This window comes from Pseudomonas sp. PDM22 (assembly GCF_014851965.1).
Taxonomy (GTDB): Bacteria; Pseudomonadota; Gammaproteobacteria; order Pseudomonadales; family Pseudomonadaceae; genus Pseudomonas.
This window is the reverse complement of record NZ_JACVAR010000001.1, coordinates 1-55,609: the sequence shown is the minus strand read 5'-3', so window position 1 is coordinate 55,609 and position 55,609 is coordinate 1. Positions and strand designations below refer to the sequence as shown.

General features: G+C 64.6%; 55 protein-coding genes and 2 pseudogenes (1 of these 57 cut by a window edge). 45 read left to right on the top strand and 12 right to left on the bottom strand.

Features of this window, described 5'->3' with window-relative positions; all coding sequences use genetic code 11:
- The 3 genes from topA to IB255_RS00275 all read left to right on the top strand — a co-directional run.
- Positions 1–1,488, top strand: partial view of a type I DNA topoisomerase gene (gene topA / locus IB255_RS00285; protein WP_081519445.1) — the 3' portion only. 1,119 nt of this gene lie to the left of the window's left edge; the window shows 1,488 of its 2,607 coding nt (coding positions 1,120–2,607); its start codon lies off the left edge, out of view; its stop codon occupies positions 1,486–1,488.
- A gap of 67 nt (positions 1,489–1,555) precedes the next feature.
- The gene (locus IB255_RS00280; RefSeq protein ID WP_081519446.1) at positions 1,556–2,077 is read left to right on the top strand and encodes a DUF6586 family protein; all 522 of its coding nucleotides are present in this window, start codon (positions 1,556–1,558) and stop codon (positions 2,075–2,077) included.
- Between the two features lie 107 nt (positions 2,078–2,184).
- Positions 2,185–2,424 carry a hypothetical protein gene (locus tag IB255_RS00275; RefSeq protein ID WP_045211682.1) on the top strand — a complete coding sequence of 80 codons (240 nt, stop codon included), beginning with the start codon at positions 2,185–2,187 and terminating at the stop codon, positions 2,422–2,424.
- A 44-nt stretch (positions 2,425–2,468) separates the two neighbouring features.
- On the opposite strand, the gene sulA is transcribed toward IB255_RS00275, so the two are convergent.
- Entirely contained in the window at positions 2,469–2,942 is a 474-nt protein-coding gene (gene sulA / locus IB255_RS00270) for an SOS-induced cell division inhibitor SulA (protein WP_081519447.1), read from the bottom strand.
- A gap of 13 nt (positions 2,943–2,955) precedes the next feature.
- The gene (gene lexA, locus IB255_RS00265; protein ID WP_026079098.1) at positions 2,956–3,570 is read right to left on the bottom strand and encodes a transcriptional repressor LexA; all 615 of its coding nucleotides are present in this window, start codon (positions 3,568–3,570) and stop codon (positions 2,956–2,958) included.
- 262 nt (positions 3,571–3,832) lie between these two features.
- Here lexA and IB255_RS00260 point away from each other — a divergent pair, with 262 nt between their 5' ends.
- Genes IB255_RS00260 through IB255_RS00245 form a run of 4 tightly spaced genes read left to right on the top strand, consistent with a single transcriptional unit; the run spans position 3,833 to position 6,887 of the window.
- Positions 3,833–4,549 carry a TetR/AcrR family transcriptional regulator gene (locus IB255_RS00260; protein WP_017519280.1) on the top strand — a complete coding sequence of 239 codons (717 nt, stop codon included), beginning with the start codon at positions 3,833–3,835 and terminating at the stop codon, positions 4,547–4,549.
- A gap of 56 nt (positions 4,550–4,605) precedes the next feature.
- Entirely contained in the window at positions 4,606–5,130 is a 525-nt protein-coding gene (locus tag IB255_RS00255) for a L,D-transpeptidase (RefSeq protein ID WP_081519448.1), read from the top strand.
- Positions 5,131–5,141: 11 nt separating this feature from the next.
- Complete coding sequence (gene nagZ, locus IB255_RS00250; RefSeq protein WP_081519449.1) at positions 5,142–6,140, top strand: beta-N-acetylhexosaminidase; 999 nt, start codon at positions 5,142–5,144, stop codon at positions 6,138–6,140.
- Positions 6,141–6,149: 9 nt separating this feature from the next.
- A complete protein-coding gene (locus IB255_RS00245; protein ID WP_081519450.1) occupies positions 6,150–6,887 on the top strand; it encodes an S-methyl-5'-thioinosine phosphorylase in 738 nt (245 codons plus the stop codon).
- 119 nt (positions 6,888–7,006) lie between these two features.
- Here the strand turns inward: IB255_RS00245 and IB255_RS00240 are convergent, their stop codons facing one another.
- Positions 7,007–7,669 (bottom strand): CsiV family protein, encoded by a 663-nt coding sequence (locus tag IB255_RS00240; protein WP_081519451.1) that lies wholly within the window; start codon positions 7,667–7,669, stop codon positions 7,007–7,009.
- An 11-nt stretch (positions 7,670–7,680) separates the two neighbouring features.
- Entirely contained in the window at positions 7,681–11,145 is a 3,465-nt protein-coding gene (gene mfd / locus IB255_RS00235; protein ID WP_081519452.1) for a transcription-repair coupling factor, read from the bottom strand.
- A 140-nt stretch (positions 11,146–11,285) separates the two neighbouring features.
- Between mfd and IB255_RS00230 the strand changes: the two genes are divergently transcribed.
- From IB255_RS00230 to sthA, 4 genes and pseudogenes are all read left to right on the top strand, one after another.
- The gene (locus IB255_RS00230) at positions 11,286–12,752 is read left to right on the top strand and encodes a glyceraldehyde-3-phosphate dehydrogenase (protein WP_081519453.1); all 1,467 of its coding nucleotides are present in this window, start codon (positions 11,286–11,288) and stop codon (positions 12,750–12,752) included.
- A 108-nt stretch (positions 12,753–12,860) separates the two neighbouring features.
- Positions 12,861–14,228, top strand: a pseudogene (locus IB255_RS00225) (amino acid permease); the annotation flags it as partial.
- A gap of 144 nt (positions 14,229–14,372) precedes the next feature.
- Entirely contained in the window at positions 14,373–15,401 is a 1,029-nt protein-coding gene (locus tag IB255_RS00220) for an FAD:protein FMN transferase (RefSeq protein WP_412548106.1), read from the top strand.
- A gap of 210 nt (positions 15,402–15,611) precedes the next feature.
- On the top strand, positions 15,612–17,006 hold the full coding sequence (gene sthA / locus IB255_RS00215) for a Si-specific NAD(P)(+) transhydrogenase (RefSeq protein WP_045211662.1): 1,395 nt from the start codon (positions 15,612–15,614) through the stop codon (positions 17,004–17,006).
- Between the two features lie 42 nt (positions 17,007–17,048).
- Here the strand turns inward: sthA and IB255_RS00210 are convergent, their stop codons facing one another.
- The 3 genes from IB255_RS00210 to IB255_RS00200 are packed head-to-tail and all read right to left on the bottom strand — an operon-like array spanning position 17,049 to position 18,672.
- The gene (locus tag IB255_RS00210; protein WP_081519456.1) at positions 17,049–17,771 is read right to left on the bottom strand and encodes a glycerophosphodiester phosphodiesterase; all 723 of its coding nucleotides are present in this window, start codon (positions 17,769–17,771) and stop codon (positions 17,049–17,051) included.
- Positions 17,768–18,082, bottom strand: a complete 315-nt coding sequence (locus IB255_RS00205; RefSeq protein ID WP_081519457.1) for a phosphodiesterase — start codon at positions 18,080–18,082, stop codon at positions 17,768–17,770. The genes IB255_RS00210 and IB255_RS00205 overlap by 4 nt, the downstream gene beginning before the upstream one ends.
- A 14-nt stretch (positions 18,083–18,096) precedes the next feature.
- On the bottom strand, positions 18,097–18,672 hold the full coding sequence (locus IB255_RS00200) for a PilZ domain-containing protein (RefSeq protein WP_081519458.1): 576 nt from the start codon (positions 18,670–18,672) through the stop codon (positions 18,097–18,099).
- A 124-nt stretch (positions 18,673–18,796) separates the two neighbouring features.
- Between IB255_RS00200 and IB255_RS00195 the strand changes: the two genes are divergently transcribed.
- From IB255_RS00195 to IB255_RS00185, 3 genes are read left to right on the top strand one after another with little or no spacing between them, the layout of a single operon-like run.
- Positions 18,797–20,050, top strand: a complete 1,254-nt coding sequence (locus IB255_RS00195; RefSeq protein ID WP_081519459.1) for a lipoprotein-releasing ABC transporter permease subunit — start codon at positions 18,797–18,799, stop codon at positions 20,048–20,050.
- Complete coding sequence (gene lolD, locus IB255_RS00190) at positions 20,043–20,741, top strand: lipoprotein-releasing ABC transporter ATP-binding protein LolD (RefSeq protein WP_081519460.1); 699 nt, start codon at positions 20,043–20,045, stop codon at positions 20,739–20,741. The genes IB255_RS00195 and lolD overlap by 8 nt, the downstream gene beginning before the upstream one ends.
- Before the next feature lie 11 nt (positions 20,742–20,752).
- On the top strand, positions 20,753–22,000 hold the full coding sequence (locus IB255_RS00185) for a lipoprotein-releasing ABC transporter permease subunit (RefSeq protein ID WP_081519461.1): 1,248 nt from the start codon (positions 20,753–20,755) through the stop codon (positions 21,998–22,000).
- 60 nt (positions 22,001–22,060) lie between these two features.
- On the opposite strand, the gene IB255_RS00180 is transcribed toward IB255_RS00185, so the two are convergent.
- Positions 22,061–22,591 (bottom strand): DUF2062 domain-containing protein, encoded by a 531-nt coding sequence (locus IB255_RS00180; protein WP_081519462.1) that lies wholly within the window; start codon positions 22,589–22,591, stop codon positions 22,061–22,063.
- A gap of 152 nt (positions 22,592–22,743) precedes the next feature.
- On the opposite strand from IB255_RS00180, the gene IB255_RS00175 reads away from it, so the two are divergent.
- The 8 genes from IB255_RS00175 to murB all read left to right on the top strand — a co-directional run bounded on the left by IB255_RS00175 (position 22,744) and on the right by murB (position 29,606).
- Entirely contained in the window at positions 22,744–24,954 is a 2,211-nt protein-coding gene (locus IB255_RS00175) for a DNA internalization-related competence protein ComEC/Rec2 (protein WP_081519463.1), read from the top strand.
- A gap of 71 nt (positions 24,955–25,025) precedes the next feature.
- On the top strand, positions 25,026–25,661 hold the full coding sequence (locus IB255_RS00170) for a MotA/TolQ/ExbB proton channel family protein (protein WP_017519262.1): 636 nt from the start codon (positions 25,026–25,028) through the stop codon (positions 25,659–25,661).
- Complete coding sequence (locus IB255_RS00165; RefSeq protein ID WP_045211644.1) at positions 25,658–26,107, top strand: ExbD/TolR family protein; 450 nt, start codon at positions 25,658–25,660, stop codon at positions 26,105–26,107. The genes IB255_RS00170 and IB255_RS00165 overlap by 4 nt, the downstream gene beginning before the upstream one ends.
- Entirely contained in the window at positions 26,107–27,105 is a 999-nt protein-coding gene (gene lpxK, locus IB255_RS00160; protein ID WP_081519464.1) for a tetraacyldisaccharide 4'-kinase, read from the top strand. Before IB255_RS00165 ends, lpxK begins: the two co-directional genes overlap by 1 nt.
- Before the next feature lie 66 nt (positions 27,106–27,171).
- Positions 27,172–27,357, top strand: coding sequence for a Trm112 family protein (locus IB255_RS00155; RefSeq protein WP_081519465.1), 186 nt, complete (start codon positions 27,172–27,174; stop codon positions 27,355–27,357).
- Between the two features lie 4 nt (positions 27,358–27,361).
- A complete protein-coding gene (gene kdsB / locus IB255_RS00150) occupies positions 27,362–28,126 on the top strand; it encodes a 3-deoxy-manno-octulosonate cytidylyltransferase (protein WP_081519466.1) in 765 nt (254 codons plus the stop codon).
- Entirely contained in the window at positions 28,126–28,590 is a 465-nt protein-coding gene (locus IB255_RS00145; protein WP_081519467.1) for a low molecular weight protein-tyrosine-phosphatase, read from the top strand. Before kdsB ends, IB255_RS00145 begins: the two co-directional genes overlap by 1 nt.
- Complete coding sequence (gene murB, locus IB255_RS00140) at positions 28,587–29,606, top strand: UDP-N-acetylmuramate dehydrogenase (protein ID WP_081519468.1); 1,020 nt, start codon at positions 28,587–28,589, stop codon at positions 29,604–29,606. Before IB255_RS00145 ends, murB begins: the two co-directional genes overlap by 4 nt.
- 155 nt (positions 29,607–29,761) lie before the next feature.
- On the opposite strand, the gene rne is transcribed toward murB, so the two are convergent.
- Positions 29,762–32,959, bottom strand: coding sequence for a ribonuclease E (rne, locus tag IB255_RS00135; RefSeq protein WP_139791620.1), 3,198 nt, complete (start codon positions 32,957–32,959; stop codon positions 29,762–29,764).
- Positions 32,960–33,549: 590 nt separating this feature from the next.
- On the opposite strand from rne, the gene rluC reads away from it, so the two are divergent.
- The 3 genes from rluC to sppA are packed head-to-tail and all read left to right on the top strand — an operon-like array spanning position 33,550 to position 36,180.
- Positions 33,550–34,506 carry a 23S rRNA pseudouridine(955/2504/2580) synthase RluC gene (gene rluC / locus IB255_RS00130; RefSeq protein ID WP_081519470.1) on the top strand — a complete coding sequence of 319 codons (957 nt, stop codon included), beginning with the start codon at positions 33,550–33,552 and terminating at the stop codon, positions 34,504–34,506.
- Positions 34,499–35,185, top strand: coding sequence for an HAD-IA family hydrolase (locus tag IB255_RS00125; protein WP_081519471.1), 687 nt, complete (start codon positions 34,499–34,501; stop codon positions 35,183–35,185). The genes rluC and IB255_RS00125 overlap by 8 nt, the downstream gene beginning before the upstream one ends.
- The gene (gene sppA / locus IB255_RS00120) at positions 35,185–36,180 is read left to right on the top strand and encodes a signal peptide peptidase SppA (RefSeq protein WP_081519472.1); all 996 of its coding nucleotides are present in this window, start codon (positions 35,185–35,187) and stop codon (positions 36,178–36,180) included. Before IB255_RS00125 ends, sppA begins: the two co-directional genes overlap by 1 nt.
- Before the next feature lie 70 nt (positions 36,181–36,250).
- Here the strand turns inward: sppA and IB255_RS00115 are convergent, their stop codons facing one another.
- The gene (locus IB255_RS00115; protein ID WP_081519473.1) at positions 36,251–36,829 is read right to left on the bottom strand and encodes a Maf family protein; all 579 of its coding nucleotides are present in this window, start codon (positions 36,827–36,829) and stop codon (positions 36,251–36,253) included.
- 112 nt (positions 36,830–36,941) lie between these two features.
- On the opposite strand from IB255_RS00115, the gene IB255_RS00110 reads away from it, so the two are divergent.
- The 13 genes from IB255_RS00110 to IB255_RS00050 all read left to right on the top strand — a co-directional run bounded on the left by IB255_RS00110 (position 36,942) and on the right by IB255_RS00050 (position 47,069).
- Positions 36,942–37,472, top strand: coding sequence for a YceD family protein (locus IB255_RS00110; protein ID WP_045211618.1), 531 nt, complete (start codon positions 36,942–36,944; stop codon positions 37,470–37,472).
- Between the two features lie 13 nt (positions 37,473–37,485).
- Positions 37,486–37,668 carry a 50S ribosomal protein L32 gene (gene rpmF / locus IB255_RS00105; protein WP_009621425.1) on the top strand — a complete coding sequence of 61 codons (183 nt, stop codon included), beginning with the start codon at positions 37,486–37,488 and terminating at the stop codon, positions 37,666–37,668.
- A 3-nt stretch (positions 37,669–37,671) separates the two neighbouring features.
- Complete coding sequence (gene plsX / locus IB255_RS00100; protein WP_081519475.1) at positions 37,672–38,679, top strand: phosphate acyltransferase PlsX; 1,008 nt, start codon at positions 37,672–37,674, stop codon at positions 38,677–38,679.
- Positions 38,680–38,783: 104 nt separating this feature from the next.
- Positions 38,784–39,722 (top strand): ACP S-malonyltransferase, encoded by a 939-nt coding sequence (gene fabD, locus IB255_RS00095; RefSeq protein ID WP_081519476.1) that lies wholly within the window; start codon positions 38,784–38,786, stop codon positions 39,720–39,722.
- Positions 39,723–39,736: 14 nt separating this feature from the next.
- Positions 39,737–40,480, top strand: coding sequence for a 3-oxoacyl-ACP reductase FabG (fabG, locus tag IB255_RS00090; protein WP_037014455.1), 744 nt, complete (start codon positions 39,737–39,739; stop codon positions 40,478–40,480).
- Positions 40,481–40,672: 192 nt separating this feature from the next.
- Positions 40,673–40,909, top strand: a complete 237-nt coding sequence (gene acpP / locus IB255_RS00085) for an acyl carrier protein (RefSeq protein ID WP_015477931.1) — start codon at positions 40,673–40,675, stop codon at positions 40,907–40,909.
- Between the two features lie 118 nt (positions 40,910–41,027).
- A complete protein-coding gene (gene fabF / locus IB255_RS00080; RefSeq protein WP_081519477.1) occupies positions 41,028–42,272 on the top strand; it encodes a beta-ketoacyl-ACP synthase II in 1,245 nt (414 codons plus the stop codon).
- Positions 42,272–43,087, top strand: a complete 816-nt coding sequence (pabC, locus tag IB255_RS00075) for an aminodeoxychorismate lyase (protein WP_192209693.1) — start codon at positions 42,272–42,274, stop codon at positions 43,085–43,087. Before fabF ends, pabC begins: the two co-directional genes overlap by 1 nt.
- A 6-nt stretch (positions 43,088–43,093) precedes the next feature.
- A complete protein-coding gene (gene mltG / locus IB255_RS00070; protein WP_081519479.1) occupies positions 43,094–44,188 on the top strand; it encodes an endolytic transglycosylase MltG in 1,095 nt (364 codons plus the stop codon).
- A gap of 25 nt (positions 44,189–44,213) precedes the next feature.
- Positions 44,214–44,846 carry a dTMP kinase gene (gene tmk / locus IB255_RS00065; protein ID WP_081519480.1) on the top strand — a complete coding sequence of 211 codons (633 nt, stop codon included), beginning with the start codon at positions 44,214–44,216 and terminating at the stop codon, positions 44,844–44,846.
- Entirely contained in the window at positions 44,839–45,825 is a 987-nt protein-coding gene (locus tag IB255_RS00060) for a DNA polymerase III subunit delta' (RefSeq protein ID WP_081519481.1), read from the top strand. The genes tmk and IB255_RS00060 overlap by 8 nt, the downstream gene beginning before the upstream one ends.
- A gap of 36 nt (positions 45,826–45,861) precedes the next feature.
- Entirely contained in the window at positions 45,862–46,218 is a 357-nt protein-coding gene (locus IB255_RS00055) for a PilZ domain-containing protein (protein ID WP_009621447.1), read from the top strand.
- A 74-nt stretch (positions 46,219–46,292) separates the two neighbouring features.
- A complete protein-coding gene (locus IB255_RS00050) occupies positions 46,293–47,069 on the top strand; it encodes a TatD family hydrolase (RefSeq protein WP_081519482.1) in 777 nt (258 codons plus the stop codon).
- 280 nt (positions 47,070–47,349) lie between these two features.
- Here IB255_RS00050 and IB255_RS00045 read toward each other — a convergent pair whose 3' ends face one another.
- On the bottom strand, positions 47,350–48,483 hold the full coding sequence (locus tag IB255_RS00045) for an aminotransferase class V-fold PLP-dependent enzyme (RefSeq protein ID WP_081519483.1): 1,134 nt from the start codon (positions 48,481–48,483) through the stop codon (positions 47,350–47,352).
- An 84-nt stretch (positions 48,484–48,567) separates the two neighbouring features.
- Between IB255_RS00045 and IB255_RS00040 the strand changes: the two genes are divergently transcribed.
- From IB255_RS00040 to IB255_RS00020, 5 genes are all read left to right on the top strand, one after another.
- Positions 48,568–49,206 (top strand): TetR/AcrR family transcriptional regulator, encoded by a 639-nt coding sequence (locus IB255_RS00040; protein WP_045211585.1) that lies wholly within the window; start codon positions 48,568–48,570, stop codon positions 49,204–49,206.
- A 94-nt stretch (positions 49,207–49,300) separates the two neighbouring features.
- Positions 49,301–50,269 (top strand): GTP 3',8-cyclase MoaA, encoded by a 969-nt coding sequence (locus tag IB255_RS00035; RefSeq protein WP_081519484.1) that lies wholly within the window; start codon positions 49,301–49,303, stop codon positions 50,267–50,269.
- A 25-nt stretch (positions 50,270–50,294) separates the two neighbouring features.
- On the top strand, positions 50,295–51,188 hold the full coding sequence (locus tag IB255_RS00030) for a radical SAM protein (protein WP_192209692.1): 894 nt from the start codon (positions 50,295–50,297) through the stop codon (positions 51,186–51,188).
- Positions 51,189–51,252: 64 nt separating this feature from the next.
- Positions 51,253–51,864, top strand: coding sequence for a DUF4823 domain-containing protein (locus IB255_RS00025; protein ID WP_081519486.1), 612 nt, complete (start codon positions 51,253–51,255; stop codon positions 51,862–51,864).
- Positions 51,861–52,439: a DUF1285 domain-containing protein gene (locus tag IB255_RS00020; RefSeq protein WP_081519487.1), complete on the top strand. Its 579-nt coding sequence runs from the start codon at positions 51,861–51,863 to the stop codon at positions 52,437–52,439. The genes IB255_RS00025 and IB255_RS00020 overlap by 4 nt, the downstream gene beginning before the upstream one ends.
- Positions 52,440–52,546: 107 nt before the next feature.
- Here IB255_RS00020 and IB255_RS00015 read toward each other — a convergent pair whose 3' ends face one another.
- Positions 52,547–54,286, bottom strand: a complete 1,740-nt coding sequence (locus IB255_RS00015) for an electron transfer flavoprotein-ubiquinone oxidoreductase (protein ID WP_225594632.1) — start codon at positions 54,284–54,286, stop codon at positions 52,547–52,549.
- Between the two features lie 259 nt (positions 54,287–54,545).
- Between IB255_RS00015 and IB255_RS00010 the strand changes: the two genes are divergently transcribed.
- Together IB255_RS00010 and IB255_RS00005 are read left to right on the top strand one after the other, a co-directional pair.
- Positions 54,546–55,295: an electron transfer flavoprotein subunit beta/FixA family protein gene (locus IB255_RS00010; RefSeq protein WP_026078867.1), complete on the top strand. Its 750-nt coding sequence runs from the start codon at positions 54,546–54,548 to the stop codon at positions 55,293–55,295.
- A pseudogene (locus IB255_RS00005) lies at positions 55,295–55,609 on the top strand (electron transfer flavoprotein subunit alpha/FixB family protein); the annotation flags it as partial. The gene IB255_RS00010 and the pseudogene IB255_RS00005, both read left to right, overlap by 1 nt.

Sequence of the window (55,609 nt, the reverse complement as noted above, 5' to 3'; positions counted from 1 at the left end):
CGTCCTTCTGACGTCAACCTGCGTCCGACCCAGCTGTCGGGCATGGAGCGCGACGCCGAGCGCCTGTATGACCTGATCTGGCGCCAGTTCGTGGCCTGCCAGATGCCGCCGGCCGAGTACCTGTCCACCACCGTCAGCGCGGCTGCCGGTGACTTCGAGCTGCGCGCCAAGGGCCGCATTCTCAAGTTCGACGGCTACACCAAGGTGCTGCCGCAGCAGAGCAAGCCGGGCGAGGATGACGTCCTGCCGGAAATGAACCAGGGCGACGCGATGAAGCTGCTCAAGCTCGATCCGAGCCAGCACTTCACCAAGCCGCCGGCGCGCTTCTCCGAAGCCAGCCTGGTCAAGGAACTGGAAAAGCGCGGCATCGGCCGTCCGTCCACCTACGCGGCGATCATCTCCACCATCCAGGAGCGCGGCTACGTCACCACCCACAATCGCCGCTTCTACGCGGAAAAGATGGGCGACATCGTCACCGACCGCCTCAACGAGAGCTTCTCCAACCTGATGGACTACGGCTTCACCGCCGGCATGGAAGAGAACCTCGATGACGTGGCCCAGGGCGAGCGCGACTGGAAAAACGTGCTGGACGAGTTCTACGGCGACTTCCGCAAGAAGCTCGACCTGGCCGAAGCCTCCAACGACGGCATGCGCGCCAACCAGCCGACCCTGACCGACATCCCCTGCCGCGAGTGCGGCCGGCCGATGATGATCCGTACCGCCTCCACCGGCGTGTTCCTCGGCTGCTCGGGCTACAGCCTGCCGCCGAAAGAGCGCTGCAAGGCGACCGTCAACCTGATTCCGGGCGACGAAATCGCCGCGGATGACGAGGGCGAATCCGAGTCCCGCGTACTGCGTGGCAAGCACCGCTGCCCGATCTGCAGCACCGCGATGGACGCCTACCTGGTCGACGAGAAGCGCAAGCTGCACATCTGCGGCAACAACCCGGATTGCGCCGGCTACGAGATCGAGGAAGGCCAGTACCGCATCAAGGGCTACGAAGGCCCGAGCCTGGAATGCGACAAGTGCGGCAGCGAGATGCAACTCAAGACCGGCCGCTTCGGCAAGTTCTTCGGCTGCACCAACCCGACCTGCAAGAACACCCGCAAGTTGCTGAAGAGCGGCGAGCCCGCGCCGCCGAAGATGGATGCCATCCGCATGCCGGAACTCAAGTGCGAGAAGGTGGACGACATCTACGTACTGCGTGACGGCGCTTCCGGCCTGTTCCTGGCCGCCAGCCAGTTCCCGAAGAACCGCGAGACCCGTGCTCCGCTGGTTGCCGAGCTGGTGCCGCACAAGGAAGAGCTGGACCCGAAGTACCACTTCCTGCTCGCAGCTCCCGCGAAAGACCCGGATGGCCGCCCGGCGGTAATCCGTTTCAGCCGTAAGACCAAGGAGCAGTACGTACAGTCCGAGGTTGATGGCAAGCCCACCGGCTGGCGCGCGTTCTTCGACGGTGGCAAGTGGAAGGTCGAAGACAAGCGCTGATGGAAGGCGCGCCCCGCTGAGGCGGGGCGTGCTTATACTGCCGAAGTCGACTGCAGAGGGCCCGGTCATGGCGAACGAACTCTATACCCGTACCAACCAGAAGCTGTTCTTCGCCGGCCTTGCCCTGGAAGCCTGGCGCAGCGCCGAAGCGGCGCGTACGATGAATGCCCAGGCGCGCATCCAGGCTGAACGCGAAGCGGCGCTGTTCCATCTCTACGGAGCGGTGCTGGGCGTAGCCCATGAGATCGCTGGCTACTACCGCCTGCCCCAGGCCGGCGCGCCGCGCGTCGATATGCTGCTGAATGCCGAGGTACTGGCTGCCGCGCCAAGCCCGGAGCTGGCGGAGATGGTCGAGCTGGCGCAATCGCCGGAAGCCTGGCTGGGTCGCCTGCTGGCCGCCTATGCCGCGTTGTTCCAGCCGCCGAGCGAGCCGAGGAAAGCCAAGGTCGATCCGACCCAGCCTCTGATCCAGGCGGTGAATGTCGACGACGAGGCGCCGGCCGAGTTGGGCAATGACGAGCTGGAAACCTGGCGTAAATCCCTGAAGGACCTGGTGCTGCGCTTCCGCGCATCGCTTACCGAGCTCTGATCCCTGCATCACAACCCGCCGGCCTTCCGGTCGGTCCGCGCAAGCTTTGGCTAGGGTGTGGCGGGTGTGGCTGTTACACTACGCGTTCTGCTGTGGAGAACGTCGCTATGCCAACCTCATTTCTGGAAATTGTCGAGCTGCCTGACGGGCGTATCGTGCTGCGTCGTGCGGACGAGGAGGAGGCGCTGGTGACCCTGGAGTTCTCCGCCGATGCCAAGGGCTTCCTGCAGGGCCAGCACATCGAGATCGCCAAGGCGATGTTCAATGTGGGTGTACAGATGGCCGGCCGTCTCGCCGAAGGCGGTGACATGAGCATGGACGACGAAGGTCCGCGCGTCCTGCATTGAGTTCTTCCGCTTCGCCGCGTTCGCGGCGAAGCTTCCCGATCAGATCAACCCAGACGAATATTCAGGCTCTGCGCCTGGCCGGCAACGGCGGCGCGGGACAGTTGCGCGCGCGCTTTCGCGCTGAGATTGAGCCAGCTCACCACGGTGTGGCTGTTGCCCAGGCGCAGCGCTTCGCAGGCCAGGGCCTGGGCGGCGGCCTGATCGCGGGCCGGAAGCAGCAGGATGCCCTGGCGGTTCAGGCCGGCCTTGCGCAGCCAGTCCGGAGTCAGGCTGGACGGCGGAGCGATCAGGGTCAGCCAGCGCGAATCACTTTCCTCGCTCAGCTCGCGGAGCATCGGCGCCAGCAACATCAGGCACTGGCCGGGGAGGCCGCGCAGGGCGATCTCGCTGAAGGCGCTTTCGTCGGCGACGGGCTCTTCTTCCATCAGCTCCGGAAGCAGGGGAGCAGTACCGCTTGCCCAGAGTGCTTCCTGGAACAGCGGGAGTTGCGGCAGGTTCTGCGGCTGCGGGTACTGCATGGGTGTCTCCTGTTCAGCGACGGATCACGCCGACGCTCAAGCCTTCGATGACCAGTTCCTGTTCCTTGAGGTCGACCTCGATGGGGGCGAACTCCGGGTTCTCGGCGAGCAGCCAGACCTTGCTGCCTTCGCGCTTGAAGCGCTTCACCGTGACCTCTTCACCCAGGCGGGCGACGACGATCTGGCCGTTGCGCGCCTCGCGGGTGACATGCACGGCGAGCAGGTCGCCATCCATGATGCCAACGTCCTTCATGCTCTGGCCGCGCACGCGCAGCAGGTAGTCGGCCGGCGGGTTGAAGAAGGTGGGGTTGATCCGGCAGGTGTCATCGACATTCTGCTCGGCGAGGATCGGTGCGCCGGCGGCGACGCGGCCGATGATCGGCAATTCGTCGTCATTGGCGGCGGCCTTGGGTTCGAAGCCGGGGATGCGGATGCCACGGGAGGCGCCCGGGGTCATCTCGATGGCGCCTTTGCGGGCGAGGGCCTTCAGGTGCTCCTCGGCGGCGTTGGGCGACTTGAAGCCGAGCTCCTGGGCGATTTCCGCGCGGGTGGGCGGGTAGCCGTTGGCTTCCAGGCAGCGTTTGATGAAGGCGAGGATCTCGGCTTGGCGCGGCGTGAGCTTCAGCATGTCCATACTCTGGCTTTTTATACAGTGCCTGGAATTATATACAGTGATGGCGGGCTGGCAATGCTTTTATTGGGTGCGGCTGTCGGTGGAACGTTCGTGCATGTAACCTTTGGGCGTTGGCAGGCGTCTTGCTGTAGATCCTCATCGATTCAGGCGTCTCGTCGCATTGCCATGATATTGGTAACAATCCATCGCACTTTGCTTGACAATACAAGACGCTGAAACGTATGTTTCAAACAAGTGTTTGTCAGGCGGAGTAGCCATGGCCCAGTCGGAAACCGTCGAACGCATCCTGGATGCTGCGGAACAGCTGTTCGCGGAGAAAGGCTTCGCCGAAACCTCCCTGCGTCTGATCACCAGCAAGGCGGGGGTGAATCTCGCGGCGGTGAACTATCACTTCGGCTCGAAGAAGGCGCTGATCCAGGCGGTCTTCTCGCGCTTCCTCGGCCCGTTCTGCGCCAGCCTCGAGAAGGAGCTGGATCGCCGTCAGGCCAAGCCCGATGCGCCGCGCGCCACCCTGGAGGAGCTGCTCGAACTGCTCGTGGTCCAGGCCATGGCGGTGAAGCCGCGCAGCGGCAACGACCTGTCGATCTTCATGCGCCTGCTGGGCTTGGCGTTCAGCCAGAGCCAGGGCCACCTGCGCAAGTACCTCGAAGAGGTCTACGGCAAGGTATTCCGCCGCTACATGCTGCTGGTGCATGAGTCCGCGCCGCGCCTGCCGCCGCTGGAACTGTTCTGGCGCGTGCACTTCATGCTGGGTACCGCGGTGTTCAGCATGTCCGGCATCAAGGCGCTGCGCGCCATGGCCGAGAACGATTTTGGCGTGAACACTTCCATCGAGCAGGTGATGCGCCTGATGGTGCCGTTCCTTGCTGCCGGCATGCGTGCCGACAGCGGCGTCAGTGATCCCTCGCTGGCGGGTGCGCAGCTCAAGCCGCGCACCAAGTCGAGTGCCGCCCAGGCGCCCGCCAAGGTCTGATCCGGGCCCGGCTTCACGCTGGGCTGCGTCGGCCCGATCGGCTACAGTAGCCGGCCATGGCTGATCTCGATCTTCTCCATATCTCCCTTGCTGACCAGATGCTCTACGGCTTCGCCGCAGGGCGCCTTGTCGTGCGCGTTCCGGTATCCAGCGCCGCCAACGGCGCGGGGGAGCGCAACGGCTCCGGCTGCACGCCACGCGGCTTGCACCAGGTCCGTGCACGCATCGGCGATGGCTTGCCCAAAGGCGCGGTACTGAAGGGGCGACGCTGGACTGGCGAGACCTGGACGGCCGTGCTTCACGAGGCATTTCCCGGCCGCGACTGGATCCTCTCGCGCATCCTCTGGCTCAGCGGCTGCGAGCCGGGGCGCAATCGGATGGGCGAGGTCGATACCTTCCGCCGCTACATCTATCTGCACGGCACGCCGGACTGTGAGCCCATGGGCACGCCGCTGTCCCACGGCTGTATCCGCCTGCGCAATGATGACCTGCTGGAACTCTTCCCGCAGGTGCCGCTCCATTGCCGGGTCCGAATCGAAGAACCCGCCTGTCCCGAGTGGCAGGTGGCGCAACTGAATTGAAAGGAATGCACATGCAAGGCTCCCTGATGCTCGACATCGGCGGCACCTGGCTTACCGCCGAGGACCGCCAGATCCTGCGCCACCCGGAAGTCGGTGGCCTGATCATCTTTGCCCGCAACATCGAATCGCCGCGCCAGGTGCGTGAGCTGATGGCTGCCATCCGCGCCGTACGCCCCGACCTGCTGCTGGCGGTGGACCAGGAGGGCGGTCGCGTGCAGCGCCTGCGCCAGGGCTTCCTGCGCCTGCCGGCGATGCGCGCCATCGCCGATAACGCCAATGCCGAACGACTGGCCGAGCAGTGCGGCTGGCTGATGGCGACCGAGGTGCTGGCGGTAGGGCTGGACCTGAGCTTCGCCCCGGTACTGGACCTGGATCACCAGCGTAGCGCCGTGGTCGGCAGCCGGGCCTTCGAAGGCGATCCGCAGCTCGCCGTTGCGCTGGCTGGCGCCTTTATCCGTGGCATGCGCGCCGCCGGCATGGCTTCCACCGGCAAGCACTTCCCTGGCCACGGCTGGGCGGAAGTGGATTCCCATGTGGGGATTCCCGAGGACGAGCGCACACTTGAACAGATCCGCGCCGTGGACCTGGTGCCGTTCCAGCGCCTGTCCGGCGAGCTGGATGCGCTGATGCCGGCCCACGTGATCTACCCGCAGGTCGACCCTAACCCCGCCGGCTTCTCCCGCCGCTGGCTGCAGGACATCCTGCGTGGCGAGCTGGGCTTCGACGGGGTGATCTTCAGTGATGACCTGTCCATGGCCGGCGCCCATGTGGTCGGCGATGCTGCCAATCGCATCGAGGCTGCGCTGAGCGCTGGCTGCGACATGGGCCTGGTGTGCAATGACCGCGCCTCCGCCGAACTGGCCCTGAGCGCCCTGCAGCGACTCAAGGTCAGCGCGCCGCAACGTCTGCAACGCATGCGCGCCAAGGCCTGGCCGGGTGTCGAATACAAGCAGCAACCGCGCTGGCAACAAGCCGTCGGCGAACTGCGCGCCGCACAACTGATTGATTAAGGATTTGCCATGACTGTCTACGCCATCATCGGCGGCACCGGCCTGACCCAGCTGGAAGGGTTGACCCTGAAGGACGCCATCGAGCTAGATACGCCCTACGGCGCGCCTTCGGCGGCCATCCAGCGCGGCGAGTTCGCCGGTCGCGAGGTGCTCTTCCTCGCCCGCCATGGCCACCCGCATCGCTTCCCGCCGCACCAGGTGAACTACCGCGCCAACCTCTGGGCGCTGAAGCAGGCTGGCGCCGAAGCCATCCTTGCGGTGAACGCTGTGGGAGGCATCCACGCCGCCATGGGCAGCGGCCATCTCTGCGTGCCGCATCAGATCGTCGACTACACCTGGGGCCGCGAGCACACCTATTTCGCCGGTGATATCGAGCACGTTACCCACATCGACTTCAGCCTCCCCTATGACGAGCCGCTGCGGCTCAAGCTGATCGCCGCCCTGCAGGCGCTAGGTTATGCCTACAGCAGCCATGGCGTGTATGCCGTTACCCAGGGCCCGCGCCTGGAGACCGTGGCGGAAGTCGCCAAGCTGGAGCGTGACGGTTGCGACATCATCGGCATGACCGGCATGCCCGAGGCCGCACTGGCCCGCGAACTGGACCTGCCCTACGCCTGCCTGTCGCTGGTGGTGAACCCGGCAGCCGGCAAGTCCAGCGGCATCATCACCATGGCCGAGATCGAGCAGGCGCTGCACGAAGGCATCGGCAAGGTGCGCGAGGTGCTGGGGCGTGTACTCATAAGCTGACGCTCTCTGCAAGAACGGGCCATGCCCGCGAATCGCTTGGCGCCGTGCCTTGCAGGTTCGCGAGCAAGCCCGCTTCTTTGAAGAGCAAGAAAAAGCCCGGCGAATGCCGGGCTTTTTGTTTATTGCGCGGGCTGTGCCGGCGGTGGGGCTTCGAAGCCGCCGTCTGCCGGTGCGGCCGGAGCCTGTTGCTGTTGCGGCGCATCCGGGCCGGTCGGCGCTTCGTCTTCCATGCCGGGCGGCGGAGCGGAGGCGGGCTTGGCGTTGAGTGGGGTCACCTTGATCAGCATGCCCAGGCTCGGGTGGTCGAGGTAGGTCAGCACGCTGTTCTTCAGGCTGGCTTCCTGGACCATGTGCTGGCTGGCGGCGAGCAGGCCGTCCTGGCCGAACTGATTGATCCAGAAGTCGGTCTGGGTGTTCACGAAGCGCTGCTGGCTGAGGGTGACGGTGCCTTCCACCGGGAAGTGGCCGTCACGCTGGGCGCCTTCGCTCAGGGAAATCTTCACCGGGTTGGCATCGATTTCCTGGCGCCAGGCCTTGTGCATCAGCACCTGGAAGCCTTCGTTCTGCTTGAGCTTGGCCACCTGGGCGTCCATTGCGGTGGGGCGCGAGCTGTCCGGGCCCGGCGGTTGCGCGCCCTTGGCCCAGTCGTCGGGTGCGGGGCGGCTGGCGAACACGGCGTCGCCAGATTGCTGGAAGAGGATCAGCTCCACCTGGTAGGGCTCGGCGAAGGCGGCTGGCGACAGAAGCGCCAGAGACAGCAGCAAGGGTTGGAACAGGCGCATGCACAGGGTCCTTAATGAGTCTGTGGCGTGAGGCGCTCGAGCAGCGCTTCCAGCGTGTTGAACCGTTCTTCCGGGCGCTCCATGGGCACCTGGAACTTGAAGAGGGTGGCCCCTTCGAATTTGTACCGATTGGGCTGGCTCTGGATCATCTTGATCAGCACCAGCGGGTCGACGCAGGTATCGGCGGCGAATTCTACCCGTCCGCCCTGTGGGCCGGCATCTACCTTCACGATCCCGAGCTTTTCTGCCTGCAGTTTCAGCAAAGTCAGACGGATCAGGTTCTTCGCCGGGTCAGGCAGCAGGCCGAAGCGGTCGATCATCTCCACCTGCAGCTCGCGCAGGCCGTCCTCGTCGGCGGCGTTGGCGATGCGCTTGTAGAGGATCAGGCGGGCGTGAACGTCCGGCAAGTAATCCTCGGGGATCAGCGCCGGTACGCGCAGGTTGATGTCCGGACCGCCGCCCAGTGGTTGTTCGAGATTCGGCTGCTCGCCCTTGCGGATGGCCTTCACCGCGCGTTCGAGCATTTCCATGTAGAGGGTGAAACCCACCGCCTGGATCTGTCCGCTCTGGCCGTCGCCGAGCAACTCGCCGGCGCCACGGATTTCCAGGTCGTGGGTCGCCAGCACGAAACCGGCGCCCAGGTCCTGGGCGTTGGCGATGGCTTCCAGGCGCTTCTCGGCGTCCGGCGTCATCTGCTTGCGCGGCGGGGTGAGCAGGTAGGCGTAGGCCTGGTGGTGGCTGCGGCCGACGCGCCCGCGCAGCTGGTGCAGCTGGGCCAGGCCGAACTTGTCGGCGCGCTCGATGAGGATGGTGTTGGCGCTCGGCACGTCGATACCGGTCTCGATGATGGTCGAGGCCACCAGCACGTTGAAGCGCTTGTGGTAGAAGTCGCTCATCACCCGTTCCAGGTCGCGCTCGTTCATCTGCCCGTGGCCGATACCGATGCGCGCCTCGGGAACCAGCTCCGCCAGGTCGCGGGCGCACTTCTCGATGGTCTTCACTTCGTTGTGCAGGAAGTACACCTGGCCGCCGCGCAGCAGTTCGCGCAGCAGGGCTTCCTTGATCACCGACTTCTGTTCCTCCATGACGAAGGTACGCACGGACAGGCGGCGCGCCGGCGGCGTGGCGATGATCGACAGGTCACGCATGCCGGCCACCGCCATGTTGAGCGTGCGCGGGATCGGCGTGGCGGTGAGGGTAAGGATGTCCACCTCGCTGCGCAGGGCCTTGAGCTGCTCCTTCTGGCGTACGCCGAAACGGTGCTCCTCGTCGATGATGACCAGGCCGAGGTTCTTGAACTTCACATCGTCCTGCAGCAGCTTGTGGGTGCCGATGACGATGTCGACCTTGCCCTCGGCCAGCTGCGCCACGGCGCCTTCGACTTCCTTGGCGGACTTGAAGCGGCTCATGACCTCCACGCTCACCGGCCAGTCGGCGAAGCGGTCGCGGAAGCTGTTGTAGTGCTGCTGGGCGAGGAGGGTGGTCGGGACCAGCACGGCGACCTGCTTGCCGCTGTGCACCGCAACGAAGGCCGCGCGCATGGCCACCTCGGTCTTGCCGAAGCCCACGTCGCCGCAGACCAGGCGGTCCATCGGCTTGTCGGCGAGCATGTCTGCCACCACGGCTTCGATGGCGGTCTGCTGGTCCGGGGTTTCCTCGAAGGGGAAGCCGGCGGAGAAGGTGGCGTAGTCGACCTGCGGGTCCTTGAACGCATAGCCCTTGCGCGCGGCGCGGCGGGCGTAGATGTCCAGCAGTTCGGCGGCGACGTCACGGACTTGCTCGGCGGCCTTGCGCTTGGCCTTCTGCCAGGTTTCCGAGCCCAGCTTGTGCAGCGGCGCCAGGGCGTCGTCGCTGCCGGTGTAGCGGGCGATCAGGTGCAGGTTGGCCACCGGAACGTAGAGCTTGGCTTCGTCGGCGTACTGCAGGGCGAGGAATTCGGCGTTCTGGCCGTCGATCTCCAGGGTGATCAGGCCCATGTAGCGGCCGACACCGTGGTCGATGTGCACCACCGGCGCGCCTTCGCGCAGCTCGGTGAGGTTCTTGATGACGTTCTCGCCGCCGTCGCGGGTTTTCTCGCGGCGCCGGCGCTGCATGACGCGCTGGCCGAACAGCGGGCTTTCGGCGACCAGGGCAATGCCCGGCTGGCCCTTGTCGGGGTCCAGCAGCAGGCCTTCGTCCATCGGTGCGATGGTGATCGCCAGGCGGTCCTTGTGCGCCAGGAAGCCCGGCCAGCCCTCGACTTCGAGCGGGCGCAGCTTCAGTCGCGCCAGCAGTTCCAGCAGCACCTCGCGGCGGCCGGCGGACTCGGCGGTAAAGAGGATGCGGCCGTCGAACTGCTCGATGAACTGGCGCAGGCGCGCCAGTGGCTCGCTGGCCTTGGCCTCGATGGCCAGTTCCGGCAGCGCTTGCGCGGGGAAGCGCTCGCGGCCGACGCCGCTCTCGATCGGCTCGGGGCTGACCACTACGCGCGGCCAGTTCTTCAGGCGGGCGAAGCAGTCTTCCACCGGCAGGAAGACTTCGGCCGGCGGCAGCAGCGGGCGTTCCGGGTCGTAGCGGCGGTCTTCGTAGCGGTTGCGCACGTCGGTCCAGAACTGTTCCGCGGCGCTCTCGATGCCCGGCAGGGAGAACACCTGGGTGTCCTGTGGCAGGTAGTCGAACAGCGTCGAAGTCTCGCCATCTTCGAAGAACAGCGGGATGTAGTACTCGATGCCGGCGGGTGTCAGGCCGCTGGCGAGGTCCTGGTAGATCGGGCAGCGGCGGTAGTCGACGTCGAAACGCTCGCGGAAGCGGCCACGGAAGCCGGTCACCGCTTCCTTGCGCAGCGGGAACTCGCGCGCCGGCAGCAGGCGGATGCTCTCCACCTTGTCGATGGAGCGCTGGGTTTCCGGGTCGAAGGTGCGCAGCGTCTCGATTTCGTCATCGAACAGGTCGATGCGGTAGGGCAGTTCGCTGCCCATCGGGAACAGGTCGATCAGTGCGCCGCGCACGGCGAACTCACCGTGTTCGTAGACAGTGTCCACGCAGCGGTAGCCGGCAGCCTCGAAGCGGCTGCGCATCTGCTCGACGTCGAGTTTCTGGCCGACATCCAGCACCAGGCTGCTGCCGAGCAGGAACTTGGCCGGCGCCAGGCGGTGCAGGGCGGTGGTGATCGGCACCACGAGCACGCCGCGGCGCAGTTCGGGCAACTGATAGAGCGTGGCGACGCGCTGGGAAATGATGTCCTGGTGCGGCGAGAACACGTCGTAGGGCAGAGTTTCCCAGTCCGGCAGCTGCAGCACTGGCAAATCCGGCGCGAAGAAGCGCAGCTCCTGCTCCAGGCGCTCGGCGCTCTGGCTGTCGGCGGTCAGCAACAGGGTGAAACGTTTCGCCGGCCCGGCCGCTTCAGCGATGGCCAGGCTCAGGGCGGCCCCGGAGAGGTTGCCCCAGGATTGTTTGCCGGCTGCGGTCGGCAATGTAGGGATACGCAATACGGACACGGGCAGTCTTGGCTCCGGTCGAGGAATTTGACCGGTCGGATTGTAACTATCCCGATTGACGGATGTCAGTCATACGACCGCTGCGGATTGCCGGCGATTGTTCGCGCCGTCATAATGTAGCCCCTTTTTTCTTCTCCTACATGTGGAAGGTATTGCCCGTGACCCAGAAGCCCGACCAGTGTCTCGGTGAGTGGATCGATCGTGAAGCCCTCGCGGAAGCCATGATTCCGCTGATCGGTCAGCTGTACCGTAACAACAACGTGGTGACCTCGATCTACGGCCGTGGCCTGATCAACCGTTCGGTGATCGCGATCCTCAAAGCGCACCGTTTCGCCCGTCACCGCCTGGCCGAAGAAGGCGGGCTGTCGGTTCACGACACTTTCCCGATCCTCAAGGCGATGAGCGAGCTCAAGCTGGGCGCAGCTTCGGTAGACCTGGGCAAGATGGTTGCCAAGTTCAAGACCGAAGGTAACGGCCGCAGCATCGAGCAGTTCACCAAGGACGAGCTGGCCGACGTGGTCGGCAAGCAGAACGGCGGCGCCCGCGAAGGCACCGACGTGGTCCTGTACGGCTTCGGTCGTATCGGCCGCCTGCTGGCCCGTATCCTCATCGAGAAGACCGGTGGTGGCGACGGCCTGCGCCTGCGCGCCATCGTCGTCCGCAAGGGCGCCGAGAACGACCTGGTCAAGCGCGCCAGCCTGCTGCGTCGTGACTCCGTGCATGGTCCGTTCGACGGCACCATCACCATCGATGAAGAAAACAACACCATCACCGCCAACGGCAACCTGATCCAGGTGATCTACTCCAACGACCCGGCGTCGATCGACTACACCCAGTACGGCATCAAGAAAGCCCTGCTGGTCGACAACACCGGCAAGTGGCGCGATGCCGAAGGCCTGGGCCAGCACCTGAAGTGCCCGGGTATCGACCGCGTGATCCTGACCGCTCCGGGCAAAGGTGCGCTGAAGAACGTCGTTCACGGCATCAACCATGGCGACATCACCGCTGACGACAAGATCGTTTCCGCCGCTTCCTGCACCACCAACGCCATCGTGCCGGTGCTCAAGGCTGTGAACGACCAGTACGGCATCGTCAACGGCCACGTCGAAACCGTTCACTCGTTCACCAACGACCAGAACCTGATCGACAACTTCCACAAGGGCAGCCGTCGTGGCCGCGCCGCGCCGCTGAACATGGTGATCACCGAGACTGGCGCCGCTACCGCTGCCGCCAAGGCTCTGCCGGTCCTGAAGGGCAAGCTGACCGGCAACGCCATCCGCGTTCCGACGCCGAACGTCTCCATGGCCATCCTCAACCTGAACCTGGAAAAGGCCACCAACCGCGAAGAGATCAACGAGTACCTGCGCCAGATGGCCATGCACTCGGACCTGCAGAAGCAGATCGACTTCGTATCGTCCCAGGAAGTGGTGTCCACCGACTTCGTCGGTTCCCGCCATGCGGGCGTCGTCGATGCCGAGGCGACCATCGCCAACGACAACCGCGTCGTCCTGTACGTGTGGTACGACAACGAGTTCGGCTACAGCTGCCAGGTCGTCCGCGTGATGGAAGACATGGCTGGCGTGAACCCGCCGGCTTTCCCGCGCTGATTCAGGCGGTCTAGATAAACGGGAGCTCTCGGGCTCCCGTTTTTCGTTAGTGGCACCCCCATAACCATCAATAAAATCTGCCAATTCCCGAACCTGGAAAGACTTCAAATGGATGGACAACATCTGCATGAAGGCGAGCTGAAGCGCGGTCTGAAGAACCGTCACATCCAGCTGATCGCCCTCGGCGGCGCCATCGGTACCGGCCTGTTCCTGGGCTCTGCCGGCGTGCTGCAATCCGCCGGCCCGTCGATGATCCTCGGCTACGCCATCGGCGGCTTCATCGCCTTCCTGATCATGCGCCAACTCGGCGAGATGATCGTCGAGGAGCCCGTTGCCGGCTCCTTCAGCCACTTCGCGCACAAGTACTGGGGCGGTTTCGCCGGCTTCATGTCCGGCTGGAACTACTGGGTGCTGTATATCCTGGTGGGCATGTCGGAGCTGACCGCGGTCGGCAAGTACATCCAGTTCTGGTGGCCGGACTTCCCGACCTGGGCGACGGCCGCGGTGTTCTTCGTCCTGATCAACGCTATCAACCTGTTCAACGTGAAGGCCTTCGGCGAGACCGAGTTCTGGTTCGCGATCATCAAGGTTGTCGCCATCATCGGCATGATCCTGCTCGGCGTCTGGCTGCTGGCCAGCGGCAACGGTGGTCCGCAGGCCTCGGTGAGCAACCTGTGGGCCCACGGCGGCTTCTTCCCCAATGGCTGGAAGGGCCTGGTGATGGTCCTGGCGATCATCATGTTCTCCTTCGGTGGACTGGAGCTGGTAGGTATCACCGCCGCCGAAGCCTCCGAGCCGAAGAAGGTCATCCCCAAGGCGATCAACCAGGTCATCTACCGGATCCTGATCTTCTACATCGGCGCCCTGGCCGTGCTGCTCTCGCTGTACCCCTGGGATGCCCTGCTGCAGAGCATCAACAGCGCCGGCGATCCCTACAGCGGCAGCCCGTTCGTCAAGGTCTTCTCGCTGCTGGGCAGCGAGTACGCGGCGCACATCCTGAACTTCGTGGTGCTTACCGCCGCGCTGTCGGTCTACAACAGCTGCGTGTACTGCAACAGCCGCATGCTCTTCGGCCTGGCCGAGCAGGGCGATGCCCCGCGCGCCTTCGCCAAGGTCGATGATCGCGGCGTACCGCTGCTGGCCATCGGCGTCTCGGCGTTCATCACCCTGGCCTGTGTGGTGGTCAACTACGTGATCCCGCACCAGGCGCTGGAGTTGCTGATGTCGCTGGTGGTCGCCGCGCTGGTGATCAACTGGGCGATGATCAGCCTGGCCCACATGAAGTTCCGCAAGGCCATGGTGGCCAAGGGTGTGCAGCCGTTCTTCCGAGCGCTGTGGTACCCCTACGGCAACTGGCTGTGCCTGGCCTTCGTGGTGTTCATCCTCGGCATCATGCTGCAGATTCCGGGCATCGACGTGTCGGTGTACGCGATCCCGGTGTGGATCGTGCTGATGGGTGTGTGCTACCTGTTCAAGCGCAAGTCCCCGGCCAAGGCCAGCGCCTGAACCGGTTGAGAAACGGGAGCTTCGGCTCCCGTTTTCTTTTGGTAATGCACCTTTGCCAGAGCGGAAACAGTGGCTCGGGGTGCTTGCGGTAGAATGCCCGGCGCTGGGCGGGTGATGGACGGCAGGAGGTGCCGAGTGTTGCGTGGAGGCTGGCTGTTGATGGTGCTGGTGACTGCCCTGGCGGGATGCGGGGAGTCGGTCGAACGCTTTGGTGGCCCGACCATGGGCAGCAGCTACACGGTGCAATACGTGACCACGGGCAAGGCGCCTGACACTGCAAAGCTCAAGGCTGAAGTCGACGCGATCCTGGCGAGCCTGGACGAGCAGTTCTCCACCTATCGCGACGACTCGATGATTTCGCGCTTCAACGCTCGCCCAGCCGGTAGCTGCATGGCTATGCCGGCGGACATGCTGGCGCTCTGGCGCTACGGCGAACAGCTTTCCCAGCAGAGTGGCGGCGCCTTCGACCTCACCGTCGAGCCGCTGATGAACCTCTGGGGCTTCGGCCCGCAGTCGCGCGGCGAGAAGGTTCCGGATGCCGTTGCCCTGCAGCGTGAGCGCGCCCGGGTCGGCCACCAGCATCTGCGACTGAACGGCGATCGGCTGTGCAAGGACGTCGATGCGCAGCTGGATTTCGACAGTATCGTCGCCGGCTACGCGGTGGATCAGGTCAGCGCGCGCCTGGCCGAGCTGGGCCTGACCGATTACCTGGTGGAGATCACCGGCGAGCTCAAGGCCGTGGGCCACAAGCCCGATGGCGCGCCGTGGCGCATCGCCCTTGAAGTGCCCAGCGGCGAGCGCGAGCGGCAGGTGGAGCGCTCGGTGGCGCTGGATGGCATCGGCCTGTCCACCTCCGGCGACTACCGCAACTATTTCGAGGAGGGTGGGCAGCGTTACTCGCACACCTTCGACCCGCGCACCGGTACGCCGGTCCGCCACGCGCTGGCGGCGGTCACCGTGGCGGAAGCCCAGGCCCTGCGCGCCGACGGCCTGTCGACCCTGCTGATGGTGCTGGGACCGGAGGAGGGCTATACCTTTGCCGAGCGCAATGGGCTGGCAGCCTTCTTCATCGTGCGCCAGGGCGAGGGTTTCGTGACCCGCGCGACGACGCGCTTCGAAGCGCTGTTTCCGTCGCCTGAATGAAAGCTTCGGCGGGCATGATGGCGGCCCGCAGGCTGGCAACGGCATGTAGTGGCGGCAAAATTCGCCTACCTGCCGACCAACCGCTAATGTGCAGCCTTTTGCCGCAGGGCTAAGCTGCGCCAATGATTTCGATCCGCCTCGGCGCATGTGGTGCCGAGGTTTTGCCGGGAGCGCCAAGCGAGCGCCCCGGCCTGTTCTGAAGGAGTACGCATGGCTGTCTACAACTACGACGTGGTGATTCTCGGCACGGGCCCGGCAGGCGAGGGGGCGGCGATGAACGCCTCCAAGTACGGGCGCAAGCTGGCGGTGGTGGACAGCCGTCGCGTGGTCGGCGGCAACTGCACGCACCTGGGCACCATCCCGTCCAAGGCGCTGCGTCACTCGGTGAAGCAGATCATCGAGTTCAACACCAACCCGATGTTCCGCCAGATCGGCGAGCCGCGCTGGTTCTCCTTCCCGGACGTGCTGAAGAGCGCCGAGCGGGTGATCTCCAAGCAGGTCTCCTCGCGCACCGGCTACTACGCCCGCAACCGCATCGACATGTTCAACGGCACCGCCAGTTTCGTCGATGAACGCACCGTCGAAGTCGTCACCCCCAGCGGCGCCGTGGAGCGCCTGGTGGCCGACCAGTTCGTCATCGCCACCGGTTCGCGTCCGTATCGTCCGTCGGACATCAACTTCAACCACCCGCGCGTCTACGACAGCGACACCATCCTGTCCCTGAGCCACACCCCGCGTCGCCTGATCATCTACGGAGCCGGGGTGATCGGCTGCGAGTACGCCTCGATCTTCAGTGGCCTGGGTGTGCTGGTGGACCTGATCGACACCCGCGACCAGTTGCTGAGCTTCCTCGACGACGAAATCTCCGATGCGCTGAGCTACCACCTGCGCAACAACAACGTGCTGATCCGTCATAACGAGGAATACGAGCGCGTGGAAGGCCTGGACAACGGGGTGATCCTGCACCTGAAGTCGGGCAAGAAGATCAAGGCCGACGCCCTGCTGTGGTGCAACGGCCGTACCGGCAACACCGACCGCCTTGGCCTCGAGAACATCGGCATCAAGGTCAACAGCCGCGGCCAGATCGAGACCGACGAGAACTACCGCACCTCGGTATCGAACATCTATGCCGCCGGTGACGTGATCGGCTGGCCGAGCCTGGCCAGCGCCGCCTATGACCAGGGTCGTTCGGCTGCCGGCAACATCGTCGAGCACGATGGCTGGCGCTTCGTGAACGACGTGCCGACCGGCATCTACACCATTCCGGAGATCAGCTCGATCGGCAAGAATGAGCAGGAGCTGACCGTGGCGAAGATTCCCTATGAGGTGGGCAAGGCCTTCTTCAAGGGCATGGCCCGCGCGCAGATTTCCAACGAGCCGGTGGGCATGCTGAAGATCCTGTTCCACCGCGACACCCTGGAAATCCTCGGTGTGCACTGCTTCGGCGACCAGGCCTCGGAGATCGTCCACATCGGCCAGGCGATCATGAACCAGCCGGGCGAACTGAACACCCTGAAGTACTTCGTCAACACCACGTTCAACTATCCGACCATGGCCGAAGCCTACCGCGTAGCGGCGTTCGACGGCCTGAACCGGATTTTTTGAAGTACCCCGGCCGGCGGCCTGAGCCGGTCGGGGGGAACCTGCTCAGCGATTCCCGATCGTGGCAGTGGCCAAACCGGGAAAGTCTGTGATCAGGCTATCCACGCCAAAATCAGCGAGCCGGCGCATCAGCGCCGGCTCGTTGACCGTCCACACCGACACATGCAGCCCCTGCTTCTGCGCTTTCAGCAAGCGCTCCGGGGTGCACAGCATCCAGTTCAGCGCCAGCAGATCACAGCCGTAGTGCGCGGCGACCTTAAGCGGATCGAGCCAGGCGTACTCGGCCACCAGCCCGCGTGACAGCTCCGGCGCCAGTTCCTCCAGCGCGCGCAGCACCGTGCGCGAACTCGAGGTCACGGTGATCCGGTCGCGCAGGCCGAAACGGCCTACCAGCTGGTGGATCGCCTGCACAGTGCGGCCAGCACGATCCTTCGATGCGCTTTTCACTTCCAGCTGCCAGTGCTCGAACTCGCAGCGCTCGAACAGCTCAGCCAGGCGCGGGATGGGGCAGGGGCGCACCCAGCCCGGACCGCCGTCGCGGGCGTCCATGGTCACCAGATCTTCCGCCAGTTGCTCGGAGACCTTGCCGCGTCGGCCGGTGGTGCGTTTGAGCGTCGGGTCGTGGATCACCATCAGTTCGCCGTCGCGGGACAGGTGCAGGTCTAGTTCGCAGCGCTTCACGCCATGTTCCAGGCAGCGCTGGAAGCTGTTCAGGGTGTTTTCCGGTGCTTCGCCTTTGGCGCCGCGATGGCCATAGATCAGAGTCACTGGGGCTCCTTGGGAGTCGGTGAAAGGTCCTTGGGATAGGGCGAACGGTGTTGGCGGACGGCATCGACCACCACCCCGCTCTCGAAATAGACACTGAATTCGCGGTAGTCCCAGCGCGAGATGGGCGGCTTGCCCACCGCCGGGTGCTCTTCGTCCGGCAGGCCGAAGCGTTCCAGCACGGCCTTCTGGCTTTCACCACGGGCCGGCAGCACGATGTGCGGGTCGCCCTGGCTGCCCACGGGTATCTCGATGGTATCCGCCAGCAGTGGCAGCGGGCTGACAAGGCTCAACAGGAGCAGCAGATGGCGCATGGATATCCCTGGGTTCATTCTTCGCGGGCCTTGGCCTGCCGGCGTTCCAATGCCTGGCGCTGGAGGATGTGGCGGGCCAGCAACTGGCGCTGGGCGTCGCCGAGCATCTCGAATTCGGTGCCGATCTCGTAGTCGCCCTCGGGCTGCTGCTGGCAATGGGTGACCTTGGCGCGCAGCAGCAGGCCCAGGCCGTGGGGCAGCAGGACGATCTTCAGCGCCAGGTCCTGGTCGACCGGTAGTGGCTGGGTATCGCGGAAATTGATGCCGCCTTCGGACAGCGTGACCTTGCGCGCCGGGCCGATCTCGCTGAGCAGGCTCTGGGTCAGGGCCTGGGCGATCAGGTCGATGCGCTTGTTCATCACCTTCAGGTAGCTGGCCAGCGGGCGGTCGCGCTCGTTGATATGGCGCAGCAGGTGCTGCGACTCGAAGTCGGTCAGGTGCAGGTCGCTGAGCAGGTTGAACAGCGCGGAATCATCCTGAAGCACTTCTTGCGACTGGATTTCGTCCTCGCGCAGCGGGCGAAATTCCAATGCGAGCGTGTCTTCAATACGATAGTATTCGCGGCGGTCATCCGCGTCTGGAGTGGACATGGCGAACCCACGGCAGCAGTGATGGTCTGAGTGTAAAGCCGCCTGCCTGGCCTCGCCACACGGAAGTCGCACGCCAGATGGAACTGACGCCCGACGCACTCTTCACCTTCTCATTCGGCCCCACATGTTCAGACCCCTTTCCGTCTACATCGGAACGCGCTACACACGCGCCAAACGCCGCAGCCACTTCGTTTCCTTCATCTCGCTCACTTCCATGATCGGCCTTGCGCTGGGCGTGGTGGTGATGATCGTGGTGCTCTCGGTGATGAACGGCTTCGACCACGAGATGCGCACCCGCGTGCTGGGCATGGTGCCCCACGCCACGGTGGAGTCCTACCAGCCGATCTCCAACTGGCAGGGCATCGCCGGGCAGATCAAGACCCAGCACCCCAACGTGCTGGAAGTCGCGCCCTTCATCCAGATGCAGGGCCTGCTCAGCGCAGGCGGCACGGTGCAGAAGGTGCTGATCAATGCCGTGGACCCGAACGAGGAGAGCAAGGTCTCGATCATCGACCAGTTCTTCCAGCAGGGTTCGCTCAGCAGCCTCAAGCCTGGCGAGTTCGGCATCATCATCGGCGACAAGGCGGCGAAGAACCTCGGCGTGAAGCTGGGCGACAAAGTGACCTTCATCGCCCCGGAGGTCTCGGTCACCCCGGCCGGCATGTTCCCGCGCATGAAGCGCTTCACCGTGGTCGGCACCTTCCATGTCGGCGCCGGCGAGCTGGACGGCTACGTCGCCATGGTCCACATCGACGACGCCGCGCGCATGCGCCGCCTCAAGCAAGGCCAGGTCGAAGGCCTGCGCCTGAAGCTCGACGACCTGTTCCAGGCGCCGCGCACCGCCTGGGAAATTGCCCGCACGCTGAAGGGCAACGACTACTTCGCCCGCGACTGGACCCGCAGCCACGGCAACCTGTACCAGGCGATCCGCATGGAGAAATCCATGATCGGCCTGTTGCTGCTGCTGATCGTCGCGGTCGCCGCGTTCAACATCATTTCCACCCTGGTCATGGTCGTCACCGACAAGAAGGCCGACATCGCCATCCTGCGCACCCTGGGCGCCACGCCGGGGCAGATCATGGCGACCTTCATGGTCCAGGGTACGGTGATCGGCGTGATCGGCACCTTCATCGGCGGCGTGCTGGGCATCCTTGCAGCGCTCAACGTCAGCTCCGCCATCGCCCTGCTGGAGCGCCTGCTGGGCCACAAGTTCCTCAACGCGGACGTCTACTTCATCGATTACCTGCCCTCGCAACTGATGAGCGAGGACGTGATCCTGGTGTGCAGCGCCGCGCTGATCCTGAGTTTCTTCGCCACCCTGTATCCGGCCTGGCGTGCGGCCCGCACCCAGCCCGCGGAGGCCCTGCGTTATGAGTAAGCCGACCCCCAACGACCAGGCCGTCCTGAGCTGCCGCGACCTCGGCAAGCGCTACGAGGAAGGCCCGCAGTCGGTCGAAGTGCTCTCCGGCGTGCAACTGGAGCTGCTGCCAGGCGAGCGCGTGGCCATCGTCGGCAGCTCCGGCTCGGGCAAGAGCACCCTGCTGAACATGCTCGGCGGCCTCGACACGCCCAGTACCGGCAGCGTCTGGCTGGCCGGCGAACAGCTGTCGGCGCTGAACGAGAAGCAGCGAGGCCTGCTGCGCAACCGTGCGCTGGGCTTCGTCTACCAGTTCCACCACCTGCTGCCGGAGTTCACCGCCCTGGAGAACGTCTGCATGCCGCTGCTGATCGGCAAGACGCCAATCCTCGAGGCGCGCCAGCGTGCCACTGCGCTGCTGGAGCGTGTGGGGCTGGGCCATCGCCTGAGCCACAAGCCGTCGGAGCTGTCCGGCGGTGAGCGCCAGCGCGTGGCCATCGCCCGTGCCCTGGTCAACACGCCGAAGCTGGTACTGCTCGACGAGCCCACCGGCAACCTCGACCAGCACACCGCCCACGGTATCCAGGAGTTGATGCTGGAACTGTCGCAGTCCCTGCGCACCGCCTTCCTGGTGGTGACCCACGACACTCACCTCGCCCAGCAGATGGACCGTGTGCTGCGTCTGGAGGAGGGCCGGCTGGTCGCCGCCTGAGGGATAACGGAATGTTCAGACCCCTGTCCGTCTTCATCGGCACCCGCTACACCCGTGCCAAGCGACGCAACCACTACATCTCGTTCATCTCCCTGACCTCGATGATCGGCCTCGCCCTGGGCGTGCTGGCCATGATCGTGGTGCTTTCGGTGATGAACGGCTTCCAGAAGGAAATGCGCTCGCGCATCCTCGGCATGGTCCCGCATGCCGTGCTGCAGCAGGCCAGCGGCCCGCTGGACAACTGGCAGCACGTCGCCGAAGTGGCCAAGCAGAACCCGAAGATCGTCGGCGCGGTGCCCTACACCGAAGTCGACGGCATGCTCTCCTACAAGGGCATGATGCAACCCATCGAGGTCGATGGCGTAGATCCGGCGCTGGAAACCCAGGTGTCGATCATCGGCCAGCACATGGTCCGCGGCAGCCTCGACGACCTCAAGGCCACCGAGTTCGGCGTGGTCATCGGCGAGATCACCGCGCGGCGCTTCCACGTCAACGTCGGTGACAGCCTGCTGCTGATCGTCCCCGAGCCGAGCACCGCGCCTGGCGGCATCACCCCGCGCATGCAGCGCCTGAACGTGGTCGGCATCTTCAAGGTCGGCGCCGAGCTGGACAGCACCCTGGCGCTGATCCATGTGGACGACGCCGCCAGTCTGATGCGCTGGCAGCCCGGCCAGGTGCAGAGCGTGCGCATTGCCCTGAAGGACCTGTTCCAGGCGCCGGAAGTCGGTGCGGCCATCGCCAGGCAATTGGGCGACGGCTATCGCTCGGTGGACTGGACCCACACCCAGGGCAGCCTGTTCAGCGCGATGAAGATGGAAAAGACCATGATCGGCCTGCTGCTGTTGCTGATCGTCGCGGTCGCCGCCTTCAACATCATCGCCACCCTGATCATGGTGGTGGCCGACAAGCGTGCGGACATCGCTATCCTGCGAACCCTGGGCGCCACACCGAAGCAGATCATGGCGATCTTCATGGTGCAGGGCACGGTGATCGGCCTGATCGGCACCGTCATCGGCTGCGTGCTGGGCGTGCTGGCGGCGTACAACGTCACCGCGATCGTCTCGACCCTGGAGCGCGTCGCCGGCACCCACGTGTTCAACTCGGACATCTATTTCATCAACTACCTGCCGTCCGACCCGCAGATCAGCGACATCGTGCTGATCTGCGTCGCGGCGCTGTCGATGAGCTTCCTCGCCACGCTGTATCCGGCCTGGCGCGCGGCCTCGACCCAGCCGGCGGAATCGCTGCGGTACGAGTGATCACCGGCCCATGAAAAAGCCGCCCTTCGGGGCGGCTTTTTTGTACCTGTAGGAGCGAGCTCACAGCCCCTGCTGCACATTGCGCAGCGCCCGACGCCGCCGCCAGCTGCGGCCAATCCACCAGCGCCAGTAGCCCTCGGTGAGCAGGTAGCCGAGGATGCCCACCAGGATGCCGCAGATCACTGAACCCAGCAGGAACGGCTGCCAGAGCATCGCCAGCTCGCCGCTGATCCATTCCCAGGTCAGGTGGTCGGGCAGGGCGCGCGCCGGAATGCCCATGATCCAGGCGCCCATCTTGTAGGTGCAGTAGAACACCGGCGGCATGGTGATCGGGTTGGTCAGCCAGACCAGCCCCACCGAGATCGGCAGGTTGGCCCTCACCCATACCGCCAGCGAGGCGGCCAGCAGCATCTGCAGTGGGATCGGGATGAACGCGGCGAACAGCCCCATGCCCATGGCTCGGGACACGGAGCGGCGATTCAGGTGCCAGAGGTTGGGCGACTGGATCAGCGGTCCGAGAAAGCGCAGGCCCTTGTGGTTCCTGATGCTCTCCGGATCGGGCATGTAGCGCTTGAAGATTCGGCGCGGCATGGAGGAAATCTCTGGCAGACGGACGACGGCTCATTATGCCTAGCTAGGTGACAGTCATTCGTTGCCAACTATGTCCGTGTGTAACCGCCGCAGGCCAATCGGATCGGCGGTTGCGCCGGGGTCAGGGAGTCGCTCCGTTGCCTCGTACAGGGATGTTCGCGCTGGCCCTGGGGTTGCTGGCGCTGCGCGGGATGCCGGCGCTGCCATCCGGCTGGGTTCTGCTGCTTCTCGCGCTGGTCGCGCTGCCGTTGTTGTTCACTCGCGGCTATGTCGTCGGGCTGTTCCTGCTCGGTTTCGCCTGGGCCTGCCAGTCGGCGCAGTGGGCGCTGGATGATCGTCTGGCGCCGGAGCTGGATGGCCGCACGCTGTGGCTGGAGGGCAGGGTAGAGGGCCTGCCGGATCGCTCCGGGCCATCGGTGCGCTTCCAGCTCGCCGAGGTCTCCAGCCCTCGCGCGAAGGCCCCGGCCACACTGCGCCTGTCCTGGTTCGGCGGTCCCCCGGTGGAGGGCGGCGAGCGCTGGCGGCTGGCGGTGAAGCTCAAGCGTCCCCACGGCATGACCAATGGCGCGGGGTTCGATTATGAAGCCTGGCTCACCGCCCAGCGCATCGGCGCTACCGGCAGCGTGAAGGACGGGCAGTGCCTGGAGGCTTCCAGCGGCCCGCGCGCTTGGCGCGAAGCCTGGCGGCAACGACTGCTGGCGGTGGATGCCCATGGGCGCTCCGGGGCGCTCGCCGCGCTGGTGCTGGGCGATGCGTCCGGGCTGACCACGGCGGACTGGCAAGTCCTGCAGGACACCGGAACCCTGCACCTGATGGTGATCTCCGGCTCGCACATCTCGCTGCTGGCCGGCCTGCTCTATGCACTGGTCGCCGGGCTGGCGCGCTTCGGTTGCTGGCCGGCGCGAGTCCCGTGGCTGCCCTCTGCCTGCCTGCTGGCCGCAAGCGGTGCCTGGGCTTACAGCCTGATGGCGGGATTCGAGGTGCCATTGCAGCGCGCCTGCGTGATGGTCTCCATTGTCCTGTTGTGGCGCCTGCGCTACCGCCATCGTGGGCTATGGACGCCCTTGCTCGGTGCCTTGCTCGCGGTGCTGCTGGTCGAGCCGCTGGTGGTGCTGTTGCCGGGCTTCTGGCTGTCCTATGCAGCGGTGGCGTTGCTGATCTTCGGCTTCTCGGGGCGTCTGGGGAGATGGACCACCTGGCGTACCTGGCTGCGTGCGCAATGGCTGATGGCGGTCGGTCTGCTGCCGGCGTCCATCGCCCTGGGATTGCCGCTGAGTGTTTCCGGCGTGGTTGCCAACCTGATCGCCGTGCCCTGGGTCGAATTGGTCGTCGTGCCGTTGGCGTTGCTGGGGAGCCTGGCGCTTGGCGTTCCCTGGCTGGGCGAGACGCTGCTTTGGGTGTCGGGCGGCCTGCTGGAACTGCTGTTCCGGCTGTTGGGCTGGATGGCCGAGCTGGCGCCCGCCTGGCAGCCGGTAGCTGCGCCGATCTGGGCGCTGGTGCTGGCGATGCTGGGCGCACTCCTGCTGCTTGCGCCCGCTGGTGTCCCATTGCGTGCGCTGGGGTTGGCGATGTTCCTGCCGGTGTTCTGGCCGACAGTCCCGTTGCCCGCACCGGGCATGGCCGAGATCCGCGTGCTGGATGTGGGGCAGGGGCTGTCGGTGCTGATCCGTACGCGTAGCCAGGTCTGGCTCTACGACACCGGGGCGCGCAATGGCGATTTTGATATCGGCGAGCGCGTCGTGGTGCCGACGCTGCGCAGCCTGGGTATCGGGCGCCTGGACGTGCTGATGCTCAGTCACGCGGACAACGATCACGCCGGCGGCGCCATGGCGGTGAAGCGTTCGCTGCGGCCGGACCAGGTCATCAGTGGCGAGCCCGAGCGCTTGCCGGAGCAGTTGCAGGCCCGGCCTTGTGGCATCGAGGAGTGGATAATCGATGGCGTTCGCCTCTCCAGCTGGGCCTGGGCAGGCGCCAGCGAGAGCAACGACCGCTCCTGCGCGCTGGAAGTCGAGGCCAACGGCGAGCGCATCCTGCTCACCGGCGACCTGCCGCAACCGGCCGAGCTCGCCTGGCTGGCGGCGCATCCGGGTGAGCGCGTCGACTGGCTGCTGGCCGGCCACCACGGCAGCCGCAGCTCTTCCGGGCCTGCCTTCCTTCGAGCGATCCGGCCCTCCACCGCGATCATCTCCCGTGGCGCCAACAACCCCTATGGCCATCCGCACCCGTCGGTCGTCGAGCGCTTCCGCACGCTGGGCATCCGGATTCAGGATACGGCGGAGCAGGGCGCGCTGACCCTGACGCTCGGTGCCCATGGCGAGGTCCGGGGAGTGCGGGAAGGCGCACATTTCTGGCAGGAAAATTGAGACCGGGGCGGTCGGTTCGCCACGGCCCCTGTGCTAGAGTGGCGCCACTTTTTTTCAGGGGATTCACCACTGTGTGGGAACTGGTCAAAGCTGGCGGCTGGATGATGCTGCCGATCTTGCTGAGCTCCGTCGCTGCCATGGCGATCGTCGCCGAACGTCTCTGGACCCTGCGCTTGAGCCGTGTGGCCCCACCGCAGCTGCTCGGCCAGGTGTGGAAGCAGATCAAGGACAAGAAGATGAACAGCCAGGCCCTGAAGGACCTGCGCGCGTCTTCCCCGCTGGGTGAAATCCTTGCCGCTGGCCTGGCCAACTCCAAGCACGGTCGCGAGATCATGAAGGAGTGCATCGAGGAGGCCGCGTCCCGCGTCATCCACGAGCTGGAGCGCTACCTCAACGCCCTGGGCACCATCGCCGCCATGGCGCCGCTGCTCGGCCTGCTGGGTACCGTGTTCGGCATGATCCAGATCTTCAGCGCCTTCATGGGCGACGGCATGGCCAACGCGCCGATGCTCGCCGGCGGTATCTCCAAGGCCCTGATCACCACCGCGGCCGGCCTGATCGTGGCGATCCCGGCAGTGTTCTTCCACCGTTACCTGCTGCGCCGCGTCGATGAACTGGTCATCGCAATGGAGCAGGAAGCCATCAAGCTGGTGGAAGTGACCCAGGGCGATCGCGAAGTCGATTTCGTCGAGGAAGGCAAAGCGTGAAATTCCGCCGCAGAGCGGGCGGAGCGGCTCGCGAGGACGTCTTCATCAACCTGGCGTCGCTGATCGACGTGATCTTCGTGCTGCTGCTGTTCTTCGTGGTCGCCACCTCGTTCACCAAGCCGTCGCAGCTCAAGGTCGAACTGCCCGAAGCGGTCAGCGGTACGCCGCCCGAAGCCACCGAGATCAAGCAGCTGGAAATCTCCATCAGCCTCGAAGGTCACTACGCGCTCAACGGCCAGAGCCTGGCGCGCGATGACCTGGAAAACCTGATGAACGCCATGCAGCGTGAGTCCGCCGGTGACAACAGCCTGCCAGTGGTGATCACCGCTGACGGCAAGGTGGACTACCAGTCCGTGGTCACCGCGATGGATGCCGCCGGCAAGCTGGGCTTCACCCACCTGCGCATCACCACCATCGAGTCCCGGGCGGACAAGAAGACCCCCTGATGGCGCTCTCCGACCGCCTGCTCGACGCCTGGTACAAGGGCCACCCGGCCCTTGCCCTGCTCAGGCCGCTCGAGCTGCTCTACCGGCGCGTCGCCCAGGGCCGCCGGCAGGATTTCCTCTCCGGCGCCAAGCCGGCCTACCGCGCGCCCGTGCCGATCATCGTGGTCGGCAACATCACCGTCGGCGGCACCGGCAAGACGCCGATGATCCTCTGGCTGATCGAACACTGCCGCGCCCGTGGGCTGAAGGTCGGTGTGGTCAGTCGTGGCTATGGCGCCAAGCCACCGCAGACACCCTGGCGCGTGCGCGCCGAGCAGTCGGCGGCGGAGGCGGGTGATGAACCGCTGATGATCGTGCGCCGCAGTGGCGTGCCGCTGATGATCGATCCGGATCGCTCCAGCGCCGTGCGCGCGCTGCTCGCCGAAGAGTCGCTGGACCTGATCCTCTGCGACGACGGCCTGCAGCACTACCGCCTGGCCCGCGACCTGGAGCTGGTGCTGATCGACGCCGCCCGTGGCCTGGGCAACGGCCGCTGCCTGCCTGCCGGGCCGCTGCGCGAACCGGCCGAGCGACTGGCCGAAGTCGATGCCGTGCTGCACAACGGCGCACCGTCCGACCCGCCTGGCGCCTTCTCCTTCGTCCTGCGACCTTCTGCCCTGGTCAACCTGGCCAGTGGTGAGCGGCGTGGCATCGAGCATTTTCCCGACGGGCAATCGCTGCATGCACTGGCCGGAATCGGCAACCCGCAGCGTTTCTTCGCAACGCTCGAGGCGCTAAACTGGCGGCCGATTCCGCATCCCTTCCCCGACCATGCGGCTTATACCGCCGAGCAGCTGCGCTTTACGCCGGAACTGCCGCTGGTCATGACCGAGAAGGACGCGGTGAAATGCCGGTCCTTCGCCGCGCCCGACTGGTGGTACCTCGCCGTCGAAGCGCAGCCCTCGCCGGCCTTCGTCGCCTGGTTCGACGTTCAGCTCGAGCGCCTGCTCGCCCGCTGATCCGCCGTCGTAATCCGGCGTCGCCCGCATTCAAATTGTTCGCTGTTCAAGCTCAAGGAACGCACCATGGACCCGAAACTCCTCGATATCCTCGCCTGTCCGCTGTGCAAGGGCCCGCTCAAGCTCACCGACGACAAGTCCGAGCTGATCTGCAAGACCGACGGTCTGGCCTACCCGGTGCGCGACGGCATTCCGGTGATGCTCGAAGGCGAGGCGCGCACCCTGAACGTCGACGAGCGTCTGGACAAGTAACGCCATGACCCAGGCCTATACCGTCGTCATTCCCGCCCGCTTCGCCTCCACCCGCCTGCCCGGCAAACCGCTGCAGGACATCGCCGGCAAGCCGATGATCCAGCACGTCTGGGCGCAGGCCGGCAAAAGCTCCGCCACCCAGGTGGTGGTCGCCACTGACGATCAACGTATCTTCGACGCCTGCCAGGGCTTCGGTGCCCAAGTGGCGCTGACCCGTGCCGACCACAACTCCGGCACCGACCGCCTGGCGGAAGTCGCCGACGCGCTGGGCCTGGCCGACGACGCCATCGTGGTCAACGTGCAGGGCGACGAGCCTCTGGTGCCGCCGTCGATCATCGACCAGGTGGCCGCCAACCTCGCGGCTCACCCGGAAGCGGGCATTGCCACCCTGTGCGAAGAAATCCATGACCCGGCCGCGCTGTTCAACCCGAACATCGTCAAGGTGGTCAGCGACAAGAACGGCCTGGCCCTGACCTTCAGCCGCGCCACGCTGCCCTGGGCGCGCGACGCCTTCGCGGTGGACCGCGAAAGCCTGCCGGCCAACGTGCCGTACCGCCGCCACATCGGCATCTACGCCTACCGCGCGCGCTTCCTGCGCGACTTCGTGGCCTGGGGTCCGTGCTGGCTGGAAGATACCGAGTGCCTGGAGCAGCTGCGCGCGCTCTGGCATGGCGTGCGTATCCACGTGGCTGACGCCCTGGAGGCGCCGCAGGCCGGCGTCGATACCCCGGAAGACCTGGAGCGCGTCCGGCGCATCCTGGGGGCCTGATGAAGGTTCTGTTCGTCTGCCTGGGCAACATCTGCCGCTCGCCGACCGCCGAAGGCGTGTTCCGCCAGAAGGTCCGCGGAGCAGGCCTCGAGGATCGCATCGAGATCGATTCGGCTGGCACCGGTGACTGGCACGTCGGCAAAGCGCCGGATGCGCGTACCCGCGCCGCTGCGCTGCGCCGTGGCTATGACCTGTCGGGCTTGCGGGCGCGACAGGTCAACGTCGCCGACTTCTCCCGCTATGACCTGGTCCTGGCGATGGACAACGCCAACTTGCGCGACCTCAAGCATCTTCGCGGCAGCAGCGGCAAGGCGGAGCTGGACCTGTTCCTGCGCCGCTACGAGCTGGAAGTCGATGAAGTCCCCGACCCGTATTACGGCGGCGAAGACGGTTTCGAGCAGGTGCTGGACCTGGTGGAAAGGGCCTGCGACGGCCTGCTGACGGAAGTGAAGGGGCGCCTGTGACGCTGCAACTGCAAGAACGCGTTTCCCTCAAGCCCTACAACACCTTCGGTGTCGAAGTCGCGGCGCGCTGGTTCGCCCAGGCCCATGATGATGCCGAGGTGCACGCCGGTATCGCCGCCGCTGTCGAGAAGGGCCTGCCGCTGATGGTGATCGGTGGCGGCAGCAACCTGTTGCTGACCCGTGACGTCGAGGCGCTGGTGCTGCGCATGGCTTCCCATGGTGTGCGTGTCGTCAGTGACGACGGCGAGCGCGTGGTGGTCGAGGCGGAAGCTGGTGAGGTATGGGACGACTTTGTGCGCTGGACCCTCTCTCAGGGCTTTGGCGGGTTGGAAAACCTCAGCCTGATCCCTGGCACTGTCGGCGCTGCGCCGATGCAGAACATCGGCGCCTACGGCGTCGAGATCAAGGACGTATTCGCCGGCCTGACCGCGCTGGACCGTGAGAGCGGCGAGCTGCGCGAGTTCTGCCTTGAGGACTGCGCCTTTGCCTACCGCGAAAGTCGCTTCAAGCGTGAGCCGGGCCGTTGGCTGATCCTGCGGGTGCGCTTCGCCCTGAGCCGCGTCGCGAAACTGCATCTGGACTACGGTCCGGTGCGCCAGCGTCTGGCGGAGGAGGGCGTGACTGCGCCGACGCCGGCCGATGTCTCGCGAGTGATCTGCGCAATCCGCCGCGAGAAGCTTCCCGACCCGGCGGTGCTGGGCAATGCCGGCAGTTTCTTCAAGAATCCGGTGGTTTCGGTGGACCAGACCGACGTGCTGCGCCAGCGCTACAGCGACCTGGTGGCCTATCCGCAGGGTGATGGGCAGATGAAGCTGGCCGCCGGCTGGCTGATCGACAAGGCCGGCTGGAAAGGCTTCCGCGACGGTTCGGTGGGTGTGCACGCCCAGCAGGCGCTGGTGTTGGTGAACTACGGCGGCGCCACAGGGGCGCAGCTGCATGCACTGGCTCAGCGTATCCGTGACGATGTCCAGCAGCGCTTCGGTGTGGAGCTGGAGATGGAGCCGAATCTCTACTGAATTCGCTTCGGATGCGAAAAGGGGATGCCAAGGCATCCCCTTTTTTGTGTCTGCTTCCTCGGAGCGGGGCTTTTGTAGGATCGTTCCGAAGCCACGAATTGCAGGCAATAAAAAAGGGGATGCAGCTGCATCCCCTTTTTCGGATCAGGAAGCTATCAGCTGTGGTGTTTTTCCACCACGGTGCCTTGTTCTTCCTCGGTCTTCTCGGCTTTGTCGCCTTCAGCCGGTTCGGCAGCCGGTTGCTCGGTGGCTTCAGCGGCTTCGTTCACGACTTCGGCTTCGACGGCCTCGACAGTGACTTCAGCAGCCGGCTCGACCACGACTTCGGCTTCCACGGCAGCGGCTTCTTCAACCACGGCTTCGACGACCGGCGCCTGCTCTGCCTGCGGAGCGGCGGCTGCGGCAGCAGCGGCTTCGCGGGCGGCACGTTCCTGGCGACGACGCTCGCGCGGATCGTTGGAGGCGCGGCCGGTCGCGTTGGCCGGAACGGCCGGAGCTTCTTCGACAGCAGTTGCAGTGGCAGCCGGAGCTTCCTCGGTAACCACCGGAGCTTCCACCTGAGGCTCTTCGACCAGCTGGGCGACGGCTTCGATCACGGTTTCAGCAGCCGGAGCCGACGCTTCTTCCGCAGCCACCGGCTCGGCGGCAGCCACTTCAACGGTCTCGCTGGCAGCTTCTACCGGCTCGGCAGCCTGTTCGGCGGGCTTGGCCAGGAACTCGATGGTCTGTTCCAGGGCGCTTTCGGTGCGTACGGCTTCAACCACGCCGGACTCCAGCGGCTGGGCCTCGGCTTGAGCCTGGGCAGCGGGCTGCTCCTGCTCGGCGGCGGCTTCAGCAACGGCTACAGCGGTAGCGGCGGCAGCGACCATGGCGGCAGGCGACGGGGTGTCCGAAGAAGCCTGTTCAGCAGTGCCTTCGGCATTTACTTCGCCTTCGGCGCCTTCAACACCATCCACACCGGCTTCGCGCTGACGCTCGCGGCGGTTGCTGCGGCGACGCTGGCCACGGGAGCGGCGACGCGGACGCTCGTCGTCCGAACCTTCGTCGTCCTGTTGATCCAGCAGCTCCTCGTTCGGCAGCTCTTCGGCTTCCAGGGCGGCGGCATCGCGAGCCGGACGGTCTTCGCGCGGCTGACGCTCTTCACGGGGCTGACGCTCGGCGCGTTCGCCACGCTCACCGCGGGGCTGACGCTCTTCGCGTGGCTGGCGTTCTTCACGCGGTTGGCGTTCGGCGCGCTCACCACGCTCTTCGCGGGGCTGACGCTCCTCACGCGGCTGGCGCTCGGCGCGTTCTTCACGCGGCTGACGCTCTTCACGCGGTTGACGTTCGGCGCGCTCTTCACGCGGCTGGCGTTCCTCGCGCGGTTGACGCTCGGCGCGTTCTTCGCGCGGCTGGCGCTCCTCGCGGGGCTGACGCTCGGCGCGTTCTTCGCGCGGCTGACGCTCTTCGCGAGCCGGGCGCTCAGTGCGCTCACCGCGCTCGTCGCGGCGACCACGCTCTTTACGCTCGTCATCACGACGACCGCCATCGCGACCGTCGCGGCGACGGTTCTGCTGACGGCCATTGCGACGCTCGCCCTGGCCTTCGCTGCGCTCGGTTGCGGGCTTCTCGGCGGCAACCGGGGTCGGCTCCGGCTTGCTGCCGGCGAACAGGCCTACCAGCGACTTCACCAGGCCCTGGAACAGGCTCGGCTCAGGCATGGGCTTGGTGGCTTCGACAGCGACCGGTGCTTCGGCGGCAGCCTGCTGCGGGGCAGGGCTCTGCGGGGAAACGGTCTTCACGGCGGCTTCCTGGCGAACCAGGGTGCGGGTGGCGCTGACCGGCTGGACTTCCTCGTGCTCTTCCGGGGCCATCTCGTAGCTGGCGTGGCCGGACAGGAGTTCGGGGTTGTCGTCACGCAGGCGCTGAACTTCGAAGTGCGGAGTTTCCAGGTGGTCGTCCGGCAGGATGAAGATGCGCGCGCGGGTGCGCAGTTCGATCTTGGTGATGGCGTTGCGCTTCTCGTTGAGCAGGAAGGCAGCAACCTGGAACGGCACGCGCGCACGAACTTCGGCGGTGCGGTCCTTCAGGGCTTCTTCCTCGATCAGGCGCAGGATGGCCAGCGACAGGGATTCGACGTCGCGGATGATGCCTTGGCCGTTGCAGCGCGGGCAGACGATGCCGCTGGTCTCGCCCAGGGACGGACGCAGGCGCTGACGGGACATTTCCAGCAGGCCGAAGCGCGAGATGCGGCCAACCTGCACGCGGGCGCGGTCGGCTTCCAGGGCTTCGCGGACGCGTTCTTCCACGGCGCGCTGGTTCTTCGCCGGGGTCATGTCGATGAAGTCGATGACGATCAGGCCGCCGATATCACGCAGGCGCAGCTGGCGGGCGATTTCCTCGGCCGCTTCCAGGTTGGTCTGCAGGGCGGTTTCTTCGATGTCGCCGCCTTTGGTGGCGCGCGCCGAGTTGATGTCGATGGACACCAGGGCTTCGGTCGGATCGATGACGATGGAGCCGCCCGACGGCAGCTTCACTTCGCGCTGGAAGGCGGTTTCGATCTGGCTCTCGATCTGGAAGCGGTTGAACAGCGGAACGCTGTCCTGGTACAGCTTCACCTTGCTCGCGTACTGCGGCATGACCTGCTGGATGAAGTTCAGGGCTTCTTCCTGGGCGTCGATGCTGTCGATCAGCACTTCGCCGATGTCCTGGCGCAGGTAGTCGCGGATGGCGCGGATGATGACGTTGCTTTCCTGATAGATCAGGAACGGGCCGCTGCGCTCGCCGGAGGCTTCCTTGATGGCGCCCCACAGTTGCAGCAGGTAGTCCAGGTCCCATTGCAGCTCTTCGGAGCTGCGGCCCAGGCCCGCGGTGCGGACGATCAGACCCATGTCGCCGGGAACGGTCAGGCCGTTCAGGGCTTCGCGCAGTTCGTTGCGCTCTTCACCCTCGATGCGGCGGGAGATGCCACCGGCGCGCGGGTTGTTGGGCATGAGCACCAGGTAGCGGCCGGCGAGGCTGATGAAGGTGGTCAGGGCGGCGCCCTTGTTGCCACGTTCTTCTTTCTCGACCTGGACGATGACTTCCTGGCCTTCGCTCAGGACGTCCTTGATGTTGATGCGGCCTTCAGGATTCTTCTTGAAGTACTCGCGAGAGATTTCCTTGAGGGGGAGGAAGCCGTGGCGTTCGGCGCCGAAGTCGACGAATGCGGCCTCGAGGCTCGGCTCGATGCGGGTGATACGGCCTTTGTAGATGTTGGCCTTCTTCTGTTCGCGCGCGCCGGACTCGATGTCCAGGTCGAACAGGCGTTGGCCGTCTACCAGCGCTACACGCAACTCTTCGGGTTGAGTTGCGTTGATCAGCATTCTTTTCATGTAGTACCAATGGTTTCCGGGGCCACCGGAAACGGCGATCGGCACACACGACTCTCACGGTCGGTGCTAAGGCACGTACTCAGGAACGGCGGACCATTCCAGTGTCCAGCGGCAGCAGGATAAATCTGCTGTGCCGCGACTACGTTTCCTGCTTGTCGAGTAAGAACAAGCACTCATCAGGAGGAGGAATTAGCTGTCAGATGCGGACGATAAGTGCGTCTACGTTCAAGGCATGCGTTCAAGGCATGAACGCAACGCAATCCGACAGTTGTGCATCTCCGCCCTGCACATTTCCCTAAGAGCCGGGTGCCACTCGCTGAATCCGGGAGCGGGGTTGGCTTTTATCACGGCTACCTTGGTGGCCGTGGTCATGTCTCAAGGCCTGGGTTTCGAGGCGCTGTCGGCGCGAGAATCGCTCGGGCCGTTGCAACGCTTCCGGGGACTGCCTCGTGTCCGTTCAATGTGTTTGCAGGCGGTTGGGGATGGCGATTACGCGATCATCCGCAGGCCTGGCCACTTTTGGCGGCCTCCCGAATATAGCAGCAATGATTAAGTGCTTCAATTGAATGAAAAATTGTTATTATATCCGGATGACGAATCCCGCCCCTCCGACTTCCGGCGTTCAGCTGCTTGAAGTCGCGCCGGAGTATGCCGGCCAACGAATCGACAATTTCCTCCGCACCCAGCTCAAGGGCGTGCCCAAGACCCTGATCTACCGCATCCTTCGCAAGGGTGAGGTGCGGGTCAACAAGGGCCGGATCAAGCCCGAGTACAAGCTGCAGGCCGGCGACGTGATACGTGTTCCGCCGCTGCGCTTGGCCGAGCGCGACGAGCCGGTGCCGCTGGCCCAGGGCCTGCTGGAGCGTCTGGAAGCCGCCATCGTCTACGAAGACAAGGCGCTGATCGTGGTGAACAAGCCCACCGGTATTGCCGTGCATGGCGGCAGCGGCCTGAACTACGGGGTCATCGAGGCCTTCCGCCAGTTGCGTCCGGAGTGCAAGGACCTGGAGCTGGTGCACCGCCTGGATCGCGATACTTCCGGTCTGCTGATGATCGCCAAGAAACGCAGCATGCTGCGCCATCTGCACGATGCCCTGCGTGGCGAGCGCATCGTGGACAAGCGCTACCACGCATTGGTGCGCGGCAACTGGCCGGCGGCGAAAAAGCAGATCGCCGTGCCGCTGCTGAAGAACAACCTGCGCTCGGGTGAGCGTGTGGTCGAGGTGAATCCCGAAGGCAAGGAAGCGCTGACCGAGTTCAAGGTGCTGCGCCGCTTCGGTGACTTCGCCACTCTGGTCGAGGCGCGTCCGATCACCGGGCGTACCCACCAGATCCGTGTGCATGCCAAGCACGCCGGCCACTCCATTGCCGGTGATCCCAAGTACGGCGACGAAGATTTCTCCCGTGAAATCCGCGAGCTGGGCGGCAAGCGCCTGTTCCTGCACTCGGCCTATCTGCGCGTACCGCTGCCTGATGGTGGTGTGCTGGAGTTGGAAGCGCCGGTGGACGAAGTCTGGCTGCGCACCGTGGAGCGCCTGGATGCGTGAGTATTCCCTGCTGATCTTCGATTGGGATGGCACGCTGGTGGATTCCATTGGTCGTATCGTCGAGGCGATGCGGGTGGCGGCAGTTGGTTCCGGCCTTCCGGAACGCAGCGATGAGGCTATCAAGGGCATCATCGGCCTGGGCCTGCCGGAAGCTATCCAGACGCTGTACCCGGAGGTAGAGGATGGCGAGCCGCTGGATCGCTTCCGGCTTGATTACGGTAACCACTACCTGAGCCTGGAAGTGCAGCCTTCGCCGCTGTTCCCGGGCGTGGCTGAGGCGATGGCGGAATTTCGCAGCGCCGGTTACCAGTTGGCGGTCGCTACCGGCAAGAATCGCCGCGGGCTGGATCGCGTGCTGGCGGGGCAGGGCTGGACGGATTTCTTCGATATCACCCGCGCCGCCGATGAATCGGCGAGCAAGCCGGACCCGCGCATGCTGCACGAGATTCTCGAGCATTGCCGGGCCGACGCGCGTGATGCGCTGATGGTGGGTGATTCGCCTTTCGATCTGGAAATGGCGCGCCGCGCCGGCATGGATTCGGTGGCGGTGGGCTATGGTGCTCAGTCGCTGGAGATCCTTCGGGAGTATGCTCCGGCGCTGGAAGTGAATCATTTCAATGAATTGCGCGCCTGGCTCGCCGGGCGCTCGGTCAAACCGCTGCTCGAGGTAGGCAACTGATGTCGGATGAATGGAAGGCGGACGATAGCAAGGCTGCGCAAGCCACGGCAGGCGACGACAAGAGCTGGAAGTTGCTGGAGAAGGCTGTGCTGGCTGGTGTCCAGGAGCAGCGTCGGTCGCGTCGCTGGGGTATCTTTTTCAAGTTGCTGACTTTCGTGTATCTGTTCGGTGCATTGGCGCTGTTCAGTCCCTTCAGTGGCTTGTCCAAGTCTGCGTCGCGCAGTGCCAGTCATACGGCGCTGATCGAGGTGAAGGGCATGATCGCCGACAACGAGCCTGCCAGTGCCGACAATATCGTTGGCGCGCTGCGTTCCGCGTTCGAGGATGCCGGCACCAAGGGAATCGTTCTGCGTATCAATAGTCCGGGCGGCAGTCCGGTGCAGTCCGGCTATATCTACGATGAAATCAAGCGCCTGCGCGGTGAGCATCCGGATATCAAGGTCTACGCGGTCATCAGCGATCTGGGGGCTTCCGGTGCCTATTACATCGCCAGTGCGGCCGACGAGATCTACGCCGACAAGGCCAGTCTGGTCGGTTCCATCGGTGTGACGGCGGCGACTTTCGGCTTCGTCGGCACCATGGAGAAGCTGGGCGTGGATCGTCGTATCTATACCTCGGGTGAACACAAGGCCTTCCTTGATCCGTTCCAGCCGCAGAAGGCGGATGAAACCGCTTTCTGGCAGCAGGTGCTGGATACCACTCACAAGCAGTTCATCGATGTGGTGAAGAAGGGGCGCGGCGATCGCCTGAAGGACAAGGATCATCCCGAGTTGTTCTCCGGTCTGATCTGGTCCGGTGAGCAGGCGCTGCAGCTCGGGTTGATCGATGGTCTGGGTAGCTCCAGCTATGTGGCGCGCGAGATCATCAAGGAGAAGGAAATCGTGGACTACACCGTCCAGGAAACGGCCTTCGACCGCTTCACCAAAAAGCTGGGCGCGAGCGTCGCCGAACGCATGGCGATGTGGATGGGCTGGCAGGGTCCGGTCCTGCGCTGAGTGCGCTTCCTTATATAAGGAAGGAAAAGGCTCGGCGATTGCCGGGCCTTTTCGTTTCAGGCTTTCCAGGTCAGGGGATTTGTACCTGTTCGGCAAGCAGCATATCCACCAGGCGAATAAGCGGCAGGCCGATCAGGCTGGTGGCGTCTTTGCCTTCGGTGGAACGGAACAGGCTGACGCCCAGGCCTTCGGCCTTGAAGCTGCCGGCGCAATCGAAGGGTTGTTCGGCTTCCAGGTAGCGGCGAATGCGTGCTTCGTCGAGGTCGCGGAAGTGCACGGTGAAGGGAATGCAGTCGATTTGGGCTTCACCGCTCTGGCTGTTGAGCAGGCAGAGTCCGGTGAGGAAGCTGACGCTCTTGCCGCTGGCGTCCTTCAGTTGCTCCGTCGCGCGCGCGATGCCGTGTGGTTTACCGAGAATCCGGCTGCCGTTAACTGCGGCCTGGTCCGAGCCGATGATCAGGTGGGCGGGGTAGCGCTGGGCCAGGGCGCGAGCCTTGCATTCTGCCAGTCGACGCACCAGTTGTTCGGCGCTCTCGCCGGGCAGTGGGGTTTCATCGATGTCGGGGCTGGCGCATTCGAACGGCAGGCGCAGGCGCTGCAGCAATTCGCGGCGGTAGGGCGAGCTGGAAGCGAGGATCAGGGGTAACATGGGGAATTCCTTCGGAGCGTCACTGCGATTCTAGCGAAAAGGGCTGTCCATACAGCGGTTTATGGCTAATTTCCTTTGACAGCTTCGGGTGCATCCCTATAATGGCGCGCTTATGTTGAATGGACCGATACCACCTCACGTTGATCCGCGCAAATTGGTAGAGCGCGCCGCCACCCTCGAGGGTGTGCTGCCGATCGCCAAGATGGCACGTCTCAGCGAGCAACTGACCAGCAGTGATGGCGATGTTCACGCGAAGTTTTCCTTCTTCCGTGATCAGCAGAAGCTGGCGGTCATGCACGTCGAGCTCAATGGCGAGGTGAGCATGGTATGCCAGCGCTGTCTCGAGCCGGCCAAATTCCATGTGGGTGGTGAGTACGATTACGTCATCATCCCGGAAGGCAAGTCGATCGATGATCTGCCCAGTGGCTACGATGCGTTGGAAGTGGGGGATGACCCCATCGACCTGACCTCGCTGGCTGAGGACGAGTTGCTGCTCGCCTTGCCCATCGTGCCGGTCCATGACCCTGAGGATTGCCAGCAGCCGGTGGGATACGCTACAGCGCCCGAGCCGAGCGAGAACGTCGAAGAACGGCCCAATCCGTTCAGCGTACTGGCGCAGTTGAAGCGTGACCCAAACGTTTAGGAGTTAATCAATCATGGCTGTTCAGCAGAACAAAAAATCCCGTTCCGCTCGTGACATGCGTCGTTCGCACGATGCCCTGGACGCGAACGCTCTGTCCGTGGAAAAGAGCACCGGTGAAGTTCACCTGCGCCACCACGTCTCCCCGGACGGTTTCTATCGCGGCCGCAAGGTCGTAGACAAAGGCTCTGACGAGTAATCTTTGTCCGCACCAATCATCGCGATTGATGCAATGGGTGGGGACTACGGTCCCCACTGCATTGTTCCGGCCTGCATTTCCTTTCTGGCCGAATATGCTTCCCTCCAGCTGGTCCTCGTCGGCCAAGCTCCTCTGATAGAAGAACACCTGCGCGGCCTTTCTCCGGTCGAGCGCCAGCGTCTTCATATCCATCACGCCAGCGAAATCGTCACGATGGACGAGCGTCCGTCCCAGGCGTTGCGTGGCAAGCCCGATTCCTCCATGCGTGTTGCCCTCGAACTGGTTCGTGATGGCAAGGCTCATGCCTGCGTCAGTGCCGGTAATACCGGTGCGTTGATGGCGCTATCCCGTTACCTGCTCAAGACGTTGCCCGGCATCGACCGCCCGGCGATGGTGACAGCCGTGCCGACGCAGACCGGCCACTGCCATCTGCTCGACCTGGGCGCCAATGTCGATTGCAGTGCCGAGCACCTTTATCAGTTCGCCGTCATGGGGGCTGTGGCTGCGGAAGCGCTGGGCAAGAGCAATCCGCGTGTAGCGTTGTTGAATGTCGGCACCGAAGACATCAAGGGTAACCAGCAGGTGAAGCTGGCGGCCAGTCTGCTGCAGCAGGCGCAGGGTTTGAACTACATCGGCTATATCGAAGGCGACGGCCTGTATCGCGGGCTGGCCGATGTAGTGGTGTGCGACGGTTTCGTCGGCAATATCCTGCTCAAATCCAGCGAGGGCTTGGCGGCTATGGTCGCGGCGCGCCTGGAAGAATTGTTCAGCTCCAGCCTGCCGGCCAAGGCGGTCGGCCTGATGGCGATGCCTTTCCTGCGCCGGCTGCGTGGCGATCTCACGCCGTCACAACACAATGGCGCGAGTTTTCTCGGTTTGCAGGGCATCGTGGTGAAGAGTCACGGCAGTGCGAAGGAGGAGGGCATCCAGAGCGCATTGCGGCGCGCGCTGCTGGAAGTTCGCGAGAATCTGCCCCAGCGGCTGCATGGCCGTCTGGAACATCTGCTCTAATGTGTGACCGCGGTCGTCAGACCGTCATCCAACTGTCAGTTCAATGCGCCAGGCTCTCGCCGGCGTTATCCATTTGACGACACAGACAAAAGGGACCTGTTGCAATGTCCGCATCCCTCGCCTTCGTATTCCCCGGTCAAGGCTCGCAGTCGCTCGGCATGCTTGCCGAGCTGGGCGCTCAACACGCCATCGTGCGCGATACCTTCGCCGAAGCCTCCGCTGCCCTGGGTTATGACCTCTGGGCTCTCGTGCAGGACGGCCCGGAAGAGCGCCTGAACCAGACCGACAAGACCCAGCCTGCCATCCTCACTGTCTCCATCGCCCTGTGGCGCCTGTGGCAGTCCGAAGGTGGCGTGCAGCCGGCTTACGTCGCCGGCCACAGCCTGGGCGAATACTCCGCTCTCGTTGCTGCTGGCAGCCTGGCCTTCGCCGATGCGGTGAAGCTGGTCGAGCGCCGTGGCCAGCTGATGCAGGAAGCTGTTCCTGCCGGCACTGGTGGCATGGCCGCCATTCTCGGTCTCGAAGACGCTGACGTGCTCGCCGCCTGCGCTGAATCGGCTCAGGGCGAAGTGGTCAGTGCCGTGAACTTCAACGCGCCCGGCCAGGTGGTGATCGCTGGTGCGGCCAAGGCCGTAGAGCGCGCCATTGAGGCGTGCAAGGCTCGTGGCGCCAAGCGTGCTGTCGCGCTGCCGGTCAGCGTGCCGTCGCACTGCGAGCTGATGCGCCCGGCTGCCGAGCGTTTTGCCGAGGCTGTTGAAGCCGTCCAGTGGCAGATGCCGCAAATCGCCCTGGTGCAGAACGTTACCGCCCAGGTCCCGGTCGATCTTGCCGCGCTCAAGCGCGACCTGCTGGCACAGCTCTACAGCCCGGTCCGTTGGGTCGAAAGCGTGCAGCTGCTGGCCGAGAAAGGCGTCACCGACCTGGTCGAGTGCGGCCCTGGCAAGGTGCTGGCTGGTTTGAACAAGCGTTGCGCCAAGGGCGTGACCACCCACAACCTGGATTCCGCGGACGCCTTCGGCGCAGCCCGCGCGGCTCTGGCTTGAACAGGAGATAAGGCATGAGTCTGCAAGGTAAGGTTGCCCTGGTTACTGGCGCGAGCCGTGGTATTGGCCAGGCCATCGCACTGGAACTGGGTCGTATGGGCGCTACCGTGGTGGGCACTGCCACCAGCGAGTCCGGCGCGCAGAAAATTTCCGAGTACCTCAAGGAAAACGGCATCCAGGGTTCGGGCATGGTCCTGGACGTCTCCAACGACGAGTCCGTGACCGCCGTTGTCGAAGCCATCCAGAAAGAATCCGGCGCGCCGGCTATCGTCGTCAATAACGCAGGTATCACCCGCGATAACCTGCTGATGCGCATGAAAGACGACGAGTGGTTCGATGTGGTCAACACCAACCTCAACAGCCTGTACCGTCTGTCGAAAGCCGTCCTGCGCGGTATGACCAAGGCACGCTGGGGTCGCATCATCAATATCGGCTCCGTTGTCGGTGCCATGGGCAACGCCGGGCAGACCAACTACGCCGCCGCCAAGGCCGGCCTGGAAGGCTTCACCCGCGCCCTGGCGCGCGAAGTCGGTTCCCGTGCTATCACTGTCAACGCGGTTGCTCCGGGCTTCATCGACACCGACATGACTCGCGAACTGCCGGAGGCCCAGCGTGAAGCGCTGCTCGGCCAGATTCCGCTGGGTCGACTGGGGCAAGCCGAAGAGATCGCCAAAGTGGTAGCATTCCTCGCTTCCGAGGGCGCAGCTTATGTTACGGGTGCCACGGTACCGGTGAATGGCGGAATGTACATGAGCTGATGTGACGAGTTGCTTCGTGGCGATGTCATATGCGCTGTCTAAAATCTTCCAAGCGTCGTAACGCTGGAATAGACAGAGCATCTGGGTTGCCGCGAAGGGGCGTCAGCGTTCAGCTTGAAATGCAGAAAACCCTTTCTATACACTTACCCGCAGCCCAGCTGTACGGATTGTCCATAGGAGTGAAAACAAGGTATGAGCACCATCGAAGAACGCGTCAAGAAGATCGTTGCTGAGCAACTCGGCGTTAAGGAAGAAGAAGTCACCAACAGCGCTTCCTTCGTCGAAGACCTGGGCGCCGACTCCCTTGACACCGTTGAGCTGGTGATGGCTCTGGAAGAGGAATTCGAGACCGAAATCCCCGACGAGCAAGCCGAAAAGATCACCACCGTTCAGGAAGCCATCGACTACATCGTTGCCCACCAGGCATAAGACGTAGTCGTCGGTTCCCCGACGAAAGAAGCCGCACGGCCTGCAAAGGCGTGCGGCTTTTCTTTAACGCCGGCATCAGCCGGCGTTATTGCCGTGAAACACATGAGAGGAAGTCACAGTGTCGCGTAGACGCGTAGTCATCACTGGCATGGGTATGTTGTCGCCCCTGGGTGTGGATGTGCCGAGCAGTTGGGAAGGCATTCTCGCCGGGCGCAGCGGTATCGCCCCGATCGAACACATGGACCTGTCCGCCTTTGCCACCCGTTTTGGCGGCTCGGTGAAAGGGTTCGACGTCGAGCAATACATGTCCGCCAAGGAAGCTCGCAAACTCGACCTGTTCATCCAGTACGGTCTGGCCGCCAGCTATCAGGCGGTGCGTGATTCCGGCCTGGAAGTCACCGACGCCAACCGGGAGCGCATCGGCGTTGCCATCGGTTCTGGCATCGGCGGTCTGACCAACATCGAAAACACCTGTCGTTCTCTGTTCGAGCAGGGCCCGCGGCGCATCTCGCCGTTCTTCGTGCCCGGCTCGGTCATCAACATGGTTTCCGGGTTCCTGTCGATCAACCTCGGTCTGCAGGGCCCCAATTACGCCATTACCACCGCCTGCACCACCGGCACCCACAATATCGGCATGGCCGCGCGCAACATCGCCTACGGTGACGCTGACGTGATGGTGGCCGGCGGGTCCGAGATGGCGGCCTGTGGTCTTGGTCTGGGTGGCTTCGGCGCCGCTCGCGCGCTGTCCACCCGCAACGACGAGCCGACCAGGGCCAGCCGTCCGTGGGACCAGGACCGTGACGGCTTCGTGCTCTCCGACGGCGCCGGTGCGCTGGTGCTGGAAGAGCTGGAGCACGCCAAGGCGCGTGGTGCACGCATTTACGCTGAAGTCGTTGGCTTCGGCATGAGCGGCGACGCCTTCCACATGACCGCTCCGCCGGAAGACGGCGCCGGCGCTGCCCGTTGCATGAAAGCCGCGCTGCGTGATGCCGGGCTGAACCCCGAGCAGGTCGACTACATCAACGCCCATGGCACCTCGACGCCGGCCGGCGACATCGCGGAAATCGCCGCGGTGAAGTCGATCTTCGGCGACCACGCCTACCAGTTGTCGATGAGCTCCACCAAGTCCATGACCGGCCACCTGCTGGGTGCTGCCGGTGCGGTCGAGGCGATCTTCTGCGTGCTCGCGCTGCGTGATCAGGTAGCTCCGCCAACTATCAACCTGGACAACCCCAGCGAAGGCTGCGACCTCGACCTGGTCGCCCATCAGGCCAAGGAGCGTCCGATCGACGTCGCCCTGTCCAACTCCTTCGGCTTCGGTGGCACCAACGGCTCCCTGGTATTCCGCCGGTTCCACGGCTGATGCTGAGCTGGATCGACGGCCAGAGCGCCGAGGCCCTGTCCGTGCGTGATCGCGGGCTGGCCTACGGTGACGGGCTGTTCGAGACCATTCGCGTGTCCGCAGGCCGTCCGCGCCTGCTGGTACGCCATCGGGCGAGGCTGGAGGAAGGCGTTCGACGCCTGTCCCTTCCAGTCTCTCTCGATCTCGTCGAAGACGAACTCCTGCGTTTTTCCGCCTTGCTCGGCGATGGCGTTGCCAAGCTGATGCTGACCCGTGGCGAAGGCGCGCGCGGCTATGCGCCGCAGGCCGATGCCCAGGTGCGCCGTTTGCTGCTGGCCTCGCCCGCGCCGACCTACCCGGCGAAGAACCGTGAGCAGGGCGTCACGCTCTTCCCCTGCGCCACTCGACTGGCTGAGCAACCACTGCTCGCCGGCCTCAAGCACCTCAATCGCCTGGAGCAGGTCCTGGCTCGCGCCGAGTGGAGCGACCCGGCCTTCGCCGAAGGATTGATGCGCGATGTTTCCGGGCGGATCGTCGAGGGCGTGTTCAGCAACCTGTTCCTGGTGAAGCAGGGCGCACTGATCACCGCCGAGCTCAGCCGTTGCGGCGTCGCTGGTGTGATGCGTGCCGAAATCATCGAGCGCGCCAGCGATCTGGGGTTGCCGGTCATCGTCCGTGACGTAGAGCACGGCGAACTGGCGCAAGCCGATGAGGTCTTTCTCTGCAACAGTCTCTACGGTATCTGGCCGGTGCGCGGCATCGCCGAGCACGCTTGGCCGGTCGGGCCGCTGACCCGTAAACTGCAGGGCCAACTCCGCGAACTTCTGGATTCCTGATACGTGATGCGCAAATTGCTGGTGCTGCTGGAAGGCGGCCTGCTGCTGGCCGGGCTCGTGCTGGGCCTGGCGGCCTGGGAGCAGCACCGTGCGCTGCAGCAGCCGCTCCAGCTCACCGAAGAGCGTCTGCTTGATGCTCCCAGCGGCGCCACCCCTGGCCGCCTGCTGACCCGCCTGGAGGACGAAGACGTCCTGCACGGCGGCTTCTGGCTGCGTCTGTACTGGCGCTTCAACCTGGCCGGTGAGGCGCTGCACAGTGGCGAATACCGCCTGACGCCCGGCATGACCGCCGCCCAACTGCTCGATCTATGGCGCGAAGGCGATGTGGTGCAGTACGGCCTGACCCTGGTCGAGGGCTGGAACTTCCGCCAGGTGCGCGAGCTACTTGCCCGTCAGCCCAAGCTGGAACAGACCCTGAATGGCCTCAGCGATGCCGAGGTCATGGCGAAGCTGGGCAAGCCCGGTGTCTTCCCGGAAGGCCGCTTCTTCCCCGATACCTACCGCTTCGTCCGCGGCACCAAGGACGTCGACATCCTCAAGCACGCCTACCAGCGCATGGACAGCATCCTGGCGGAAGAGTGGGACAAGCGCGCGCAGGAGCTGCCCTACAAGGATTCCTACCAGGCGCTGATCATGGCTTCGTTGGTGGAGAAGGAAACCGGCGTGCCCCAGGAGCGCGGCCAGATTGCCGGCGTCTTCGTGCGCCGCCTGCAGAAGAACATGCTGCTGCAGACCGACCCGACTGTCATCTATGGCATGGGCGAGCGCTACGCCGGCAGGATCACCCGCGCCGACCTGCGCACGCCGACGCCGTACAACACCTACGTGGTCGCCGGCCTGCCGCCGACGCCCATCGCGCTGCCCGGCCGCGAAGCCATCCATGCCGCACTCAACCCGGTAGCGGGGCAGAGCCTGTACTTCGTCGCTCGCGGCGACGGCAGCCATACCTTCTCCGACAACCTGGACGACCACAACAAGGCCGTCCAGGAGTTCCAGATCAAGCGTCGCGCCGACTACCGTTCCAGTCCGGCGCCCGTCCCGCTGCCGGCGCAGACGCCGGATGCAGACGCTCCCGCTGCAGATTCTCCTGCAGCGCAGTAGCCCGATAACACAAGGAGTGAGCCGAGTGACCGGCCTGTTCATCACCCTGGAAGGCCCCGAAGGCGCGGGCAAGAGCACCAACCGCGAGTACCTGGCCGAGCGCCTGCGCGAGCGCGGCATCGAGGTCCAGCTGACCCGCGAGCCCGGCGGCACGCCGCTGGCCGAGCGCATCCGCGAGCTGCTGCTGGACCCCAGCGATGAACAGATGGCGGTGGATACCGAGCTGTTGCTGGTCTTCGCTGCCCGTGCGCAGCACATAGCCCAGGTGATCCGCCCGGCACTCGAGCGCGGCGCCGTGGTGCTCTGCGACCGCTTCACCGACGCCACCTATGCCTACCAGGGTGGCGGTCGCGGCCTGCCAGTAGAACGCATCGCGCAACTGGAAAGCTTCGTCCAGGGCAGCCTGCGCCCGGACCTGACCCTGGTCTTCGACCTGCCGGTGGAAATCGGCCTGTCCCGCGCCGCCGCCCGGGGGCGCCTGGATCGCTTCGAGCAGGAAGACCGCGCCTTCTTCGAGGCGGTGCGCAACACCTACCTGGGGCGCGCCCACGCCGAACCGGGGCGCTATCACGTCCTCGATGCCGCACAGTCGCTGGCCGAGGTTCAGCGCGACCTGGACAAGCTGCTGCCGGCCTTGCTGGAGCGCCTCAATGGCTGACATCTACCCCTGGCAGCAGGGCCTCTGGCAGCAGCTCAGCAGTCGCCCGCAACATGCCCATGCCTATCTGCTGCATGGCCCGGCCGGCATCGGCAAGCGTGTGCTGGCGGAAAACTTCGTGCATTTCCTGCTCTGCCAGCGCCCTGAAGGCGGCAAGGCCTGTGGTCACTGCAAGGCCTGCCAGTTGCTGGCGGCCGGCACCCATCCGGATTATTTCCTGCTGGAGCCGGAAGAGGCGGAGAAGCCGATTCGCGTCGATCAGGTCCGCGAACTGGTGAACTTCGTGGTGCAGACCGCGCAGCTCGGCGGTCGCAAGGTGGTACTGCTGGAGCCGGCCGAGGCGATGAACCTCAACGCCGCCAACGCGCTGCTCAAGAGTCTGGAAGAGCCCTCGGGCAATACCGTGCTGCTGCTGATCAGCCACCAGCCCAGCCGTCTGCTGCCGACCATCAAGAGCCGCTGCGTGCAGCAGGCCTGCCCGCAGCCGACGGCCGTGCAGGCGCGTGCCTGGCTGGCCAGTGCGCTGCCGGATGAGTCGCCGGAGGCGCTGGACGAGCTCCTGGTGCTGGCCGGTGGCTCGCCGCTGACCGCTCAGCGCCTGCAGGGCCAGGGTGTGCGCGAGCAGCGCGCTCAGGTGGTGGAGGGCGTGAAGAAGCTGCTCAAGCAACAGGTTGCGCCCAGTCAACTGGCGGAAAGCCTGAATGGCGTACCCTTGCCGCTGCTGTTCGACTGGTTCTGCGACTGGGCGCTGCTGATGCTGCGCTACCAGCTGGCCCGCGACGAAGAGGGTCTCGGGCTCGCGGACATGCGCAAGGTCGTGCAGTATCTCGCCGAGAAATCGACACAGCCCAAGGTGCTGGCGATGCAGGACTGGCTGCTGCTGCAACGGCAGAAAGTCCTCAATAAAGCCAACCTCAACCGTGCCTTGCTTCTCGAAGCCTTGCTCGTACAGTGGGCAAGTCTGCCCGGGCCGGGCTAGAATCCGGCCATCGGAAAAATCTGCCAGGACAGCTGAATGAGCTTGCCACCAAATCTGGGTCCGCGTAACGGAATCCTGTCCCTGACCATCAAGGACAAATCCGTGCTGTATGCCGCCTACATGCCGTTCATCCGCAATGGTGGGCTGTTCATTCCGACCAACAAGACCTACAAGCTGGGCGATGAGGTCTTCATGCTGCTCAACCTGATGGACGAGCCGGAGAAGATCCCGGTCGCCGGCAAGGTGGTCTGGATCACTCCGAAGGGCGCCCAGGGCAACCGCGCCGCCGGTATTGGCGTGCAGTTCAACGATGGCGACAATACTGCGCGCAACAAGATCGAGACCTACCTCGCCGGTGCGCTGAAGTCGGACCGCCCGACCCATACCATGTAGAATTTGCAAGCTTTACAGGCTGCAACCACGAAGCGCCCGCATGGGCGCTTCGTCATTTCCCGGAGAGTGTTTTCATGCTGGTCGATTCCCACTGCCACCTCGATCGCCTCGATCTCGCCGCCCACGATGGGTCGCTGGATGCCGCGCTGGACGCCGCTCGCGCGCGTGGCGTCAGCCAGTTCCTGTGCATCGGCGTGAGCGCGGACAATGCCCGGGCAGTGAAGGACCTGGCCGATCGCTATGCCGACGTGCACTGCTCGGTAGGCGTCCACCCGCTGGACCTGGAGCCCGGCGCCGCGCCGGCGCTGGACTGGCTGCTGGGCGAGGTGAACCACCCGCGCGTGGTGGCCATCGGCGAGACCGGCCTGGATTATCACTACGAGCCCGAAGCCGCCGAGCTGCAGCAGGAAGCCTTCCGCCTGCACCTGGAGGCCGCCAAGGTCACCGGCAAGCCGGTCATCGTGCATACCCGCGAAGCCCGCGCCGACACCCTGGCGCTGCTGCGCGAGGCAGCGCTGCCGCAGGCCGGCGTGCTGCACTGCTTCACCGAAGACTGGGAGATGGCCAAGGCGGCGCTGGATATCGGCTTCTACATCTCGCTGTCGGGCATCGTCACCTTCCGCAATGCCGAGCAGCTGCGCGAAGTGGCCCGCCAGGTGCCGGTGGATCGCCTGCTGGTAGAGACCGATTCGCCCTATCTCGCGCCGGTGCCTCACCGCGGCAAGCCGAACCTGCCCGAGTATGTGCGCGAGGTCGCCGAGTACCTGGCCGTACTGCGTGGGGTGAGCTTCGAGACCCTGGCCGAGCAGACCACCGCCAACTTCCGCCGGCTGTTCCCGCTCGCTACCTGATCGCCTTGACGTCGAATTGTCCTGGCGCGGATACATTTCCTGCGCGCAAAAAAAACCCGGGTTCTGGGGGATGAATCCGGGTCAAGACCATTAGGAGTGTAACAATAAGGTACGCGATCCTCGGTACCTTCACCGGCGGGGCACTTGGGGGGAGATGCCGCGCACCGGTATCTACAAGTATTGGCCAAGATGCGGCGACTGCCACAGGGTGCCCGGTGTTTTTTAAACGGATTTGGAATACATCACACCGGGCTGAGCAGTTTTCTCGGTCGCGCCTGCGTCATTGTGCCGCCAGAGCCCCGATCAGCCCCAGGGTTTCCTCGATGACCGCCTCGCTGGTGTAGAAGTGTGGCGAGAAGCGGATACCCGCGCCACGCTGGATGCACACCACCTGTTCGGCGCGCAGGCGCTCCAGCAGGCGGGTGTTGTCCCAGCCAGCGAGGCTGAAGGTCAGGATGCCGGCGCGACGAACCGGGTCCAGCGGGCTGTGCAGCGAGGCGCCGTCGATGCGGCCCAGGCCGTCGTGCAGTTGCTGGACGCGCGCCTGCACCAGCTCACCCACCGTTGGCATGCCGACTTCCTCGAGCAGGCTCAGGCTGGCCTCCAGCGCCACCGCGCCGAGCATGTTCGGGCTGCCGCACTCGAAGCGCCGCGCGCTGCGGGCCGGCTGCCAGTCGGCGAGGTCGTAGTTGCCGGCGTTTTCCAGCATGTGCCAGCCGTATTCCTGCAGCGCCAGTTGCTCGCGCTCGGCGGCGCGGCAATAGAACACACCCAGGCCTTCCGGGCCGAGCATCCACTTGTGGCCGTCGGCCATGGCGAAGGCGCAGTCATAGGCCTGGACGTCGAAGGGCAGGGCGCCAAGCTGCTGGATGGCATCGATGCAATACAGCACGCCGCGCTGGCGGCAGCCGGCGCCGAGGCGCTCCAGGTCCATGCGCAGGCCACTGGCGTATTGCACCGCGCTGATCGAGAGCAGGCGTGTGCGTGGGGTGCAGGCGGCGAGCAAGTCGCCTTCCGGGTCATCGCCGTCCAGGCTTACCTGGATGACTTCCACGCCGCGCGGCTTCAGCGCTTCCCAGACGATACGGTTGGATGGGAATTCCTGGTCGCTGATCACCACCTGGTCGCCGGCGCGCCAGTCCAGGCCGAAGGCGACGAACGACAGCGCCTCTGAGGTGTTCTTCACCAGTGCGATGTCGCCGGTGGTCTGGGCGTTCACCAGGCGCATCAGGCGCTCGCGCAGGCGCTTCTCGATGGTCAGCCACTGCGGGTAGTCGCGGGCGCCCTGCAGGATGTTCTCCCGGGCGAAGGCGGCAACGGCGTCTGCGGCCCGTTTGGGCCAGGGGGCGACCGCCGCGTGGTTCAGGTAGCGCAGGCCGGTTTGATGGGGAAACTCGGAAGAAAAGCTAATCATGTCGGATGATCCGTGCAATTTGGCGCTGAATAGGCATAATACGCGGCTTCGAATTTTGACTATTTTTGACCGAACAGTCTTTTTATGCAGAAAGAGCCGCGCAAGGTTCGCGAATTCCGTCGTCGCGAACAGGAAATCCTCGACACCGCCCTCAAGCTGTTCCTTGAGCAGGGCGAAGACAGTGTCACGGTCGAAATGATCGCCGATGCCGTGGGTATCGGCAAAGGCACCATCTACAAGCACTTCAAGTCCAAGGCGGAGATCTACCTGCGCCTGATGCTGGACTACGAGCGCGATCTGGCCGACCTGTTCCACTCCGAAGACGTCGCCCGCGACAAGGAGCGCCTGTCGCGCGCCTACTTCGAGTTCCGCATGCGTGACCCGCAGCGCTACCGCCTGTTCGACCGCCTCGAAGAAAAGGTGGTGAAGACCAGCCAGGTCCCGGAGATGGTCGAGGAGCTGCACAAGATCCGCGAATCCAACTTCGAGCGCCTGAGTCAGCTGATCAAGGAACGCATCGCGGCGGGCAAGCTGGAAGACGTGCCGGCCTACTTCCACTACTGCGCGGCCTGGGCGCTGGTGCATGGCGCCGTGGCGCTGTACCACTCGCCGTTCTGGCGCGAAGTGCTGGAGGACCAGGAGGGCTTCTTCCAGTTCCTCATGGACATCGGCGTGCGCATGGGCAACAAGCGCAAGCGCGACGGCGATACGCCGGCCGCCTGAGTCGCCATTCAGATGGCCCATCGTCGCAGTTGCGACAGGGCTTGTGGTGAGGGTGGGGATATACTTGCATGAGTGATTCCCACCGGAGCCGAGCATGATCGTCGACCGCCAGGGCAGGCGCTTCCGCAACTTGCGGGTCAGCCTGACCGCCGCATGCAACTACGCCTGCACCTACTGTGTGCCGGACGGCAAGCGTCTGGTCGCCGCGCAGGATGAGCTCTCCGCCGAATCGCTGGTGCGCGGCGTCGCTTACCTGATCGAGGCCGCCGGCATCGAGCGGCTGCGGGTCACCGGCGGCGAACCGTTGGTCAGCCCGAAACTGGATGCCTTCCTGCACGGCGTCAGCCGCCTCGGCCTGCGGGATATCGCCCTTACCACCAACGGCCAGCTGCTGTCGAAGAAGCTGCCGCTGTTGCTCGATTGCGGCATCCGCCGCCTCAATGTGTCCCTCGATACCCTGGATGCCGACGCCTTCCGGCGCATCGCCCGTGGCGGTGATCTTGCCACCGTGCTCAAGGGGCTCGACGAGGCTCACGCTGCGGGCCTGAAGATCAAGCTCAACATGGTGCCCCTGCGCGGGCAGAACCTCGACCAGGTGGTGCCGCTGCTGGAATACTGCCTGGAGCATGGCTTCGAGCTGCGCTTCATCGAGCTGATGCGCATGGGCCACCTGGCTCGCGACCCGAACGGCTTCAACCGGCAGTTCATCGGCATGGCCGAGCTGCTCGAGCTGATTGGCGAGCGTCACCCCTACATCCAGGCAGATGCGCCGGTGGATGCCACTGCGCTGCGCTATGAGGTGCCGGGGCAGGGCTTCTTCGGCGTGATCGCCAACGAGAGCGTGCCGTTCTGCCGGACCTGTTCGCGCCTGCGCCTGTCCTCCACTGGCTGGCTGCATGGCTGCCTGTCGTCGAGCAACCGTCATTACGTCGGCGACCTGCTGGACAAGCCGCGCCACCAGGCGCTGCCGGCCCTGCAGCGGCTGCTGGTGCGCGCCCTGGCGGACAAGCAGGAAGTCGCCTTCTCCGGCGGCGTCACCATCATGAAGATCATCGGCGGCTGAGACCGCCCCCAGACCTGATTAGCCCATGCCCAACGAATTCCCCATTTCCTATATCGAGCCGGTCTTCCGGCCGCCGAGCGAGGCGAACTCGCTCATTCTTCCGGTCACCAACGGTTGTTCGTGGAACCAGTGCGGTTTTTGGCAGATGTACACCCAGCCGCAGAAGAAATTCCGCGCCCGTGACGAGGCCGAAGTGCTGGAGGAGATTCGCCGCTGTGGCGAGCGCCTGATCGTGCAGCGGGTGTTCCTCGCCGATGGCGATGCGCTGGTGCTGCCGACTCGGCGCCTGCTCAGCATCCTCCGCGCGATCCGTGAGCACATGCCCGAGGTGGACCGCGTTTCCAGCTACTGCCTGCCGCGCAACCTGCGCAAGAAGTCGGTGGAGGAGCTGAAGGAGCTGGCCGACGCCGGCCTGCGCATGGCCTATGTGGGCGCCGAGTCCGGCGACGACGAAGTGCTGGCGCGGGTGAACAAGGGCGAGACCTATGCCTCCACGCTCGATGCCCTGCGGAAGCTGGGCGAGGCGGGGGTCACCCGCTCGGTGATGATCCTCAACGGCCTGGGTGGCAGCACGCTGAGCGCCCAGCACGCCGACAACTCGGCGCGCCTGATGAACGAAGCGCAACCGGAGTTCCTCTCAACTTTGGTTGTCAGCTTTCCCACTGGCGAAGAGCGCTACCGCGCCGGCTTCCCGGACTTCCAGCCATTGTCGCAGGCTGAGCTGTTCGTCGAGATCGAGCGCCTGCTGAGCGCGCTGGAGCTGCGCGACACGGTGTTCCGCAGCGACCACGCGTCCAACTACCTGGTGCTCAAGGGCACGCTGGGGGCGGACAAGGCAAGATTGCTTGCCCAGGTTCGGGAGGCCATCGAGCAGCCCCAGCGTGCGCGTCTGCGCCAGGAATGGCAGCGCGGCCTGTGATGGCGCGGAAGCTGCATTGCCTGTCCGAATGCCGGTTTTTCGTCGCCGGCCTCGGAGACCTTGCATGCGCCAACTGATACTGATCCTTGCCTTCGCCGCCCTGGGCGGCTGCATGAGCCCCAACGACCTGGCCGACGGCACCGATTACTACCTGCGCGACGCGGGCTTCCTCGATCACAGCCAGACCCGCCGCACCTCGAACTGGCGCCTGCAGCAGGACTCCTTCATCTATATTGCCCAGGGCCCGTTCGTGCCGCCCGGCCATCCCTACGCGCGGCCCAACGTGGTGGCGGAGGAGGCGTTCCAGGGCTTCGTCCAGTACTTCCCGCTGGTACGCCGGGCCAAGAGCCCGCTGGGGCTCGAGGGCGCCATGCAGGAGGCGCGCGCGGCAGGCGCCAATTATCTGCTGTATACGCGCTTCGCCCGTGGGGAGGACAATGCCGGAACCTACGAGCAGTACGAAGACACCGATAACGCTGTTGGTCGCGACCGCAGCGTGATCCAGGTGATGCTGATCGAGACCGACAACCGCTACCTGGTGGACAGTGCGACTATCCGCAGCCGCGGCGGTTTTCTGACATTCTATGACGCCAGCCCCGAGGATCTGATCGGGCGACCGCTGGAAGACTATGCCCGCAGCCTGCTGGGGGTGAAGACGCGAGAGGAGTACCAATGACTGATCCACAGACTCAATCGGACCGGGCCGGCAACCTGCTGGCGCAGATTCCCGCCAGCAAGGACAAGGGGCTGCCGCCGGTGCATCTGTGGAACCCCGATTGCTGCGGCGATATCGACATGCGCATCGCCCGCGACGGCACCTGGTACTACCTGGGCACGCCGATCGGCCGCAAGCCGATGGTGCGGCTGTTCTCCACCATCATCCGCCGCGATGGCGACGACTATTTCCTGGTTACCCCGGTGGAGAAGTGCGGGATCACCGTCGATGACGCGCCTTTCGTCGCGGTCACCCTGGCGGTCGAAGGGGAGGGGGAGCGGCAGGTGCTGCGCTTCACCACCAACGTCGAGGACGAAGTGGTGGCCGACGCCGAGCACCCGATCCGGGTCGAGCTGGACCCGCAGACTCAGGAGCCGTCGCCCTACGTGCTGGTGCGGGTGAACCTGGAAGCGCTGATCCACCGCAACGTGTTCTACCAGCTGGTGGAACTGGCGGTTCCCCGCGAGATCGACGGTGTTGACTGGCTGGGTGTCTGGAGTTCGGGGGAATTCTTCCCTATTGCGCCGCAGCCGTGACCTGGCGGTCTGAACGCGGCCGGTAGTTCGATTTCGGCTTCGCTACAACTTTTTCGAACTTGCAAAAAAGGCTCCCGAGGGAGCCTTTTTCGTTACCGCCAACTCAATTACATGTTGGGGTAGTTCGGACCGCCGGTGCCCTCGGGGGCCACCCAGGTGATGTTCTGGGCCGGGTCCTTGATGTCGCAGGTCTTGCAGTGCACGCAGTTCTGGGCGTTGATCTGGAAGCGCTTGCTGCCGTCGTCGTTGCTCACCACTTCGTACACGCCAGCCGGGCAGTAACGCTGCGCGGGCTCGTCGTAGAGCGGCAGGTTCTTTGCGATCGGGGTGTTCGGGTCGGTCAGCTTCAGGTGGATCGGCTGGTCTTCCTCGTGGTTGGTGTTGGACAGGAACACCGAGGACAGCTTGTCGAAGCTGAGTTTGCCGTCCGGCTTCGGATAGTCGATCTTCGGCGCTTCGCTGGCCTTCTTCAGGGTCGCGTAGTCCGGCGTCGTATCGTGCAGGGTGAACGGAAGCTTGCCGCCAAAGATGTTCTGGTCGATGAAGTTGAACGCACCACCACCGATGGCGCCGAACTTGTGCATCGCCGCGCCGAAGTTACGGCTGCGGAACAGCTCGTCATACAGCCAGCTGCCCTTGAAGGCATCGACGTAGTTGTTCAGCACGTCGCCGCCTTCGCGGCCGGCGAACAGGGCTTCGGCCACGGAATCGGCGGCCAGCATGCCGGACTTCATGGCGGTGTGGCTGCCCTTGATCTTGGCGAAGTTCAGGGTGCCGAGGTCGCAACCGATCAGCGCGCCGCCGGGGAAGACCATCTTCGGCAGCGAGTTCAGGCCGCCCTTGCAGATGGCACGAGCGCCGTAGGCCACGCGCTTGCCGCCTTCCAGGTACTGCTTGATCACCGGATGGTGCTTGTAGCGCTGGAATTCGTCGAACGGCGACAGGTGCGGGTTGGTGTAGGACAGGTCGATGATCAGGCCGACCACCACCTGGTTGTTCTCCAGGTGATAAAGGAAGGAGCCGCCCGGGTTGTCGTCGTTCAGCGGCCAGCCGGCGGTGTGCACCACCAGGCCCTGCTCGTGCTTGGACGGGTCGATGTCCCAGATTTCCTTGATGCCGATGCCGTAGTGCTGGGCGTCGGCTTCGCTGTCGAGCTTGTACTTCTTGATCAGCTGTTTACCGATGTGGCCACGGCAGCCTTCGGCGAACAGGGTGTACTTGGCGCGCAGTTCCATGCCCGGGGTGTAGTAACCCTCTTTCGGATTGCCTTCGCGGTCGACGCCCAGGTCACCGGTGACAATGCCGCGCACCACGCCATTCTCGTCGATCAGCGCTTCCTGGGCGGCGAAGCCCGGGTAGATCTCGACGCCCAGGCCTTCGGCCTGCTGGGCCAGCCAGCGGCACAGGTTGCCCAGGGAAATGATGTAGTTGCCTTCGTTGTGCATGGTCTTGGGCACGAAGAAGTTCGGCACCTTGGCCGCTGCTTCCGGGCTCTTCAGCACATAGATGTCGTCGCGCTTGACGGGGGTGTTGAGCGGCGCTTCGAGCTCCTTCCAGTTGGGGAACAGCTCGTTCAGCGCGCGGGGCTCGAACACGGCGCCCGAGAGGATGTGGGCGCCCACTTCGGAACCCTTCTCGACCACACAGACGCTGATTTCCTGACCCGCGTCGGCGGCCTTCTGTTTCAGTCGGCATGCGGCGGACAGACCGGCAGGGCCGGCGCCGACGATGACGACGTCGAATTCCATAAATTCGCGTTCCACTATCGATCTCTCCTGAATCAAGGCTCTGGGTATTTTGTAGGTATTGGGATGGGCGTGCCCCCACCCAGTAAGAGCGGGGCGCATTATAGCTAGACCTGTTGCTATATCTAAACCCTTTATCGAACGCAATACAAACGTTTGTTTGAATCGCGTGTAACCCTGATAGAATCGGGGTCCGCGGCTTATGAAGGGGTATTTTCGTGTATTGACCCGCCCGGTCGATGCAGTCAAGATACCTGCGGTTTTGCGGTCGCGTTGCGCTGGATGTAGTCGCAGATGGCGTGCACTACCGGCCAGGCCTGTCTGGCGACATTCCTATTCACCGGAGAAAAACGAGGAATCCATGAAGGTTCTTGTAGCTGTCAAACGAGTGGTTGACTATAACGTCAAGGTCCGCGTCAAGGCGGACAACTCCGGCGTCGATCTCGCCAACGTCAAGATGTCCATGAACCCCTTCTGCGAAATCGCCGTGGAAGAGGCCGTACGCCTGAAAGAGAAAGGCGTCGTCACCGAGATCGTTGCGGTCTCCGTCGGCCCGACCGCTGCCCAGGAGCAACTGCGTACCGCGCTGGCTCTGGGTGCTGATCGCGCCATCCTCGTTGAAACCAACGAAGAACTGAGCTCCCTGGCCATCGCCAAGTCGCTGAAAGCCCTCGTCGACAAAGAGCAGCCGCAGCTGGTCATCCTCGGCAAGCAGGCCATCGACAGCGACAACAACCAGACCGGCCAGATGCTGGCTGCGCTGACCGGCTACGCCCAGGGCACCTTCGCCTCCAAGGTCGAAGTCGCTGGCGACAAGGTCAACGTCACCCGTGAAATCGACGGCGGCCTGCAGACCGTTGCCCTGAACCTGCCGGCAATCGTCACCACCGACCTGCGCCTGAACGAGCCGCGCTACGCGTCGCTGCCGAACATCATGAAGGCGAAGAAGAAGCCGCTGGACGTGGTGACCCCGGACGCCCTGGGCGTTTCCACCGCTTCCACCGTGAAGACCGTGAAAGTCGAAGCTCCGGCTGCCCGTAGCGCTGGCATCAAGGTCAAGTCCGTTGCCGAACTGGTCGAGAAACTGAAGAACGAGGCGAAAGTAATCTGATGGCTATCCTGGTAATCGCTGAGCACAACAACGGCGCACTGGGCGCTGCCACTCTGAACACTGTCGCTGCCGCGCAGAAGATCGGTGGTGACATCGCTGTCCTGGTCGCTGGCCAGAACGTCGGTGGCGTGGCTGAAGCCGCTGCCAAGATCGCCGGTGTTTCCAAGGTGCTGGTCGCCGACAACGCTGCCTACGCTCACCAGCTGCCGGAGAACGTCGCTCCGCTGATCGCTGAGCTCGGCAAGGGTTACAGCCACGTGCTGGCCGCCGCCACCACCAACGGCAAGAACTTCCTGCCGCGCGTCGCCGCTCTG

Coding starts and splice junctions, on each gene's coding strand:
- IB255_RS00220 (WP_412548106.1), top strand. CDS start 14,373: ATGGACGGCAGGAGGTGCCGAGTGTTGCGTGGAGGCTGGCTGTTGATG.
- acpP (WP_015477931.1), top strand. CDS start 40,673: ATGAGCACCATCGAAGAACGCGTCAAGAAGATCGTTGCTGAGCAACTC.
- IB255_RS00035 (WP_081519484.1), top strand. CDS start 49,301: ATGATCGTCGACCGCCAGGGCAGGCGCTTCCGCAACTTGCGGGTCAGC.
- IB255_RS00055 (WP_009621447.1), top strand. CDS start 45,862: ATGAGCTTGCCACCAAATCTGGGTCCGCGTAACGGAATCCTGTCCCTG.
- IB255_RS00145 (WP_081519467.1), top strand. CDS start 28,126: ATGAAGGTTCTGTTCGTCTGCCTGGGCAACATCTGCCGCTCGCCGACC.
- pabC (WP_192209693.1), top strand. CDS start 42,272: ATGCTGAGCTGGATCGACGGCCAGAGCGCCGAGGCCCTGTCCGTGCGT.
- IB255_RS00020 (WP_081519487.1), top strand. CDS start 51,861: ATGACTGATCCACAGACTCAATCGGACCGGGCCGGCAACCTGCTGGCG.
- IB255_RS00175 (WP_081519463.1), top strand. CDS start 22,744: ATGTTCGCGCTGGCCCTGGGGTTGCTGGCGCTGCGCGGGATGCCGGCG.
- fabD (WP_081519476.1), top strand. CDS start 38,784: ATGTCCGCATCCCTCGCCTTCGTATTCCCCGGTCAAGGCTCGCAGTCG.
- IB255_RS00230 (WP_081519453.1), top strand. CDS start 11,286: ATGTGGAAGGTATTGCCCGTGACCCAGAAGCCCGACCAGTGTCTCGGT.
- IB255_RS00185 (WP_081519461.1), top strand. CDS start 20,753: ATGTTCAGACCCCTGTCCGTCTTCATCGGCACCCGCTACACCCGTGCC.
- IB255_RS00200 (WP_081519458.1), bottom strand. CDS start 18,672: ATGTCCACTCCAGACGCGGATGACCGCCGCGAATACTATCGTATTGAA.
- IB255_RS00195 (WP_081519459.1), top strand. CDS start 18,797: ATGTTCAGACCCCTTTCCGTCTACATCGGAACGCGCTACACACGCGCC.
- sppA (WP_081519472.1), top strand. CDS start 35,185: ATGTCGGATGAATGGAAGGCGGACGATAGCAAGGCTGCGCAAGCCACG.
- rpmF (WP_009621425.1), top strand. CDS start 37,486: ATGGCTGTTCAGCAGAACAAAAAATCCCGTTCCGCTCGTGACATGCGT.
- IB255_RS00240 (WP_081519451.1), bottom strand. CDS start 7,669: ATGCGCCTGTTCCAACCCTTGCTGCTGTCTCTGGCGCTTCTGTCGCCA.
- sthA (WP_045211662.1), top strand. CDS start 15,612: ATGGCTGTCTACAACTACGACGTGGTGATTCTCGGCACGGGCCCGGCA.
- rne (WP_139791620.1), bottom strand. CDS start 32,959: ATGAAAAGAATGCTGATCAACGCAACTCAACCCGAAGAGTTGCGTGTA.
- IB255_RS00280 (WP_081519446.1), top strand. CDS start 1,556: ATGGCGAACGAACTCTATACCCGTACCAACCAGAAGCTGTTCTTCGCC.
- IB255_RS00050 (WP_081519482.1), top strand. CDS start 46,293: ATGCTGGTCGATTCCCACTGCCACCTCGATCGCCTCGATCTCGCCGCC.
- nagZ (WP_081519449.1), top strand. CDS start 5,142: ATGCAAGGCTCCCTGATGCTCGACATCGGCGGCACCTGGCTTACCGCC.
- sulA (WP_081519447.1), bottom strand. CDS start 2,942: ATGCAGTACCCGCAGCCGCAGAACCTGCCGCAACTCCCGCTGTTCCAG.
- mltG (WP_081519479.1), top strand. CDS start 43,094: ATGCGCAAATTGCTGGTGCTGCTGGAAGGCGGCCTGCTGCTGGCCGGG.
- fabG (WP_037014455.1), top strand. CDS start 39,737: ATGAGTCTGCAAGGTAAGGTTGCCCTGGTTACTGGCGCGAGCCGTGGT.
- IB255_RS00205 (WP_081519457.1), bottom strand. CDS start 18,082: ATGCGCCATCTGCTGCTCCTGTTGAGCCTTGTCAGCCCGCTGCCACTG.
- IB255_RS00015 (WP_225594632.1), bottom strand. CDS start 54,286: ATGCGCCCCGCTCTTACTGGGTGGGGGCACGCCCATCCCAATACCTAC.
- rluC (WP_081519470.1), top strand. CDS start 33,550: ATGACGAATCCCGCCCCTCCGACTTCCGGCGTTCAGCTGCTTGAAGTC.
- IB255_RS00180 (WP_081519462.1), bottom strand. CDS start 22,591: ATGCCGCGCCGAATCTTCAAGCGCTACATGCCCGATCCGGAGAGCATC.
- IB255_RS00115 (WP_081519473.1), bottom strand. CDS start 36,829: ATGTTACCCCTGATCCTCGCTTCCAGCTCGCCCTACCGCCGCGAATTG.
- lolD (WP_081519460.1), top strand. CDS start 20,043: ATGAGTAAGCCGACCCCCAACGACCAGGCCGTCCTGAGCTGCCGCGAC.
- IB255_RS00030 (WP_192209692.1), top strand. CDS start 50,295: ATGCCCAACGAATTCCCCATTTCCTATATCGAGCCGGTCTTCCGGCCG.
- IB255_RS00245 (WP_081519450.1), top strand. CDS start 6,150: ATGACTGTCTACGCCATCATCGGCGGCACCGGCCTGACCCAGCTGGAA.
- IB255_RS00040 (WP_045211585.1), top strand. CDS start 48,568: ATGCAGAAAGAGCCGCGCAAGGTTCGCGAATTCCGTCGTCGCGAACAG.
- lpxK (WP_081519464.1), top strand. CDS start 26,107: ATGGCGCTCTCCGACCGCCTGCTCGACGCCTGGTACAAGGGCCACCCG.
- IB255_RS00255 (WP_081519448.1), top strand. CDS start 4,606: ATGGCTGATCTCGATCTTCTCCATATCTCCCTTGCTGACCAGATGCTC.
- IB255_RS00155 (WP_081519465.1), top strand. CDS start 27,172: ATGGACCCGAAACTCCTCGATATCCTCGCCTGTCCGCTGTGCAAGGGC.
- lexA (WP_026079098.1), bottom strand. CDS start 3,570: ATGCTGAAGCTCACGCCGCGCCAAGCCGAGATCCTCGCCTTCATCAAA.
- IB255_RS00045 (WP_081519483.1), bottom strand. CDS start 48,483: ATGATTAGCTTTTCTTCCGAGTTTCCCCATCAAACCGGCCTGCGCTAC.
- IB255_RS00060 (WP_081519481.1), top strand. CDS start 44,839: ATGGCTGACATCTACCCCTGGCAGCAGGGCCTCTGGCAGCAGCTCAGC.
- IB255_RS00110 (WP_045211618.1), top strand. CDS start 36,942: ATGTTGAATGGACCGATACCACCTCACGTTGATCCGCGCAAATTGGTA.
- IB255_RS00275 (WP_045211682.1), top strand. CDS start 2,185: ATGCCAACCTCATTTCTGGAAATTGTCGAGCTGCCTGACGGGCGTATC.
- IB255_RS00025 (WP_081519486.1), top strand. CDS start 51,253: ATGCGCCAACTGATACTGATCCTTGCCTTCGCCGCCCTGGGCGGCTGC.
- IB255_RS00010 (WP_026078867.1), top strand. CDS start 54,546: ATGAAGGTTCTTGTAGCTGTCAAACGAGTGGTTGACTATAACGTCAAG.
- IB255_RS00125 (WP_081519471.1), top strand. CDS start 34,499: ATGCGTGAGTATTCCCTGCTGATCTTCGATTGGGATGGCACGCTGGTG.
- IB255_RS00260 (WP_017519280.1), top strand. CDS start 3,833: ATGGCCCAGTCGGAAACCGTCGAACGCATCCTGGATGCTGCGGAACAG.
- kdsB (WP_081519466.1), top strand. CDS start 27,362: ATGACCCAGGCCTATACCGTCGTCATTCCCGCCCGCTTCGCCTCCACC.